This is a genomic window from Ralstonia sp. NFACC01 (assembly GCF_900115545.1).
Classification (GTDB): domain Bacteria; phylum Pseudomonadota; class Gammaproteobacteria; order Burkholderiales; family Burkholderiaceae; genus Ralstonia; species Ralstonia mojiangensis.
Window position 1 is genome coordinate 114,679 of sequence record NZ_FOWV01000002.1, and the last position, 56,648, is coordinate 171,326.

Here is a 56,648-nt window from a genome sequence, read left to right on the forward strand (position 1 = left end):
CGCGGCTTGGCAAGGTACGTGATATCGCCGCGGGTGCGCTGATGGAAAACGGCGACGCGGTGCTGATCGTTGATGTGGACGACCTGCTGCGTTCGGTCGATAAGCTCGTGCGCGGTGGCCAGCTCGACAAGGTGCAGCGCGCGCAGGGCGTGGCCGTGCAGCACCGCAAGCACGTGCTGGTGGTGGACGATTCGCTCACCGTGCGCGAGCTGGAACGCAAGCTGTTGGAAAAACGCGGCTACGCCGTCACCGTAGCGGTGGATGGCATGGATGGTTGGAACGCTTTGCGCGGCGCAGACTTTGACCTCGTCGTTACCGACATCGACATGCCGCGCATGGACGGCATCGAGCTGGTCACGCTCATCAAGCGCGACGCTGCACTGAAGGCGCTGCCGGTGATGGTGGTGTCCTACAAGGATCGCGAGGAAGACCGCCGTCGTGGCTTGGATGCCGGCGCGGATTATTACCTCGCCAAAGGCAGTTTCCACGATGAAGCGCTGCTGGACGCAGTGCGTGACCTGATTGGAGAAGCGCGGACATGAATATCGGCATCGTCAACGATATGCCGCTGGCGGTGGAAGCCATGCGCCGCACAATCGCACGTCGGCCCGAGCACCGTGTGCTGTGGGTGGCGACCGATGGGGCACAGGCAGTTGAATTTTGCGCCGCGCAGCCGCCCGACGTGGTGCTGATGGACCTGATCATGCCGCGCTTTGATGGCGTGGAAGCCACCCGGCGGATCATGGCGTCGCGCAATCCGTGCGCGATCCTGGTGGTGACCAGCAGCGTGGGCGCCAACGCGTGGCGTGTGTACGAGGCGATGGGCGCGGGCGCTCTGGATGCCGTAGATACGCCCACGCTCGGCGGTGGCTCGGATGCCGACGCCAACCATCCGTTGCTCACCAAGATTGACCAGATCGGCCGCCTGCTGGAAAAGCCCGTTGCGCCCAGGCCGCGCGTTTGCACCAACGCGCTGGACGGCGCGGTGTCGCTGGTGGCCATCGGCGCCTCTGCCGGCGGGCCCACGGCATTGGCCGCCGTGCTGGGCAAACTTCCGGCAGAGTTTGCCGCGGGCATTGCCGTGATCCAGCACGTTGACCAGGCCTTTGCAGCCGGGATGGCCGAATGGCTGAATGGCCAGACTGCGCTGACGGTGCGCGTGGCCGCGGAAGGCGACCGCCCGCGTGCAGGCGAGGTGCTGCTTGCCGCCACCAACGACCACATGCATGTGCTGCCCGGCGGCACTTTCGGCTACACGCCAGAGCCGGTCAGCACGCCATATCGCCCGTCGGTAGACGTGTTCTTCCACAGCGTGGTTGAACACTGGCGGGGTAGCGCCATCGGTGTATTGCTTACGGGCATGGGCCGCGACGGTGCCATCGGCCTGAAGGCCATGCGCGCCAAGGGTTATCACACCATCGCGCAGGACGCGGCGACCAGCGCGGTGTACGGCATGCCCAAGGCGGCGGCCGCGCTCGATGCGGCGCGCGCCATCCTGCCGCTTGACCGCATCGCCGACGAACTCATCACGCTCGTGCATGCCTGAAGCACGCACGGCCACGACCATCACACATACATAACCAGAAACGGGGAGCATCACATGACCAACCACCCATCTGAGATGCCGGATGATCCGGACGGTCCGGACGAAACCAAGCCCATCCCTGCAGCGGACGCCGCGCTGGAAGCCGCACGCGCGCTGCTGCGTACGCCGGCGGCCGCCGATGTTCCGGTGATGGTGTTGCTGGTAGATGACCAAGCCATCGTGGCCGAAGCCATTCGTCAGGCCCTGGGCGGTGAAGATCGCATCGATTTCCACTACTGCGCGCGCTCGGACGAAGCGATGATTGCCGCCATCCAGACGCGCCCCACCGTCATCCTGCAAGACCTGGTGATGCCGGGTACCGATGGCCTGACGCTGGTGCGCGACTACCGCGCCAACCCGGTGCTGCGCGACGTGCCCATCATCGTGCTGTCGACCAAGGAAGAGCCGGTCATCAAGAGCGCGGCGTTTGCTGCGGGCGCCAACGATTACCTCGTCAAGCTGCCGGACCGCATCGAGCTGCTTGCGCGCATCCGTTACCACTCGCGCTCATACGTCAACCTGCTGCAGCGTGACGAGGCGTACCGCGCGCTGCGTCAATCGCAGCAGCAGTTGCTCGAAGCCAATCTGGAACTGCGCCGCCTGACCAACTCCGATGGTCTGACTGGCTTGGCCAACCGCCGCTATCTCGACGAATATCTGAGCGCGGAATGGCGGCGCGGCGCGCGCGAGGGCACGGCGCTGTCCTTCCTGATGATCGATGTCGATAACTTCAAGCTCTACAACGACACCTACGGCCACGTGGCTGGGGACGAGGTGCTCAAGCGCATCGGCAGCACGGTGGAAGCATGCCTCGGCCGCCCCGGTGACCTGGCGGCGCGTTTTGGCGGCGAGGAATTTGCTGTCGTCCTGCCCGGCAACAGCGCCGAGGGGTTGACGCTGCTGGCGGAAAAGATCCGCAGCGCGATTGAGGCCCTGCAGGTGCCGCACATGCATTCGTCCACGGGCGGATATGTGACGGTCAGCATTGGCGGCGCGGTGGTGAGTCCGGTGCACGACGTGCCGACCACCACGTTGATCGAAGCCGCCGACATTGCGCTGTACCAGGCCAAGCACGAAGGCAAGAACCGCACAGTGGTGGGCACTGGCACCGGTGCTGGCCGCGGCGGCTAATTGATGGAAGCAAGATAGGCGCCGAATGAACGAAGTGGCGTGCCCTGCGCCGCCTAAGTCTCCGCAAGCTGGTTTTTGGCCACAAAGGCTTCAAACGCTGCCGGCGGCACCGGCGGGCAGAAGAGGTGGCCCTGGCCGTAGTCACACCCGGCCGCGACCAGAATCGCCTTCTGCTCTTCGGTCTCGATGCCCTCGGCAATGACCTTGATACGCAGTGCGTGCGCCATGCCCACGATAGCGCTGCACAGAGCGATGTCCTTCGGGTCATGCGCGAGGCTGCGCACGAACGACTGATCGATCTTGATGTAGTCGATGTCGAACCGCTTCAGGTATGAGAGCGACGAATACCCCGTGCCGAAATCATCGAGTGCGATGTCCACGCCCGCGCGCCGGAATTCGTGCAGGTGTTCGACCACCTCCGCGCTATCGGCCATCAACGAGCCTTCGGTAATTTCGACGACCAGGCTGTGCGGTGGAAGCCCTCGGCGCTCCACCACCTTGGGCCATGATTCGGTGCCCGACTGGTGCGCGCGGAATTCAAGCGGTGACTTGTTGACCGACACCTGCAGCGTGCTGTCGAGCGTGGTGTGCCATTCCGTGAGCTGATCCAGCGCTTTGTTCAGCACCCATTTGCCGATCTCGACGATCAGCCCGCTGTCTTCAGCCACCGGAATGAAGTCTGCCGGATCGATCTCGCCCCGCACGGGATGCCGCCAGCGGATCAGTGCCTCTGCCTTGCGGACCTTGCCCGTCAGCAGATCGACGATGGGCTGGTAATGCACCGTAAGCTGGCCCTGCGCCAGCGCCACGCGCAAGTCGCTGGTCACGCGCAGGCGCTCCTGTTCGGCGCGCTGCAATGCCGGGGTAAAAGCGGCCCATTGATTGCGTCCCGCGCTCTTGGCCGCAAACATGGCCTGGTCTGCGCGCACGAGCAACGATTCCGCGCTGTCGGCGTCGCGTGGGTACAGCGCCACCCCGATGCTCGCCGACACTTCCACGCTTTCCTCGCCAAGCTGCAGGGGTGCGGCAATGCGCGCGAGCAAGCTACGGATGATGGGCGTGGCCGCCGAGGCATCGGGCAGGTCCGGCAGGATGATGGTGAACTCGTCGCCGGCCAGCCGCGCGACCGTATCGGTGCCGCGCACGATGGCCGAGATGCGCCGCGCGATCTCCTTGAGCAGGATGTCGCCCTGGTCGTGGCCGAGCGTGTCGTTCACTTCCTTGAAACGGTCCAGATCGATGAACAGCAACGCCAGTTGTGTAGACGTCTGCCGCGCCCGCGCAATCTCTTGTCGCAGGCGGTTGTAGAACATGTGCCGGTTGGGCAGATCGGTGAGCGCATCGAAGTTGGCCTGCCGCCAGATGACCTCTTCAGCGCGCTTTTTCTCCGTCATGTCGTGGATGAGCGCCACCCGGCGCGGCTCGCCCAGCGTGCTGTCTGCAAACGTGTCGACGGTGAGCAGTGCAGGGAACTCGCTGCCGTCCTTGCGGCGGATCAGGTATTCGCCGCTCCACGAGCCCTTGGTTGAAACGCCGTCGCGCATCGCTTCAATCACGGCGCGCTCGTTGCATTCGGAGCGGATGGCGTCGCTCGACTGGCCCTTGAACTCCTGCGCCGAATAGCCCGTGGTGACCGTAAAAGCCGGGTTCACGTCGATCACGCGGCCGTCGAGCGTCGTCACCATCATCGCTTCGCTGCTCGATGCATAAACCATGGAGGCCAGGCGCATGTCTTCGATGTGCCGCTTGCGCTCGGCGCCCTGGTGGCGCAGCGTGAAATACAGCAGCGCGAGCAGTAAGGTGGAAGCGGTCGCCTCGACCAGCGCGGTGCGCCGATAGCCGTCGTAGGGCTCCAGCACCGATGCCACCGACTCGCCTACCAGGAAGTAGAGCCCGATCTCCGGTACGTGGTGATAGCCGATGAGGCGCTCGATGCCGTCGGTGCCCGACACCACCCGGTAGCTGCCTGTTTCCAGCGCGCCCGGCTTGTTGAACTGGCGGCGGCGCGGCGGTTTTTCGATGCCCGCGCTCGGGTTGGGTACGCGCGCCAGGATCTGGCCGGACTCGCGGATGATGGTGGCAGCCCCGTCCTTGCCAATCGCAAGCGTATTGGCAAAGCTGGCGAACTGTTCCGGGCTGACGGACACCACCACGACACCGGCAAATTGGCCAGCCTTGAGAATGGGGCGCGTGAACTGGATCGACCACTTTTTCGAGACCTTGCCCTGCACCGGGTCGCTGATGAACAGCACGTCGCGTCCGCCCGATTCCTTGTGCACGCGAAAGTGTTCGCGCTGGCTCAGGTCGACGCGTTCCGTGGTGGGGCCAATGCTGGAGTAGAGCAGCATCCCGTTCTCGTCGATCACGGCCACCTGGAAGGTCAGGTCACGCACCGCCTCCTGCCGTTCGTGGATGACCTGCTCAAACACGTCCCGACCGGATAGCCAGCTCGCGCGCAGATCGAGCAGGAATTCCGATACGCGCCGCACGCTGCCGAGTGAGTACTCACCAAATGCCTGGGCTTCAACCTGCGTGCGCGCCTGCGCATCGCGGATCAGCCTGTCGCGCTCCTGGGTGAGTTGATGGAACGTGAACGTCCAGATGAACAACAGGATCAGCACCGCCCCGACATTCAGCGGCGATAGCAGCCTGCGCCGCCACCCTGGCTGCGGCGTGATATCAGTCGTACCACCAGAAGAAGCCTTCGATTGCTCTGCGGGCATCCCCACTCCAGCGTTTGCGTGTCCAGTCGTTTTGGGCACGCGCGCAGCGTGCCTGAATATCGGCCATTTCATGTGCCTCTCACTCTATATCGGAGCGGAGCCCCTGTGTCTGAAGCCGAGCGAACGGGGTAATGACCGGACGCGCAATCGTTTGCTTTTTGGGGGGAAGTCGGATTTACCCTCGGGTGTTGTTTGTGCGGCGCAACGCCTGTACGTTGCGAGGCGCCGCGCAAGGTTTACCCGCGCGGCGCCTGAGCGTCAGCGTTCGTAAAACGCGGTGTGTTTGTCTGCCATGTCACGCAACAGGGTGGGCGGCGCGAACCGGCGGCCGTGCTCCGCAGCCAGCCGGTCGCACAGGTCAATAAAGGCTCCCACCCCCATGCGATGGATGTGCGACACCGGCCCGCCCCGGAATGCCGGGAATCCCCAACCGAGCAGCGCGCCCACGTCGGCGTCGCACGGATCGGTCACCACGCCTTCATCCAGACAGCGCGCCGTTTCCACGGCCTGCACGGTGATGAGGCGATCGACCAGCGTCTGAACGTCAGGCTGCGCGGCGGCTTTTGGGTATTCGGTCGCCAGCCCGGGCCACAGCGTTTTCTTGCCGCTCTCCGGATAGTCGTAAAAGCCCTGGCCGGCTTTGCGGCCGATGCGGCCCAGCGTCACCATGCGCTCGGCCACGGCTTCACCCGGGCGCTCGATGTAGGCGACACCCAGGTCGGCGCGGGTCTGCTGGTTGACCTTGTGGATCAGCTCGCTCGAAACCTCGTCGATGAGCGCGAGCGGCCCGACCGGCATGCCGGCCAGTAGCCCGGCGTTTTCGATCAGCGCAGGCGCTACGCCTTCGGCGAGCATTGCCAGGCCTTCGAGCACGTAGGTCGAAAACACGCGGCTCGTATAAAAGCCGCGGCTGTCATTGACGACGATGGGCGTCATGCCGATGGCCTTCACGTAATCGAGCGCCTGCGCAAGCGTCGCCCGCGTGGTCTGCCGGGCGACGATCACCTCCACCAGCGGCATCTTGTCGACTGGCGAGAAGAAATGCAGCCCGATGAAGTTGCCCGGCCGCTGGCTTGCTTCGGCGAGCCCCGTGATCGGCAGCGTAGATGTGTTGGACGCGAAGAGGGCATCGGGCGATAGCACCGCTTCGGCCTGGCGCGTAACGTCGGCCTTGATATCGCGCTGCTCGAACACGGCTTCAACGACGAGCCCCGCGCCATCCAGGTCGGCGTAGGACGTGGTGGGCTGAATGCGCGCGAGCAGCGCTTCGGCCTGGTCAGCATGCAGGCGGCCGCGCTGTACCTGTTTCTCGACGAGCTTGCGGGAATAGTCTTTACCGCGTTCGGCGGCTTCTTGCGTGGTGTCGAGCAGCACGACCGGCAACCCCGCCTTGGCGGTGACGTAGGCGATGCCGGCGCCCATCATGCCCGCGCCCAGCACGCCGATCTTGGCGTAGCGACGCGTGGGCACATCGGCGGGGCGCGCGGCCAGCTTGTTGGCGGCGTTCAAGCTGAAGAAAAGGGTACGGATCATCGCTCGTGCCTCCGGCGACAGCACCGCCTGCACGAAGTAGCGCGCCTCGGTCTTGAGACCTGTATCGAGATCGGTGATGAGCCCTTCATACACGCACGACAGGATGCTCGCCGCGGCCGGATAGTTGCCGTAGGTTTTCTGCCGCAGCATGGCGTTGGCCGAAGTGAATAGCTGCTGCACGGCGGGGCTGGAGATACCGCCCCCGGGCACCTTGTAGCCCTTGATGTCCCACGGTTGCTGCGCGCGGATCTGGCCTTCGCCCAGCAGCCACGTGCGCGCAGCATCGGCTTCTTCCCCCGCGTTGACGACTGCATCGACAATGCCGAGCTTGAGCGCCTCAGCCTCCTTGATGCGCTTGCCTTCAAGCAGCATCGGCAATGCCTTCTGCACACCAATCAAGCGCGGCAAACGCTGCGTGCCGCCGCCGCCCGGCAAGAGGCCCAGTGTGACTTCCGGCAAGCCGAAGCGTGCGCGGGCGTTGTCGGCCGCCACGCGGTAGTGGCAGGCGAGGGCAATCTCCAGCCCGCCGCCCAGCGTGGAGCCCGGCAGCGCCGCGGCCACGGGTTTGCCGCAGGTTTCCAGCTTGCGCAGCATGCGGTGCAGCTCACACGTGCGTTCAAACAACGTGGCTGCGTCGTCGCTGGTCTGCAGCCATTCGAGGTCGCCGCCGGCAATGAAATCCGCTTTGGCGGAGGTGACCAGAATGCCTTTGACGCTTGCATCTGCGCACACGCGATCGATAGCGGCAAAGAAGGCGGCGCAGGTTTCGCCGTTGAGCACGTTCTGTGCACGGCCCGGCTGGTTCCACGTCAGCGTGGCGATGCCGTCGGTGTCGATGGTGATGTCGATCATGTCAGCACGCTCCTTAAACGCGTTCGATGATGGTGGCGGTGCCCATGCCGGCACCCACGCACAACGTGGCGAGGCCCGTGCTCGCCCCACGGCGCTCCAGCTCATCCAGCAGCGTGCCGAGAATCATGGCGCCCGTTGCACCCAGCGGATGGCCCATCGCAATGGCGCCGCCGTTGACGTTGATGCGGTCATGCGGCACGGCCAACACCTCCATGAAGCGCAGCACGACGGAGGCGAAGGCTTCGTTCAGTTCGTACAGGTCGATGTCGGCCGCCGACATGCCCGCGCGCTTGAGTGCCTTCTCGGCCGCGTACGAAGGGCCGGTCAACATGATCGACGGCTCCGAGCCGATGCTCGCAAAGCTGCGGATGCGCGCACGCGGTTTGAGGCCCGCGCGCTTGCCGGCCTCGCGGCTGCCGATCAGCACGGCTGCGGCGCCATCGACGATGCCCGAGCTGTTGCCCGCGTGATGCACGTGTTCGATGCGTTCGAGTTCGGGATAGCGCTGGCGGATCACGGCGTCAAAGCCGTATTGCTCGCCTAATTCCGCAAACGAGGGTTTGAGCTGCGCGAGTGTGTCCACGGTGGTCTGCGGGCGGATCATCTCGTCGCGGTCGAGGATGGTCAGGCCGTTCTGGTCGCGCACCGGCACGATGGAACCTGTGAACCAGCCAGCCGTGCTGGCCGCATGCGCACGGCGGTGGCTCTCGGCGGCGTAGGCGTCGACGTCATGGCGGCTGTAGCCCCACTTGGTGGCAATGGTGTCGGCCGACACGCCTTGCGGCACGAAGTACAGCGGGATGGCCGCGGCCGGGTCCACAGGCCATGCACCGCCGCTGGCACCCATCGGCACGCGCGACATGCTCTCCACGCCGCCGCCGATGGCGAAGTCGCTCTGCCCGGCCATCACCTGTGCGGCGGCCATGTTGCAGGCCTCCAGGCCCGACGCGCAGAAGCGGTTGATCTGCACGCCGGCCGTCGTCTCGGCATAGCCGGCGGACAGCACTGCCACGCGGCCGATGCACGCGCCTTGTTCGCCCACGGGTTCCACGCAGCCGAGCACCACGTCATCCACGAGCGATGTGTCGAGCTGATTGCGGTCGCGGATGGCGCGCAGTGCGGTTGCGGCCAGGCGCAGCGGCGTGACACCGTGCAGGTTGCCGTCTTTCTTGCCCTTGCCGCGCGGGGTGCGAACGGCGTCGTAGATATAGGCTTCCATAGCGTTGCGTCCTGAAGGTCGTGCTGGTTAAAGGGTGCGGGCGATCAGTTCTTTCATGATCTCGTTGGCGCCGCCGTAGATCTGTTGCACGCGCGAATCGGCCCACGCGCGGGCGATGGGGTATTCCCACATGTAGCCATAGCCGCCGTGCAGCTGCACGCAGCGGTCCATCACCTTGAATTGCAGGTCGGTGGTCCAGTACTTGGCCATCGATGCGGTGGCGGCATCGAGCTTTCCAGCCAGCTTGAGCGCGATGCACTGATCGACGAACACACGGCCGATCTGCACTTCGGTTTTCAGTTCTGCCAGCGCGTGGCGCGCGGTCTGAAAATCGAGGATAGATTTGCCGAAGGCCTGGCGCTCGCGCACGTAGCGCAGCGTCCAATCAAGCGCGCCCTCGGCCGAAGCGATGGCACCGATGGCGATCTGCAGGCGCTCCCACGGCAGTTCCTGCATCAGGTAGGCAAAACCGCGATGTTCCTCGCCGAGCAGGTTCGCGGCAGGCACGCGCACGTTGTCGAAGAACAGCTCCGCGGTGTCCTGCGCCTTCATGCCGACCTTCTTCAGGCGCTTGCCTTTGCTGAAGCCCTCCATGGTGGTGTCGACGACAAAGAGGCTCGTGCCCTTGGCGCCGCCTTCCGGCGTGGTACGCGCCACGACGATCACCACATCTGCGTGCCAGCCGTTGGTGATGAAGATCTTTGAGCCGTTGAGCACGTAGTGGCTGCCGTCGCTGCTCCGCGTGGCGGTGGTGCGCACGCCTTGCAGGTCGGAGCCGGCTCCAGGCTCGGTCATGGCAATCGCGCCGATCATCTCTGCGCTCGCCAGCTTGGGCAGGTAGTGCTGTTTCAGCGCCTCGCTGCCGTAGTGCAGCAGATACGGCGCGACGATTTCCGAGTGCAGGCCGAAGCCCAGGCCTGTGGCGCCCGCGCGGGCAATCTCTTCGATCAGCACCGTGCTGTAGCGGATGTCGGCACCGGCGCCGCCATAGGCCTCGGGCATGCTGGCGCAGTGGTAACCGGCGGCGGCCGCCTTTTCCCAGATGGTGCGGTCGACGTAGCCCTGGTCTTCCCAGCGCTCGTGGTGGGGCAGGACTTCGGCGTCGATAAAGCGGCGGACGGATTCACGGAAGGTGTCGTGTTCAGCGTCGAACAGCGTGCGGGCAATCATGGCGGCTCCAGAATGGGCGGCAGATGGGTTGCCGTATTTCAACAAGGCCGCGACAATTCCGGTTGATCTGGATCGCCACTTTATTGATATGAAGCGCCAGCCGAAAGCTGCCTCCAAACGCGCCGGTTTGCACACGCGGGCGCGCATTGCCATCCTGCTGCCGCCGCGCCTGTTTGCCGGTTACGTGTTTCTGACCCAGGAGATGTTGCTGGTGGCCGGCACCATGCAGGCGCGCAGCGTGGATGTGATGGGCAGCCGGCTCTTCGATATCGATGTGTTGTCAGCCGATGGGGCGGCCGTCCGAAGCTTTGGCGATATGCCTGTGCCCGCCACCGCCGCGCTGACCGATGCGGCCTACGACGTCGTGATCGTGCCCGCACAGTTCGCCCCGGAGGCGACATTGGATGCGGAGGAGGCGCACATCGCCGATTGGCTGCGCAGGCGTTATGAGGCCGGCGCCCTGGTGGTCGGCATGAACGCAGCGCCGCTGTTCGCCAAGGCTGGCTTGCTGGATGGTTGTAGAGCGACCGGGCTGGCGAGCGAGCGCGCCTGGTTTGCACGGCATTTTCCAAACGTGCATTACACGCCCGACCGGCCGCTTGCGGTGGATGGCCGCATCATCACCGTCAGCGGCATCAACCCCGCCGTGGACGCCTGCGCGTACGTCATCGATCACTGCCGCGGGGCAGGTGCGTCGCGGCGGATGCTGCGCACGGCGCTCACGCAATCCCTGCCGTCATACGAACACATGGCCGTGTGGACGGCTCAGTTCAAGCGCCACGGCGATGCGGCCATGCTCGCCATCCAGGACATCGTCGAACGGGAACTGGCAGCGCCTCCAACGCTGGCGGAGCTGGCCGCCCAGGCAACAATGAGTGAGCGGACCTTGACGCGCCGGTTTGCCGCCGCCACCGGCAGTAACCTGCGGCGCTACGTGGCGACGCTGCGGCTGGAACTGGCGGCGTTTCTGCTGCGAACGGGCCGGCAGCCGCTCGATCACATTGCCGATGAATGCGGCTACGGCAGCGTCAGCGCACTCAGCCGCGCGTTCTCTGCCGGCCAGGGTTGCAGCCCCTTGCAGTACCGGGCGCAGCACCGCACCCGCTGAAGTTTCACGGACGCAGCAGATCGAAGCCGGCCAGCAACACCACACCCGACAGCGCGGTCAGCGGTAACGAATGTTGGCCAAAGTACAGCAACGCGGCGGCCAGCCAACTGGCCGCGAAGAAAGCGCTCATGCGGTTCATGATGTCACCTGTTCTTTTGTTGGGTGGGAGAGACGCGGCCGGCACATTTACGCGTGCTGGTAGCGGTATTCCTGCGTCTTGCCCCCGTAGCCGTAAGCTGCGGCGCGAACGTCCTGCACATAGATATAGCTCTCTTCGTGCAGATCGCCGAGTAGCTCAGCAAACGCCGTGAATGCCTCGGCGATGTACTGCGCCTTCTCCGCCTTGGTATTCGTTTCGTCCGTCACCTTGATGTCGAAATAGATGCTGTTCTTGCCTTGTGCGGCCAGCGTCTGCCCGCCGACGACCCAGTCTTCCGGGTCCACATAGTCGATGGCGATGGCCGTTACCTTCGGGTCTTTGCCCAGGATGCGAGAGGTGAGTTCCAGCAGCGTGCTGGAGATCTTCTGGGTCATTTCTGCAGAACGCTGGGCACTGACTTTGACGTTGAGGATGGGCATGATCGTTTCCCTTATTAGTTAGCAATGCAATTATTTAATCAAAAAAAACGGACGCTCATGTCAGGGTGGAGCGCACACCTCGGATCTTCGTCACCGTATCGGTGAATTCGTTACTGCCAAGCACGCGCTTCAACCTTGCGGTGACGGCGCCGCTTGCCTCGTTCAACGCTGCACCGATCTTGACCGCTTCCCGCGTCGGAAAGATGGCGGTCTCGCGGCCGTCGGCTTCCGTTTTGCGGCGTTCGATCAAGCCCTTGGCTTCCAGGCCATCCAGCGCGCGCGTTGCCGTGGGACGCGTGACCGACATCGCTTCCGACAGCTCGCTTTGCAGCATGCCCGGGCGGTCTACGATCGCACGGAGCATGAAGCCTTGCGGCGGCGTGAGATCGAACGGCGCAAAGGCGTCTGCCCAGACGCGGTCGAGCTTGCGGGCCAGGGCGGTGGTGTTGAAGTAGAGGCAGTGGTCGAACATGGTGATGTGGATGGTAGGGGATGATGGTTAGATATGCAACTTGTTTTTTTGTGTTGGTGGTCCACCTTTGTTTCGTACCCTGCCGGGCACGACCTACTTTTCTTTGTCTTGCCAAAGAAAAGTAGGCAAAAGAAAGGCGCGCCCGAGATGGCGAAAGACTCCTTGAATTTGCGTAACCGGGCGGCGGTGGGGAAAACTCGCTTCGCTCAGACAGTTCCCCACCTTTTTTCCGCCCGCTTACGAAAATTCAAGGCGCCATCAAGGGCTCAACGTCAAAAGAAAAAGGCCAACCCGTCGCGAGGCTGGCCTTTTCGTTTGGGCTTGTGCCCCGACGGTTTGGCTGTTGTCGTTTGACTTTCCCTGCCCTAGATGGCGCCTTGAATTTCTGTAAGCGGGCGGAAAAAGGAAGGAGGCTTGTCTGAGCGAAGCGAGTTTGCCTCCTTCCCCGCACGGTTACAGAAATTCATGGAATGGGTCGCCATCTCGGGCGCGCATTTCTTTGCTTACTTTCTTTGGGCAAGACCAAAGAAAGTGAGTCAGCCCCGGCAGGGGATGAAATAAGGGGCGCACCAACAACACGAAACAAAAGCAAAAACAGAAAAATCAAAAATAAACCGTAGCACTAGCCCTAAACGTCCGAGGCGCCCCCTGCACCAGAATGAACCCCCAACTCGGCAACCAGTACTTCTCATTCGTCAGGTTGTCGACATTGAACCGCAGCGTCACCGGCTTGCCGCCCACCTTGGTCGAATACCGCGCCCCCACATCAAACGTGTGATACCCCGGCACGATGTTGCTGTTGTCGGCTTCAAGCGCCGAGTTGCCGACGTACTGGCCACCTGCCGACAGCACGAGCCCCGGCACCGGCGGCACGGCATATTCCACATATGCCGTCGCCTTGAAGCGTGGCGATCCATAGGCGCGTTTTCCCAGCACGGAGGCATCGGATTCCGTATTCTCGGAATTCATGAACAGCACCCCGCCCAGCAGCGTCCAGTCACGCGCGAGCTTGCCGCGTGCGCTCAATTCGAGCCCGCGATAACGCGTCATGCCGTCTTGCGTATAGACGTTGTCCGGCCGCAGATACGCCAGCCCGCGCTGCACCTGGAACAGCGCCGCGCCGAATGTCCAGTCGTGCAGTTCGGCCTTGGCACCTACCTCCACCTGCTTGCTCTTGAGCGGCCCGAATACCGTGCCCGCGTTGAGTGCTGTGATCGGTGCGCTGGCACCGGCCTCCAGCGATTCCACATAGCTCGTGTACAGCGTCACCGGCTGCACGGGTTTGAACATCACCGCCAGCGTGGGCGTGATCGGCTCGCGAGTGTATTTGGCCGAAGTGCTGCCGTCGGCGTTGTAGCCGGTCTGGTTGAAACGCGTATAGCGCAACCCGCCAAGCACCGACCAGTGCTCGTTGAACTTGGCCGTGTCGCTGGCAAAGACGGCGGTCTGGTCGATCCGGGACGTGCGAGCCAGACCGTCGGACGCGGGCACCCGCATCGGTGTCGCCCCCGACGACACGAACGCGGACGTGTCGTAGAGGTTGCCGGTGCCGAGCAGCGTGGAAGCAAAGCCGCCCGTGGCTTGCGTGAGACTCTGCCATGACGTGCCGAAGACGAGGTCATGCTCGATCGAACCCGTGCGCACCTTGCCGTTGGCTATCACCTGCGCCTGGCTGTACTGATAGCGCTGGTACGAGCTGTACTGCAACTCGCTGAAGTTGCCCGCGTTGTCCGTCAGCTGGATCGCGCTGTCGGCATTGCCTCGGTTCTGCTGCGTGTAGCGATAGGCGGCGCGCACGTTCCAATCTGGCGTGGCGGCCCAGTTCAGTTCGGTGCCGACGGATTTGATCTCGGTCTCGTAATACGACCCGCGCGACGACACGCGTTGGCTGCCGTCAATGGCGCGCGGCGTGCGCACGAACTCCGTGACCGGCACACCAAAATCCTGGCCGGGGATGATGCCGTAGTAGGCGCCCTGCACGTTGCGCTGCATGTACAGGCCGTCGAACGACCACTGCAGATCAGGCGTGATGCGCGCATCGAGCGCGAGCGATGCGGAGTCGCGCTTGATATGGCCGCCGTCAACAAAGGTGCCGCCTTCTTCATGCACCATACCCAGGCGCGCGCCCAGGGCCTTGGTCGGGCCGAAGCGCCCGCCCATATCGATCGATTCCTTCAGCGTGCCGCCGCTGGTAAAGCCGAACGTGGCGCTGCCGCCAAAGGTGTTGGTCGGGCGTTTGGTGACGAAATTGGCGATGCCGCCCGGGGTGCCGAAGCCATACATGAAACCCGATAGCCCCTTGAGCAGTTCCACACGTTCGAAGTGTTCGAGCGGAACATCGCTGCCCCAGTTGGGGACGGCTAGGCCGTCGACCTTGTAGCCCTCCAGCAAGTCGAGCTGCAAGCCGCGGATGGTGATGTTCGACGCCTCGCCGATGTAGCCGTCGTTGTTGGCGGTGACCGCCGGATCGCCCTTGAACACCTCCCCGATGGTCTGCGCCTGACGGTTCTGGATCAGCTCCTGCGTGGCAACGTTGATGGTGAACGGCGTATCGAGCACGGCCTTGTCGCCCAGTGCGCCGGTGCTGGCCTGTTTCGCACCGTAGGCGGCGGGTTTGCCTGCGGTGACTTGCGTGGCGGGCAGGTCGACCTGCGTGGTTGTCTGCTGCGCGTAGGCCGATGCGGCTGCGCCCATGGCGACGAATGCCAGCGCGAGCCGGCGTGCCAGCGGCGTTGGGCGAAGGCAGGCGATAGGACAGCGTGAAGCGGGTGGTAAAGCAGCGGCTCGCATGATCAAGCTCCCCTGGATCAATGTTGTGTGCAGGCGTGCGCAGTCGCGTGCGTGCCGGCGAGCGGCATGCGCGAGTCCTGTGCGGGTGGTTGTGGTTTCTTGGTGGCGGCGTGTAGAGCTATGGCTCTCTGGCGACGCTCGGATGCAGGTCGTTGCCCACGCGCGATTCACGCGCCGGCATGGCCCAGACAGAATCGGGCGCACCGTGGCGCGCCCGGCGCAGCGTCGCGCGCGCAAGGCCGACAAAGCCGCACGCGAGCGCTAGTGCGCCCAGGTCGAAACCGGCCACCATCCAGTCGCCACGCGCCATCGTGCGCAGGAGGTGGTCACCGGTGACGATGGCATTGGTGACCGGTGCAAGCATGGCTGCGAAGGCGGCAGCGCTCAGCAGTTCGACGGCGCCGCGTGCTGGCGGCCGCAGCATCGCCCAGGCAATCGCCGCGAAGAACACGGTGTAGTACGTCACGCCCATCGAACGCTCGGGCCACAGCAGCGCCGCCGGGAATGTCGCCATGACGCCGACGCAGCATCCGATGCACACGCCAACCGTGGCGCGCGCCAGCAGCTGATGCACGCGTGGCTGATCGGCCTTGCGTTGCTTGCGGCGCGATTCGATCCACAGCAGGTTGCCCGAGTAGAAGACGAACGCCCCCGCCAGCCCCATCACGAGATACGCGAGACGCAGGACGATGTCGCCGTAAGTGCCGAAGTGCAGGCCGTAGACAAGGCTGTAGATGGCGTGATTGGTGTCGCGCGCATCGGGTGTCTGGTTGCCGACGAGCTTGCCGCTGTCGGGCTGGTTGGCAGCCGCGCGAATCGCCAACGAACCGTAGTCGCCGACCGCTCGTGTGCTGCTGCCGCGCAGTTCCGCCACGGCATTTGCATCGCCAATGTGCTGGTAGTGGATCGACTTGACGGTGAAATTCGGATCGGCCAATTCGCGTGCACGGGCGAGCAGTTGCTCAGCCGGCAACATCGGCGCCGCATGATTGGCCGCAACCACCGTGCCGGCCGCCGTCGTCACACGCGGCACCGCATCGAACAGCTCGCCGTTGAGCGCTACGGTGTTGAACACGGTCATCAGTACGATGCTCAGACACAGCACCGGCGCGGTGATCGCAAAGATCAGGTGGAAGGGCAGGCTGAACAGTCCGAGCACGTTGTGTATGTCCATCCAGAAGCGCTTGAGGTTGCGCCCCGGGCGCACGGCCAGCAGATCCTTCTTCAAACGCGGCAGGTGCAGCAGCACGCCCGAGATGAGCGCCACGCCATAGAGCACCGAAATCGCGCCCATGAAGTACATACCCGGTTCTTCCAGACCCAGCGAGTAGTGCAGCCGATTCAGGAAATTGGCCAGCTCGCCCTTCGACGGCTCGATCGACAGATCTTTCGGCGAGGTCCTGCCCGCAGCGAGCCCACTGCCGGTCGTCATTTGCCAATCGCCCTTGCTGTTCTGCCAATACGCGGAGAAATCCGGCTCGCCCTCGTTGGGGAAGATGACGTACGCGCTCGCGGCAGCGGCCGGGTGCGTGCGCACCAGCGCGTTCACGAAGTGATCGATATCGGCCGGCTTGGTGGCAACGGCGGAACGGTCAGCGCGCAGCGGGTTCTGCCACGCATGCAGTTCTTCATGGAACACAGTGAGCGCGCCCGCAAAGAACGCGATGAACAGCGCCCAGCCCGCTATCAGGCCCACCCAGGTATGCAGCGTCTGATACAGACGTAAGGTCGTCGATTTCATGGCGAGGTCAGGCCACCAACAGGCGCGGCAGCCACAGCGCGCCGTATGACACGGCATTGGCGGCCGCCAGCACGGTCCACGCGCGGGCACTGGTCGGAAACAACACGCTTACGCTGATGATCACGGCCCACAGCGGCAGGCACACGAGCAGGGCGCCGATGACGCCGCTTTCCCAGCCGCCCGGCAGCCACAGGATCGCCAGCGTGCACAGCGCGACCGACAACGGCAGCCCGAGCACGGTACCGGCCAGCCACTTGGTGCCCATGCCGGTCATGACCGTGCCCCAACGCCTGCACGCCGTTGATGTGTCCACGCACCCAACATGGGCCATAGCGACAAGGCCCCCGTCACCACCAGCGCCACCGCGATGGTTGCCCCCGGCCAGCCGAGCGCGTCGTTCCACAGCGCGACGGCAATGACCGACAACGCAACGGCGGCGCTACACAGCGCGCGCCCACGCAGGCGCGAAGCGGGCGCGAGCAGCACTTGATTGGGCGCGGCCGCATACAGGCAGCCCGCCGCCAGCAGCCCGAGCAGGAGGGCAATACCGTGCATGGCAGTGTTCAGTTTTGTTGAGAACACAAATGATAATGATTCGTATTAAATTACACAAGCCAAGAGGATTCGCGGATTGGGATGGGGAATTGACGTGCTACCGCGAGTGCGGACGTTGGCCATGCCGCGCCCGCGCCCTGGGTGGCGGGCGCGGCAGGTGTGACGGGTTACTGCTGCAGAACCTTGTATTCGATCTTCTTGAGCACGCCGTCCGCATCGTCGAAGTAGAACGACGCGATCTTCTTCGAACCAATCGGAATTCCGACAAACACCACGCCGATTGCCGCATTGCGCGCGTAGCGATAGTTCCAGATGTCGAGACCGCCGGCCGTAGCCTTGTCGCTTGGTGCACCCAGTTCGAGCGCTACGTCCTCGCGCTTGGCGACGCCCGGCACGAATTGCTTTTGCAGCGATTCCTGCGTGGCGTCGGCAATCTTGTCAACGCCCGTTCCACTGCCGACGCTGACCGCGCAGCCCGACAGGGCAAGAGAAAGCGCAATACCGGATGCGAAAATGCGAAACATGAAAGTCCTTTTTGTTGATTGGAGTTTGGAAAGCCGCTTCGATGCCACAGCGCACATGCCTGCTGCGCTGCCCCCGCACCGAATGCGCGCCCGCATCGTAGAGAGGACGCGCAGAAAGCGCATCCCCCAGAACGGCTCGTTCTCCAACAATCTGAGGTGAAACTTTCTAATGTCTCGTCTGATTGACGCTTAAGTCAGCGTCCGCGGGCGTCTACGCGAGTGCCGCTTCCACAAAGTGCAGACGATCCTGCCCCCAGAACATCTCGTCGCCGACAAAGAACGTGGGCGCACCGAACACGCCGCGCGCCACAGCTTCCTCGGTCGTTTTGCGCAGCGTCTGCTTGATGCGGTCGTCCTGCACAAGCTCCAGCATCAGCGCGGGTGAGATGCCGGCCGCTTCCAGCACCGCAGCGAGTTCCTGCAGATCACCGAGATTGCGGGGGTGCTCGAACATCGCGCTGAAGATGGCGGTGAGGTAGCGGTGGAATTCCGCATCGCTGCGCAACTGCATGCCCACCGCACCGCGCATCAATTGCAGCGTGTTGATCGGAAAATGCGGGTTCTGCTGGATCGGCACGCCAAAGTGTTTTGCCCAGCGTTCCAGATCCACATTGGAGTAGCGGCCCTTGGCGGGAATCGTCGCCGGGCTGCTGTTGCCTGTGGCTTGGAACACGCCGCCCAGCAGCATCGGCCGCCAGACAATGTCCGCGCCCTTGGCTTGCGCGATCTTCGGCAACTGGTGATACGCGAGGTAGCTGTAAGGGCTGCCCACATCGAAGAAGAATTCGACCTGCTTCATGCGTGTGTCTCCTGGTGTCGTGATGTTGCGATGGGCTCGGAACAGGCTTCTACCAGCGCTCGATCCAGGGCCGCAGGTCGAGTTCATGGGTCCACGCATCGCGGGGCTGCGTGTGCAGATACCAGTAGTTCTCGGCGATGTGCTCGGGGTTGAGGATGCCGTCCTGGTCTTTCAGCGCGTAGCGCTCGGGAAAGTTCTCGCGGATGAACGCCGTGTCGATCGCGCCGTCGACCACCACATGCGCCACGTGTATCCCCTTCGGGCCCAGCTCGCGCGCCATGCTCTGGGCCAGCGCGCGCAGCGCATGCTTGGCGCCCGCGAATGCCGCAAAGTTGGCCGCGCCGCGCATGCCTGCGGTTGCCCCGGTGAAAAGGATCGTGCCGCGCCCGCGCGTGACCATGCGCTTGGCCACTTCGCGCCCTGCCAGGAAGCCCGAAAAACACGCCATCTCCCAGATCTTGAAATACTTGCGCGCGGTCTCTTCCAGGATGCTGCTCGGCACGTTGGCGCCAATGTTGAAGACCATCACCTCGATGGGGCCCACGTCGTGCTCGATGTCGTCGACGAGCTTGATGATGTCGTCTTCCTTGCGCGCGTCGGATGCGAAGCCCTGCGCCCGCCCGCCTTCCGCGCGGATCGCCTCGACCAGCGGTTGCAGCTTGTCGGCCGAGCGGCGCGTCACGCAGGCGATGTAGCCCTCGCGGGCAAAGCGCCTGGCGATGGCACCGCCCGTGGCATCGCCCGCGCCGATGACGAGGGCCGCCTTGTTCTTGCTTGTCTCCATGTCCACCTCGTTTATAGAATAACGATCGTTACCGAAAAACAAAATTATGCTACTGGTTGCATAGTGTCAAGCGGGAAAAAGCAGGGGAAAACATGCGATACCAGCCCGGTCACAAGGAAGAAAAGCGCAAGGAGCTGCTGAAGGCCACGGGCCGCAAGGTCAAGGTGAACGGCTTTGCCGCGACCGGCGTCGACGCGCTCGCGCAGGCGGCCGGCATGACCAGCGGCGCGTTCTACAGCCACTTCGGCTCCAAATCGGATTGGCTCAAGGCGTTGATCGAGGCCGAACTTGCCGCCAGTCGCGAAATGTGGGCCGGCAATCCGCACGATACGGCCGAAGATTGGCTGCGCTTCGAGCTGGATCGCTACCTGTGCCTTGCCCACGTGAAGCATCCCGAGGCGGGTTGCGCCGTGCCCGGCCTTGCAGCCGAGATCGCGCGCGCAGATGCCTCAGTGCGCAAGCTGTATCAGGAAGAGATGTGCAAAGGGCACGCGATCCTGGCGCGGCGCCTGGGCGACGACGATGCCGCGTGGGCGATGATTGCGCAGCTCGTGGGTGCCATCCATATCGCGCGTGCCATGCCGGAGGAGGCCATGCAGCGCACGATTGTCGAGGCGAGCAAGCGGTTTCTGCAGGACGCTGTGACGCGCCTTACCGCCAGGTCCTGACGTACGAGGCGCGCTATTGCAGGTTGCCCCAGCGCGGCACGGCGGGTTCCGCGTTCGCCCATTGCCACGTGGTGCCGTTCTGGCACGCATAGATCGTGTAACCGGCGCCGGGCGCATTTTTGGGAGCCAGGGCTTCCTGAACGGTCAGGACGGCCTCGCGGCACGTGGCCAGCGGTGTCGTGAACGTGCGCACCAGCACGACCTGCCCGTGTGCCTTGGTCAAGCCCATCATGCGTTCGAGCGACCAGTTGAGCGAAGGTGTGCTGTCGCTCAATCGCCCGACTGCCATCGCCAGCGCATCCTGCTCGCTGGCGGCCCATTTGCGCGTTGCGTATTTGATGGAGGCATCGGTCGCAGCGTTGACCGACACGGCCACGCCATAGGCCACCGCCGGGTTGCCCGTGACAGTGCCCGTGGCCACGCCCGCTGCCGCGCCGGTCAACGGCCCCACCGACGAGCAGCCGGCCATCAGGCCCGCACATCCTGCTACAAGCCAGCGCGCGCGGCTCATTGCAGCGAACCCCATCGCGCCGTGGCCGGTTCCGCGGTCGCCCACTTCCATTGCTTGCCGTCGTGGCAGATGGAGGCGACGAAGAAGTCGACCTTTGCGGCGCCATCTTCCATTCCGTCGACGGTAAAGAGGATTTCCTTGCAGTTGACGAGCGGCCCGTTGATCGAACGCGTGACCACCACGCGGCCGTGTTCGTCGGGCTCCAAGGGGATGCGGTGCTTCACCTGCCAGTTGCCGACGGTGTTGTCGGTCAGCGCGCCGGCAATCTGCGCGATGTGGTCTTGGGTTTCTGTGTGGACGATGCGCTGGCTGTGCTGCAACGCGGCCCGTGCGCCGGCTTGCACGCCCAGGCCGATGCCCGTGGCCACCGCCGCGTTGTCGGTCACCTTGGCAGCGAGAGCTGCCCCGCCGATACCCGCTGCGGCGGTCGTGCCTTCCGACATCAGTGAACTGCAACCGCTGAGTGCCAACGTGCTCAGGGCGAGCGCGCTGCCCAGCATCCGGGCAGATGCGAACCGAGGTGTGCGCATGTGTGGACTTCCAAATCTGCAACAGAGCGAATTCTAAAGGACACTGCGGCCCGCAAACGGCGTTGCGGCGCGGTTTCTCACAATTGTTTTTAGTCGCTGTGGCGCGGTATTGCCTCTGTTCAGCTGGGGCAAAGCGTTTTCAACTGCGTGGCCAACGCATCAAAGACCACCCGCACCCGCGTTGGCACCGGCCCTCGCTGGGGGCGATAGACGTGGAGCGTCCAAGGTGGGGGTTCGAACCGCCGCAGCACGCGTACCAGTTCGCCGCGCTCCACGTGCGAGCGAGCCAGGTACTCCGTGGTCTGCGTGAAGCCGAGGCCCGCACAGGCCGCTTGTATCTCAGTTTCCGGGTCATCAGTCACGAAGACGGTGCGGTGAGGCTGGAGCTGGGTGTCGTCGCGAAAAGCCCACGGCCAGGCGCGGCCGTCGCTGCGGTTAATGAGCGTGGTGACGGGCAATTCCAGCAGTGCATCGAGCGTCTTGGGTTCGCCCACGCGGGCAAGCAGCGCGGGCGCGGCCACCACCCACAGCGCTACGCTACCGGCCGAGCGCGCCACGAAGCGGTTGTCCCCGATGAAGCCAATGCGTACCCCCACGTCGATCTGCTCATCCACCACGGCGGAAGGCACGTCCGACAGGCGAAGGTCTGCGACAAGACCCGGGTGTTGCTGCATCAGCGCCGTCAGCACGGGCATGACATAGGTGCGCCCCATGTGCGCAGTCGCTGTGACACGTACGATGCCGCTCGCCTCCGTCGCCTTGGCGGAGGAGCGATCGAACAGGCCATCGACGGTCTGCAATGCGGCCTGGGCTTGCGCGGCAAGGTCTTGCCCGTAGCGGGTGATCTGCACACTGCGGGTGTTCCGATGAAAGAGCGTTTCGCCCAGCGTGTCTTCCAGCTCGCGCACCGCTCGCGTGACGGCCTGCGGAGACACGCCGAGCCGTGCAGCCGCCTCGCGGAATGTCGGTGTGCCGGCGGCCGTGGCAAAGATGCGCAGCAGTTCGAGACGGTCTTGCATGGCGTTGTTGAATTCCAGAAATGGGAATTTTGTTTGCCGAATTATTCCATTTATTTGCCGGGTTGGCCTATCCATACTTGGCTCCAAGTCTGGCAGCACGGAAGAACCGAGCGCCAGCTCACCCACTCACGGCAAGGAGCCGGCAATGAACGCAGCAACGCAAATCAACACGCAATCCACGCAATCCGCACAACTCAAAGACAAGGTTGCGCTCGTCACGGGCGCCAGCTCGGGCATCGGGCACGCATCGGCAATTGAACTGGCCCGGCGCGGCGCCAAGGTGGTCGTGGCGGCACGGCGCAGGCCGGAACTCGACGCGCTCGTCGAGGCTATCCGCACGCAAGGCGGCGAGGCGGCCGCCGTGGAAGCCGACGTCACACGCGAAGACGACATCCGCAAGATGGTCGACTTTACCGTCGCCACATATGGGCGCTTGGACATCGCCTTCAACAACGCGGGTACCGAGGGCGTGTTCGCGCCGCTCACCGAGCAGACCGACGCCACCTACGACAAGGTGTTCGACCCCAACGTGCGCGGTGTCTTCCATTCGATGAAGTACGAGGCCGAGGTGATGCTGCGCCAAGGCTCGGGCAGCATCATCAACAATGCGTCGATGGGCGGTGTGATTGGCTTCGAGAACGCGGGCCTGTACATCGGCACCAAGCACGCGGTGATCGGCATGACGAAGACGGCATCGATCGAATGGTTTCGCCGAGGCGTGCGTGTCAACGCGCTGGCGCCGGGGCTGATCGAGACGCCGTTCCACCATCGCGGCATTTGGCCGTCTGCAGAAGCGATGTATGACTTTGCGGCGGGCACCCCGGCGGGCCGTGTCGGCAGCGCGCAGGAGATGGCGACCATCGTGGCCTTTCTCGCGTCGGACGATGCGAGTTTTGTCTCGGGCCACGCCTTGGTAGCCGACGGCGGCTATTCGGTCGCTTGATGCCAATGGTCTAGGCGGTGGGGCGTTCAGTCTCGCCGCACATCTGCCGGCGATAGCGCTCGGGCGAAAACCCGACCTGCTTGCGGAACATCGCAATAAATGCCGAAGGCGTTCCATACCCGAGCGCGAGCGCAATGTCCTGCACCGGGCGGTCTTCCTTGAGCCACACCAGCGCGCGCAGCAGGCGCACACGGTTGCGCCATTGCAAGAAGCTCATGCCGAGTTCGGTCTGGAAGCGGCGCGCAAGTGTGCGTTCGGTGCTGTGCACGCGTTCGGCCCATTGCTGCAGCGTGGTGGTGTCGGCGGGGTCCAGGCGGATGGCTTGCAGGATGGGCTCAAGCTGGCGATCGGTGCTGTCTGGCAGGTAGCTGTCAGCGTGACCGGCGCGCACCAGCATTTCCACCAGCAATTCGAACTGACGCAAGTCCCACGCATCGGTCATGGCGGTGACGCGGCGCGTGGCGAAGTCTTCGAACAGTGCGCGCACCAGTGGCGTCTGCGGAATCAGGCAGGCCATGGGTGGCAGCCTCTGCGCAAGCGGTTCGGCCATGTACACAGAGAGGAAGTCCGTCGCCTGCCGGATCGATGCCGAATGTGGCTGATTGGCCGGCACCCAGATCACGTATTCGGCGGGCGCGGTCAGCCGGCGGCCATCGACCACCACTTCCATCAACCCCAGGCTGATGCGGTTGATCTGGCCCCACGGGTGCGTGTGCGGCTCGATATCGGTTTCGGGCTCGAAATGGTCGTAGCGAAAGTAGAACGGGGCGCCTTGCGGCACGCGTAGGTCGGCTTCGCGGTAGGCGGTGTACGGGGTGTCGGCCACGGTTGTCGCTTTCGAGGGGTGAAGTTGTCTGGTTTGAAGTATATGTTTTGAACCAGACATTACTAAACTGCGGTCTTCCATTGTTCGAGGAGGCCGTCGTGCCTGTGCTGTATCCCTTGCTGGCGGTGCTGATCTGGGCTGCCAACACCATCGTGTCGAAGGCCGCGGCCGGCGTGGTGGACCCGGCGGCCATTTCGTTCTACCGGTGGTTGCTAGCGGCCATTGTGCTGACGCCTTTTTGCGTGCGGCCGCTGTGGCGCCAACGTCGGGCTGTGCTGGCGCAGTGGCGGCGCTTTGCGGCGCTCGCGCTGCTGGGCATGGTGATGTACCAATGCCTGGCGTATTACGCGGCGCACAGCACGAGCGCGACCAACATGGGCGTGATCGGGGCGCTGGTCCCGATGCTGGGGCTGATCCTGAACGTGGTGGTATTTCGTCAGCCTGTCGGCGCGCAGGCAGTGACGGGCGTGGTGGTGTCGCTCCTGGGCGTGCTGTATCTGCTGGGGCGCGGAGAACCTGCCAACCTGTTCGATGGCGGCATCAACCATGGCGACGTGCTGGTGCTTGCCGGCGCCACTGCATACGCGCTGTATAACATCCTCTATCGTCGTTGGGCGCTGCCGTTCGGGCAGTGGCTCAACCTGTACGTGCAGGTGCTGGTGGCCGTCGTGATGCTCGTGCCCCTGGCCATGACAGCACACAGCCTGGCCGTGCCGGCCAAGGGCATCGGGCTGGTGGTCTATGCGGGCATCGCCTCGTCGATCGCCGCGTCGTATTTGTGGATGCAGGGGCTCAAGCGCATCGGCAGCGAGCGTACGGCGGTGTTGATGAACCTGATGCCGGTCTTCACGGCGGGTATGGCTGCGGTGATGCTGGGCGAGACGGTGCACGGCTATCACTGGATCGGTGGCGGCCTCGTTCTGCTGGGCGTGAGCCTAGCGCAAGGCATCGTTCGGCTGCCGATCGGCCGTTCGGGATTGAGCGCCCGTTAGTTTTTTTCCGCCGCGCGGCGTGGGGGTTGGCGGTAAAATCGAACACATTGGCGGGCGCGTGATAGCGCCCGTTCCGTGTTCCAGAACCACTCTCGCCAGACCATCGTCAGACCATGAAGCGCAACGCAGGAGCTGTCACCGTCGATGATGTTGCCGCGCATGCGGGCGTGTCCATCAAGACCGTCTCGCGCGTGCTGAACCACGAGCCCAACATCAGCGAGAAGACGCGCGCGAAGGTGGTCGAGGCGATGCAGACGCTCGACTATCGGCCCAACCCGGCTGCCCGTCGACTGGCCAGCAAGCGCGCCGACATCATCGCGCTGGTCTACGACAACCCCTCCGACAACTACATCGTCAACATTCAGCACGGCGCGCTCGAAGCCTGCCAGGCGCTCGACTACAGCCTGCTGCTGACCCCTTGCAACTACCGCGATCCGAACCTCGCCGAGCAGATCATCCAGAGCGCGCGCCAGCGTGCACTGGCCGGCATCATCCTGACGCCGCCGGTGTCGGATGTGCCGTCGCTCATCACAGCGCTGGATGAAGCTGGCATCGACTACGTGCGCCTTGCCCCCGCCGATCGCGAGCACAAAGGGCTGTCCGTCAATACCGAAGACCGCGCTGCCGCGCGTGACATGACACTGCACCTGATCGGGCTCGGGCATCGCCGCATCGGCTTCGTGGTGTGCGATCCCGCCCACGGCGCGGCGTATCAGCGCGTATTCGGCTATCGCGACGCGATGGCGCAGGCCGGTATCGAAGTCGACGAACGACTGGTCGAGCAGGGCGAGCATTCATTCGAGTCGGGCGTTGCCTGTGCTGAACGGTTGTTGTCCTGCGAGCCCCGTCCGACCGCCATCTTCGCAGGCAACGACGACATGGCTGCCGGCGTGCTGCGCGTGGCGCAGGCGCGCGGCATCAAGGTGCCGGAAGAGCTCTCCATTTGCGGCTACGACGACACGCCGCTCTCACGCCAGCTCTGGCCGGCGCTCACCACCGTGCGTCAGCCGATCCAGGCGATGGCGCATGCAGCGGTGGAGCAGCTCATTGCGATCCACCGCCCGCATCTACCGGGCCTGAAGCCGCATTCGGTGCACGAAAATTTGCAGTATGAGTTGGTGATTCGGGAATCGACTTGTGCGCCGGCGGCGCGTTGAGCAGTTCGGCCGCCGGTTAGGTGGTGATTAGGCCGGTTGCGTGATCAACGCATACAAATCATCCTGCGGCTCATACCCCAGCAGTTCGCGCCCGGTCTCCAGGCCCCAATCCATTCCGCGATTGTTCGACACGCCATTCACGACGATGGCCGGTGCTGGCCAGCGCGCCGGGTCGGCCGTAATGGAGCACAGGAACAGCCGGCGCAGATCCCCATTCGAGAGCCACATGTTGCGGAACCAGCGCAGCGCGACGCGGCTGGCTTCATCGGGCAGTTCGGTCGGCACGGGTGTGTCAGCGGTGCCGGAATAGTTGATGTCGTTGGGGTCGTTTTCGTCGGGCAATGCCCAGCCGATGCGCAGCGACACGATCGAGAGCTTGCCGCCGTTGGCTTCGGAGACGGCGCCCACTGCTTTGCAGAGCCTTTCGCCCATGGCCTTGGACGTTCCGTAGGCAAGCGAGTAGACGTCTTCTGTGCCGTTATTCCAGCGCGTTCCTGGGGCGGGGGGTAGTTCGGCGGTGAGTTTGCCGGGGCCGATGGTGCCGGCCAGGGGTTGATCCTTGTATGCGCCCATCGCGTGGTTGGACGAGGCAAACACGAAGCGGCGCACACCGTGCGTGGCCGCAGCCTGCAGCACGTTGAGCGTCATGCCGTAGGAGGCCAGCGCTTGCTCCCAGGTTGCGTCTGGCGTGGAGTGGATGGCGGCCAAGTGAATGACCGCATCGACGTCGCTCAGCAGATTCGTCCATGCGCCATCGGCTTGCGTGAGGTCGGCCTTGACCCATTGAAAACGTTGGGCCGCTTGCGGCGAAAACTCGAGGTTCTGTGCAACCCAATCGACGCCGATGATGGAGGTGCACCACGGGGCGGAGGCCAGCGCCTCGACGACCTTGCGGCCCAGGTTGCCAGCTACGCCGGTCACAAGAACGCGAGCAGGGGTTTGGTAGTCAGCCACGATGTGGAAGTCCGTTCGGGATGAAGGAAAGAAAGGCGCGACCGGCGGCTGGCGCTGCAACATCATCGCGCGCCGCCGTGTCGTTCCAGATCAGGAAGGGGGCCGGATGGGCCCAGAAGTTGTGTGGCGTTTGCCGACGGGTCAGCCGCCGAGGTCAGCCGCGATTGGAGCCCGACAGCACGTCGATCAGCACCGCGACCACCAGCACCACGCCCTTGACGATCATCTGCCACGAGGCGTCGACGTTCATTTGCTGCATGCCGTTGTCGAGGCTGGCCATGACAAGTGCGCCGATCAGCGCGCCGTACACCGTGCCCGATCCGCCGCGCATCGACGTGCCGCCGATGAAGCAGGCGGAGATGGCATCCAGTTCGCCGCCCACCCCGGCGGAGGGCGAACCTGCCGCCGAACGTGCGGTGGTGATGATGCCCGCGAAGGCGCACATTAGGCCCATCAGCACGAACACCAGCAGCTTGACGCGACCGACGTTCACGCCGGATAGGCGCGTGGCTTCCATGTTGCCGCCCACTGCGTAGACGTGACGGCCGAATACCGTTTGTGTCGCGACGTACGAGAAGATGGCCAGCAGCACGAGCAGGATCAGCACCGGCAGCGGCACACCGCTGGCGTCGTTGAGCACCGCGACGAAGCCAAACGAGGCGGCAGCGATGGCCAGCAGCTTCAGCCCATCAGCCCAAATCGGCGTGAGCGAGAGCGACAGGCGGGCACGCTCGCGACGTCGGCGCACGGTCAGCACAACCGAGCCGATAACGATGACAGCAGCCAGCGACCACGACAGCCATGCCGGCACGAAGCTCTGCGCGAGGTTGCCGAGGTCATCGGGCACCGGGGCAATCGTCACGCTGTCGGTGCTCCACTGCAGCAGGCCGCGGAAGGCCAGCATGCCGCCCAGGCCAACGATGAACGAAGGCACACGCAGCTTGGTCGTGATGAAGCCGTTGACCACACCGATGGCCGCGCCCGCCACGAGCACCGTGCCCACGGCCAGCCAGGTGTTCCACCCGAGGTTGACGGTGAGGATGGCGACCAGCCCGCCCAGCAAGCCAAGCAGCGAACCGACCGAAAGATCGATCTCCCCCGCGATGATGACGAACACCATGCCGCAGGCCAGCATGCCAGTCACCGACATCTGCAGGAACAGGTTGGAGATGCTGTTGGGCTTGAGGAACGTGCCGTTGGTCTGGAAGTAGAAGAAGATCCAGATGAGTGCGACGGCGAGCAGCAGCGCCAGCACCTTGTAGCGCACGAACAGTTGCTGGATGGCGCGACCATCCAGACGCGGGCCGCCATTGCCGCCGTTTTGGCGGGCGAGTTGGGATTGCAGGATATTGGACATGGCAATTCAGGCCGCTTGGCGGCCGGGTTCAGCGTTGATTGCAGCAGCCAGGATGCGCTCCTGGGTGAGGCCTTGGTTGACGAAGTCGCCGCGCAGCTGACCTTCGCCCATGACCAGGACACGATCGCTCATGCCCAGGATTTCCGGCATCTCGGACGAGACCATGATGATGGCGACGCCGCTGGCGGCCAGGTCGGCAATCATCTTGTAGATGTCGTATTTGGAGCCGACGTCGACACCGCGCGTCGGTTCGTCGAGGATCAGCACCTTCGGCATCGCCAGCACCATCTTCGTGACCACGGCCTTCTGCTGGTTGCCGCCGGAGAGGCTCGCAATCGCCAGCGCCGGGCTGGCGGTCTTGATGCGCAGGCGCTTGATTTCGCGGTCGACGGTGGTGAGTTCGGCGCCCTTGTCGACACGCAAGCCGCGCGCGTATTGCGCCAGCGTGGCGAGCGTGATGTTCTCGCCCACGGCCATCAGCGGGACGATGCCGTGACGCTTGCGGTCTTCCGGTACGAGGCAGATGCCGGCGGCGATTGCATCCGCCGGTGAGCCGACCTTGACGGGCTTGCCTTCCATGAGGATCTCGGCGCTGGAGCGGCCGGGGTACGCGCCGAACAGCGCAGACACCATTTCCGTGCGCCCCGCGCCGACGAGGCCCGCCACGCCGAGGATCTCGCCGCGGCGCACGGCAAAACTCACGCCGTCTGTGCGTTTGCGGTTGGGGTTGGTGACATCCCAGCAAGTGACGTTGCGGGCTTCCATCACCACTTCGCCCACCGTGTGCTCCACCTTCGGGAACAGCGACGTCATTTCGCGGCCGACCATCATCGTGATGATGTTGTCGATGGTCATGTCGGCGGCGGGGCGCGTGCCGATGTGCTTGCCGTCGCGGATGACGGTGACCGTGTCGCACACGCGCTTGACCTCATCGAGCTTGTGCGAGATGTAGACGCACGCCACGCCGCTGCGCTTGAGGTCGTCGATGATGGACAGCAGCACCTCGATTTCCTTGGCGGACAGCGACGAGGTCGGTTCGTCCAGGATCAGCAGGCGCGCGTTCTTGGCGAGCGCCTTGGCAATCTCGAAAAGCTGCTGGTGGCCGCTGCCGTAGTTCATTACGGGGGCGGCCACGTTCACGTCGGTCAGGCGCAGGCGGGCGAGCAGTTCTTCCGCTTTGGCGTGCATGGCGTCGTAGTCCATGCGGCCCCCCGGCTTGGTGATCTCGTTGCCGAGGAAGATGTTCTCCGTCACGGAGAGCTGCTGCACCAGCATCAGCTCCTGATGGATGATGACGATGCCGGCGCGCTCGCTGTCACGCACGGAATGCGCGTGCAGCGGCTCACCTTCCCACAGGATCTCGCCTTCGAAGGTGCCGTAGGGGTAGACCCCCGATAGCACCTTCATGAGGGTCGATTTCCCGGCGCCGTTCTCCCCGCACAAACCGACGCACTCGCCCGGCTTCACTGCCAGGCTGACGCCGTCGAGCGCGCGCACACCGGAGAACGACTTCACGATGTTGCGCATCTCGAACAGGGTGCCGTTACTGCTCATGGCGTTCTCCTACTGACTACGACTGACCACTGCATCGGCGGCTTACTTGCCGAAGATCTGCTGATGCGTATAGAAGCCATCCTTGACGACGGTGCTGTCCAGGTTGTCCTTGGTCAGCAGCGTCGGGGTCAGCAACACGGTGTCGACATCCTTCTTGCCGTTGTTCAGCTTGGTGTTGAACTTCGGCGCCGTGCCCTTCACGAGGTCGACGGCCATCTCGGCGGCGGTGGCGGCGATCTGCTTGATCGGCTTGTACACCGTCATGGCCTGCGTGCCTTCTGCCACGCGCTTCACGGCGGCCAAGTCAGCGTCCTGGCCCGACACCGGCACCTTGCCCGCCAGCTTCTGCCGTGCCAGCGCCTGGATCGCGCCGCCGGCCGTGCCGTCGTTGGAGGCAACGATGCCCTGGATGTTGTTGTTGTTCGCGGTCAGCGCGTTCTCAACAATGTTCTGCGCCTTGGAGGGGTCCCACTCCGGCGTCCACTGCTCGCCGACGATCTTGATGTCGCCCTTGTCGACGTACGGCTTGAGCACCTTCATCTGGCCTTCGCGCAGCAGGCGTGCGTTGTTGTCGGTGGCGGCGCCGCCCAGCAGGAAGTAATTGCCCTTCGGTGCGAGCTTGACCACGCCCTGCGCCTGCAGCTCGCCCACCTTCACGTTGTCGAAGGTCACGTAGCCGTCGATGTCGGCGTTCAGGATCAGGCGGTCATACGACACCACCTTGATGCCTTTCTTCTTGGCGCTGGCAATGGCGTTGCCCAGCACCTTGGAGTTGAACGGCACGATCACGAGCACGTCGACGTTCTGGGCGATCAGGTTTTCGATCTGGGCGATCTGCTTGGCTTCGTTGGCGTTGGCCGACTGCACGTTGACGGTCGCGCCCAGCTTCTTGGCCGATTCGACGAAGTAGTCGCGGTCGTGCGTCCAGCGCTCCACGCGCAGGTCGTCGATCGAGAAGCCGATGACCGGTGCTTCCTTGCTGGCGTGGGCCGAAGTGGCTGCGAAGGTGAGGACCGCGGCGGCGGCAATGGTGTTCAGTACGCGGGAAAGCATGAATGTCTCCTTCTTCATTGATGTTGTCGTTCAGAACGCTATGCCGGCTGTCAGCCCGATTACGAACGCGTTCTTGTTCTGGCTGGTGCCGTCCGGATGCAAGATGTACTGCAGATTAGGACGGAAGTACATCGACGGCTCTGTGGCTAGCCGCAGGACGGCTCGCGCACATGGAGGTTCGTCGCCATCACGCGCAAGGGCGTTTTGGCCGGCACCGGCATCCGGTTCACGGGCCGGTTGGGACTGCAGAATGGTCAAAATTGACAGCGCTGTCAATCTCGGGATTTGCCCTAGGTCCGAGCCATCACACGCGATCGTCTCCGGCGCCTTGCAGTGACGTGCCTTGGCAAAAAACTAGGGCAACTCCCTACATTGACAGCGCTGTCAATTCTCCTCATTCTCCTGTCCGGGCCCGCCAAGAGACTCGGCTCGAACGAACAAAGACAACGCCAAATTGAGGAGACGAAAGCTATGCGTATCAAGAACCCATCCCAGCGAATTGCCATCGCGGCCGCTGCAGCCCTGCTGGCAGCCACTAGCGGCATGGCTGCCGCTCAGAGCAGTGTCACGCTGTATGGCCGCGTCGGCGGCGGCATCGACTACACGAACAAGATTGCGACGGCGAACGGCACCGCCAGCAACCTGCAGTACGGCGGCAACCAGTGGGGGACCAGCATGTGGGGCCTCAAGGGTTCTGAGGATCTGGGTGGCGGGCTGTCTGCTGTGATGAACCTCGAGAACGGCTTCAATTCCGGCTCGGGTTCATCGGATGCGCTGTTCAATCGTTTCGCTGTCGTGGGGCTGTCGAGCACCACATACGGCACGCTGTTGCTCGGCCGGGCCATGGGCATTCCCGATGGCGAGACATGGTCGATTGACCCGATGGGCCTGCAGAATATGGGCGCCGAGACGCTGCAGGCCAACCGTACCTGGGGCTCACGTCAAAAGGCGATCACCTATAACTCGCCGACCTGGGGTGGCTTCTCGTTCCGCGCGCAAGCCGGCCTGAACGGAACGGCGGGGCACTTCAACGCTGGCAGGCAGCTTGCCGGCGCCATGGCCTACCAGAATGGCCCGCTGATGCTTAAGGCCTTCTACGAAGAAATTCGCGACACCAACGGCGAGTTCACCAACCTCTATACCGCTTCCCGCTTGTTCACGGCAGGTGGCACGTATCAGATCGGCGACCTCAAGCTGTTCGGTGGCTACAGCCGTATCCAGTCGGGCGGCGCTACTGTTGCGGACGCGGACAACCCGAGCGGCGCGACCCACCAGCAAACCTACTGGTTGGGGGCCAACTATCAGGTCACCCCGGCTTTGACGCTGATCGGCGGTGCATACAGGGCGAACCGCAACCAGGGCGGCGGAAACGGCACGCTGCTGACGGTGGGCGCCAACTACTACTTCTCGAAGCGCACGTTGCTGTACGGCACCATCGGTACCGTGATGAACGGCAGCAATGCGTCCTTCTCGGTTGAGGCGGGTGGCGGCAAGCCGGCCCCGGGTTCTGGCCAGCAAGGCGTGTACACCGGGATCATGCACTGGTTCTGACGCGCTTCGCGTCGACGTCCGAAGCGCGATGGCGGCATGGCCGTCATTGCGCAACCCTTCAAGGGGCGGCGTTCCCGGGTTGGCATCGACCTTGCTCATGTCGCGTGCTGTTTTCTCACTCAACCCAGGGAGCCGCCATGCAACGCGAAGACGTAACTGATCTGATCGTCCTGCAGAAAATCAAAAAGAAACTGACGTGGACGCAATTGGCCGAGGTCATCGGCCACAGCAAGGAATGGAGCACCGCCGCGTTGCTCGGCCAGATGACGCTGACCGAAGCGCAGGCAAAGGCCATTGGCACAGCGCTGGATCTGCCCGAAGAGGCCATCGCGCTGTTGCAGGTGACGCCGTACAAGGGGTCGCTGCCCACAGCGGTGCCAACGGATCCGTTGATCTATCGCTTCTATGAACTCATCAGCGTGTACGGCACGACCTTCAAGGCGCTGATCCACGAAGAGTTTGGCGACGGCATCATGAGCGCGATCGACTTCAACATGGATCTCACGCGCGAGCCCGATCCCAAGGGCGATCGCGTTCGCATCGTCATGAGCGGGAAGTTTTTGCCCTACAAGACCTACTGAGCCGTCACGCGCTGTGGCCGCTGTCGTCGTGGTCGTCCAGCTGCGGTCGATTGCGGCGCGGCATCTCGGAGTCGAGCACAAGACGGCCGTGCACGCGGCCCTTCATGCGCGTGACGTGATGCGTGCAATCTTCCATGTGCGTGCTCATGAGTTCGCGTACAGTCTCGGCGTCGCGCGCGCGCGCTGCATCCAGAATCTGCCGGTGGAACTTGACGTTGGACGCGCCGAACTTGGCGTGGTCCTTCGGTGAGGTTTCATTGCCGAACACCACAAGCTGCCGAATCATTTCGTTGATCAGCTCGCAGCAGAACCGCAACATCGGGTTGGGATTGGCCGCAGCCAGAATGTCGTGAAAGCTCAGGTCTTCCTGTCGCTGATCGAGCGGTGCGGCGGCCTTGGCAGAAGCCGGGTCGCACAGATCGATGGTGTGCTCGAGCGCGCGGAAGTCGTCTTCGGTCAGATGCGGCACCGCACCGGCGGCAAGCTCCGGCTCCAGCAGCCGACGCACGGTGTACACGTCTGCAATCCCGATGTCTTTGAAGAACAGATAGTTCTGCATGAGCTGGAACGTGCGGTCCAACGGGACCTCGACGATGGTGCCGCCGCCGGCGGGCCCCGTGCTCACACTCACCAGACCCTGCACCTCCAATGATTTCAGCGCCTCGCGGATGGTGCCTTTGCTCACACCGAAGGTCTCCTGGAGCTTGATCTCCTGCGGGAGCTTGTCGCCGGGCTTGAGGTTGCGCTGCGTGATCAGCCGCTTGAGTTCTTCGGCCACGAGGTCGGCGCGCTTCTGCTTGCGGATGCCGATCGACGCCGTCTTGCCTGGTCCGAGTGTGGCCATGGATGTCCGTTCCTTGTTGCGCGCATTCTAACTTCAGGGGTGTGTCACCCGGCTGTCCGGCGTGGTGCATGCATGCCCTTCGATCGTGCGCACGCACCGCATTCCCGCATCGTCACCCGGCATCTTCATCACGCACACCTTGGCGTAAACACCGACCTCTTCGTCGTTGACGCGGCGTGGACGCGGCTTCTATGATGATTTCGCCTATTTATCATAACAAATATAAGAAACTGGTCTGGTTCTTGCTCGACGCTACCGTCGGCGAAAACCTCGCCGGTCAGGCTAGGAGGAAGCCGCCCCAGGTGGCTCCAGGCGCTTGTTGTGTCCCATACACGAACCCCAAGGAGTGCGCTTTGAATCGTCGAGACTTGCTCAAACTGGCGGCGCTGTCCGCCGTGCCCGCGTCGCTGCTGCAGGCCCGCCTTGCGTTGGCGGCGGATGCCATCGAACTGGGCTGCCCGGTGCCGATGTCTGGTCCGTTTGCTGCCAACGGCAAGTTCGCCGACCTGGGCATGAAGCTGGCTGTGGAGCAATACGGCAAGGTGCTCGGCCGCCCGCTGGCGTACAGCGTGCTCGACACCGAGGGCAAGCCGGCCACCGCTGTGCGCAAGGTGCAGGAACTCGCGCAGCAGAAGAACGCGCGCTACTTCGCGGGCGGCATCCTGTCGTCGGAGTCGCTGGCGATGGGCAAGGAGGCGGAGAAGTTCGGCGGCGTGTTCATCACGACCGCGGGCGCCGATGAAATCACCGGCAAGGACTGCAACCGCGCGACCTTCCGCTGGTCGGTGCCCACGTACGGCGCCATCGAGCGCACCGTGCGCCCGCTGATCGAATCGATGCCCAAAGCCAAGCGCTGGTACACCATCACGCCGCAATACGTCTTTGGCGATGGGCTGTTGTCAGCTGCCAAGAACATCTTCAAGGAAAAGGGCATCGAGCATGTGGGCAACAGCTATCACGCGCTCACCGAGAAGGAATTCAGCGGCTACCTGACCAACGCGATGGCCGCCAAGCCGGACGTGCTGCTGATCCTGAACTTCGGCTCGCAATCTTCCGACACGCTGCGCCAGGCGGTGAGCTTCGGCATGAAGAAGAACACGACGATCCTGGTGGCGTGGGCATCGGGCCTGGAGCAGTTCGAATCGCTGGGCGCCGACCTGTGCGACGGCGTGTACTTCGGTGCGCAGTACTGGCACGACGTCGATACGCCTGCGAACCGCGATCTGGTGAAACGCACGCAGGCCGCGTTCAAATCCAACCCGAACTACAGCCTTGCAGGCTCGTACACCTGCACGAAGATCTTGCTCGACGCGATGGCCAAGGCTGGCAGCGCCGATCCGAAGGCTGTGATCGCCGCGCTGCAGGGCATGAAGTATGACGGCCTGACGGGCCCGGAAGAGATTCGCGCGGCCGACCACCAAGTGCTCAAGAACTACTACCTGCTCAAGGGCAAGCCCAAGAGCCGCATGAAGGACAAGGACGACTTCGCTGAAGTGGTTGCCGTCGGCAAGGCGTTCCTGCCGATTGAACAGACGCAGTGCAAGCTGGCCTGAGGGTCTGATCTGCCTCTCGCCCGGCTTCAGTTGCTGAAGCACGGGCGCCTGTCTTCCTGAGTGCCATTTCGGTCAACGCAATGAACGTCTACCTGCTCCAGGTCGTCAACGGCGTGGGGATCGGCATGCTCTACTTCCTGCTGGCGGTGGGGCTGTCGATCATCTTCGGGCTGTTGCGCTTCGTCAATTTCGCCCACGGCGCGTTCTATGCGCTGGGTGCGTATCTCTGCTTTCAGGCCCTGCAGATGGGCATGAATTTCTGGCTGGCGCTTGTGCTCGCGCCCATCGTCATCGGCGCGCTTGCCTGGGTGACGGAGAAGGTGCTGCTGCGCCATGTGTATGCGCAGGCGCACGAGTTCCACATCGTCATCACCGTGGGGCTGGCGCTGGTGGTGCAGGAACTGATCATTGTGGCGTGGGGGCCGCTGGGCGTGGATGTGCCGGCGCCCGATGCGCTGCAGGGCGTTGTGATGTGGGGCGATTTCGTCTATCCGAAGTACCGCCTCTTCGTGATCGGTTTTACCGCCGTGCTGGCGCTCGGGCTGTGGTGGCTGCTGGAAGGCACGCGGCTGGGCAGTGCGGTGCGCGCAGGTAGCGAATCGACCGAGATGGTGTCGCTGCTCGGTATCAACGTGTTCCGCCTGTTCAGTCTGATGTTCGCGCTGGGCGCGGCTACGGCGGCGGTGGCCGGTGTGCTGGCGGCGCCCATTCGTGGCGCGGAGCCCTTCATGGGCGTGGAGGCCCTCGGCGTTGCCTTCGTTGTGGTGGTGGTGGGTGGCATGGGCAGCTTCGCGGGGGCGCTGGTCGGCGGCCTGCTGGTGGGCATCGTGCAGAGCCTGATGAGCACGCTGTGGCCCGAGGGCGCGCGGTTGATGATCTACGTGGCGATGGCAGCCGTGCTGCTGCTGCGCCCGCATGGCCTGCTGGGGAGGGGATGATGCAAGCCGCATTCCATGGACTCGCGCGCTACCGCTTCTGGTGGCTGGCGCTGAGCGTGACGCTGTTGCTGCCGCTGGTGCTGACGTCAGGCACATTGGCCACCGAAGTGCTCGTCTATGCGATGGCCGTCATGGCCTGCAACCTGCTGCTCGGCTACACGGGGCTGCTGTCGTTCGGGCAGGGCATCTTCTTCGGGCTGGGCAGTTATGCGGTGGGCATCGGCCTCACGCAACTTGCACTGCCGATGCCCGTGGCGCTTGTTCTGGCCGTGGTGGTGGGTGCGGTCGTGGCGGCGGTGGTCGGCTGGTTTGCCATCCGCCAGCGCGGCACCTACTTCGTCATGCTCACGCTGGCCTTCTCTCAGATGTTCTATTTCCTGGCCTACACCACGCCGTCACTCACGGGCGGGGATAACGGCCTGCTCGACATTCCGCGCCCGGCGTTTGCGGGCTCACCCTGGGCGTTCTACGCGTTCGTGGCGGTGCTGTTCCTTGTTGTGTTCTTCCTGGTGCAGCGCGTGACGGAATCGGTATTCGGCCGCACGCTGCTGGCGATTCGCGACAACGAAGAACGTGCGCTTGCTGTCGGCTACAACGTGCGCGCGTTCAAGCTGCTGGCGTTCGTCATCTCGGGCGCGGTGACCGGGCTGGCCGGTGCACTGCACGCCATGCTCACGGGCATCGCGCCGCTGGCCAATATCGACTACCACGTCAGCGAGATGATCCTGGTGATGACCGTCATCGGCGGCACGGGCAACGTGTTTGCCTCAGTGCTGGGTGCGGCGTTCTACGTGCTGCTGTCGGACTGGCTCTCCAGCCTGTGGCCGCGCTGGCTGATGTTGCTCGGCTTCCTGCTGATTGCGGTGAGCCTGTTCATGCAGCGCGGGCTGTTCGGGCTCGGGCAGAAGCTGTGGCAACGCGTGCGTGCAACGCGTAATGCACCGGCGGTGCGGGAGGAACGCGCATGACCACCACGCCCATCCTGCAAGCCACCGGCATCGTCAAGCAATACGGCAAGTTCACCGCACTGGGTGGGGTCGATTTGCGTGTGATGCCCGGCACGGTGCACTCCGTCATCGGCCCGAACGGCGCGGGCAAGACCACGCTGTTCCACATGCTCACGGGCACGCGCATGATCACCAGCGGCACCATCGTCTTCGATGGCCACGACGTGACGCGCGAGGCCGACTTCCAGCGCGTGCAGCGCGGCATTGCGCGTTCGTTCCAGGTGACGAGCCTGTTCCCGAGCTTGTCCGTGCGCGAGAACCTGCGCCTCGCCGCACTCGGTACCACGCCGCGTCGTGCCATGCACGGCTGGCGCCTGCCGCAGGGGGATCTGGCGTGCACCGATACGGTCGACCGCGTGCTTGATCGGCTTGAATTGCCGCGCCTGGCCGATACGCCGGCCGCCGCACTCTCGCATGGCCAGCAACGCCGGCTGGAGGTCGGCATGGCACTGGCCGCCAACCCGCGCGCGATCTTCCTCGACGAACCCACCTCCGGCATGGGCGTAGACGATTTGCCCGCTATGAAGGCGCTCATTCGCGGTTTGGCGCAAGACCATACCGTCGTGCTGATCGAGCACAACATGGACATCGTGATGGACATCTCCGACACGATCACCGTCATGCAACAGGGCAAGGTGCTGATGGAAGGCACGCCCGACGCCGTACGAGCGGACCCGCGCGTGCGTGCCGCATATCTCGGCAACATGATCACGGGAGGCAAGAAATGACGACAACGGCGATTCTCGACGTTGCAGACCTCCACGGCTATTACGGCAAGAGCCACGTGCTGCAGGGCGTGGCGCTATCGGTGGGCGAGGGCGAACTGGTGACACTGCTCGGCCGCAATGGCGCGGGCAAGTCGACCACGCTCAAGGCGGTCGCCGGCGTGGTGGCGCCGCGCGGACATGTGCGCTTTGGCGGGAGGGACATTGCCGGCCAGCCGGCGCATCGCATTGCCGCGCAGGGTTTGTGCCTCGTGCCCGAGCATCGCGGCATCTTCAAGCTGCTGACGGTGGAAGAGAACCTGAAGCTCGGCGCGCGGCGCGATTCTCCGTGGCAGCTGGCCGACATCTACCGCATCTTCCCGCGCCTGCACGAGCGGCGGCGCAATGGTGGCGCCAACCTCTCCGGTGGCGAACAGCAGATGCTGGCCATTGGCCGCGCGCTGATGAACCACCCGCGCCTGCTGATGTTGGACGAGCCGGTGGAGGGCCTGGCGCCCGTCATCGTCGAAGAGATCGTCGCGCAGCTGAAGGTCATCAAGCAGGCGGGCGTATCCATCCTGCTCGTCGAACAGAACCTCGAAGTCTGCACGCAGCTCGCCGATCGCCACGTGATCATCGAACAGGGCCGCGTGGTCTACACCGGCACCAACGAAGCCTTCCGCGCCGACGACGCCATCAAGGACCGCTACCTTGGCGTCGGCCTGGCCGCTTAAACGTACACATCATGACGACCACCCAACTCGATACCACTTTGCGCATCAACGGCGCACGCCTGTGGGACACGCTCATGCAGCAGGCGCGTATCGGCGCCACGCCCAAGGGCGGCGTGCGGCGCCTCGCACTGACCGATCTCGACCGGCAAGGCCGCGATTTCTTCGTTGCACAGGCCGAAGCCGCGGGCTGCACCGTGCGTGTGGACGCCATCGGCAACCTCTTCGCGCGCCGGCCGGGACGCAACAACGCGCTGCCGCCCGTCATGACCGGCAGCCACATCGACACGCAGCCGACCGGCGGCAAGTTCGACGGCAACTACGGCGTGTTCGCGGGCATCGAGGTCGTGCGCGCGCTCAACGATGCGGGCATCGAAACGGACGCGCCCATCGAAGTGGCCGTGTGGACCAACGAAGAAGGTTCGCGCTTCGTGCCGGTGATGATGGGCTCCGGCGCGTTCATCGGCGAGTTTGCGCTGGACGCCGTGCTGGCCGCGCAGGACCGCGACGGCGTGGCCGTGGGCGAGGCGCTGCGCAGTATCGGCTACGCGGGGAGTGAGCCTGTTGGCGGCCGAGCCGTGGGCGCCTACTTCGAAGCGCATATCGAACAAGGGCCGGTGCTGGAGGCGCACGCCACGACCATCGGCGTGGTGACGGGCGCACTCGGCCAGCGCTGGTACGACGTGGTCTTGACCGGCATGGAAGCGCACGCCGGGCCCACGCCGATGGAGCTGCGCCGCGATGCGTTGCTGCCCGCGGCGGAGCTGGTCGGCATTGCCAACCGCATCGCGCTGGAGCGCCCACCGCATGCGCGCGCCACGGTGGGCTGTCTGAGCGTGCATCCGGATTCGCGCAACGTGATTCCGGGCCAGGTATCGATGACGATCGACTTCCGCGCGGCCGACGACGCGGTGTTGTCCGACATGGATGCGGCACTGCATGAGGCGGTGGCGGAGTTGCGCACACGCAGCGGCATCGACATCGCATTGCGCCAGGTCGTCTACTTCCCGCCGCAGCCGTTTGACGCCGCGCTGGTGAATGCGGTGCGCAGGGGTGCGCGCCAACTCGGATTGTCGGAGATGGACGTGATCAGCGGCGCAGGCCATGACGCGGTCTACCTTGCGCGTGTGGCCCCCACGGCGATGATCTTCGTGCCGTGCAAGGACGGCATCAGCCACAACGAGATCGAAGACGCCCGCCCCGAACATCTGGAGGCCGGCTGCAACGTGCTGCTGCACGCGATGCTGCAGGCCGCCGGCCGCGTTTGACACCATCCCCCGACCGCCCATGCGCATCCTGATCGCTCGCTTCAATCACGAGACGAATACGTTCTCGCCGGTGCCGACGCCGCTGGCATCGTTCCATCCGCACTACGGTGCTGACGCGTACCGCGCCGCCAAGGGCACGCGCACGGCGGCCGGTGCGTTCATCGAACTGGCAGAGGCGGCGGGCGCGGAAATCGTCGTGCCCGTCGTTGCCGGGGCCAACCCCAGCGGACGCGTCGCTGCCGAGGCGTACACCACGTTGTGCGACGCCATCGTCGCGGCTGCGCCGGGGTGCGATGCGCTCTTGCTTGACCTGCACGGCGCGATGGTCGCGGAGAACAGCGACGACGGCGAAGGCGATCTGCTCGAACGCCTGCGTGCGGTGGTGCCCGACGTGCCGATTGCCGTCGCGCTGGATCTGCACGGCAATCTCACGCAGAAGTTCATCGACCTGGCCGACATCGCAGTCAGCTTCAAGACGTATCCGCACGTCGACATGTACGAAACCGGCGAGCACGCCGGCCGCTTGCTGTTCGACAAGCTGGCCGGCCGTGCGCGCCCCGTGCTCGCGTGGCGCCGCTTGCCGCTGGTCACGCACACGCTGCGCAGCCGCACCGATGAAGGCGCGATGCACCGCGCCCTGGGGTTGGCCAAGCAGGCGGAGAAGGACGGCATGCTGGCCGTGTCGATCCTGGCCGGGTTCGGGCTGGCGGACATTGCTGCGCCGTGCTTTTCCATCGTGGTGGTTGGCAACGGCGACAAGCACGCTGCGGACGCTGCGGCGCAACGCATTGCCGATGCCATCTGGGCCGACCGCGAAGGGTTCGTCTACCGCTCTGAACCGCTGACCGAATCGATCGCGCGCGCGGCCAAGTTGGCAGACGCTCCGGGCAGCGGCCCGGTGCTGCTGCTCGACCACGGCGACAACTGCATGTCCGGCGGCACGTGCGATGACATGCACGTCTTGCACGAAGCGTTGAAGCAAGGCTTGAGCGGCATCGCCGTCGGGCCGGTGTGCGACCCCGAGGCCGTCACCGCAATGATCGAGGCCGGCGTTGGCGCCACCGTCACGCTGCCCGTGGGCGACAAGGTGCCGCTTGCGCAGCTGGGCATCTACCCGGTGCCGCGTGCGCTGACGGGTAAGGTCGTCGCCATCAGCGACGGTGAATACACGATCACGGGGCCGACCTACACCGGGCAGCGCATCCGCATGGGGCGCACGGCGCTGCTGGACATTGGCGCGGCGCAGGTGGTCGTCACCGAGACGCCGCAGGAGCATTGGGACCTCGGCATCTTCACGCACATCGGCGTGGACCCGCATGCCGCGCGCTTCGTGCTGCTGAAGTCGCGCATGTATTGCCGTCCCGTGTTCGTGCCCATCGCAAAAGCCGTGGTGGAGTGCGATGGCGGCGGCGTGACGAGTTCGGACTACGCGCGCTTTCCGTTTGCGAAGGTGCAGCGGCCCGTGTTTCCGCTCGATGCGGAAGCGGCGTCTGCGTGAACGCTACGCGCTGTCGCGCTCAACGAGTGTGAAGCCCACGTCGACCGTGCGGCGTTCTTCATCGCCGTGTTCGATGCGATCGATCAGCAACGTTGCCGCCAGCTTGCCGATGCCCGTGCCGTCGATGCGGATTGTCGTAAGCGCAGGCGTGGTGTCCTTGGCGAACACCTGGTCGCCGTAGCCGACCACGCGGAGTTGCCCGGGCACGGCAACGCCGCGATGTTCCGCTTCCATCAGCACCCCGAGCGCGAGGATGTCGGCGCCGCAGAAGATGGCGTCGGTGTCCGGATGCTGCGCGAGCAATTCGCCCAACGCACGCCGGCCATCGCCCAGGTTGGCGGGGGATTCAGCGGCAATCACGGGAATGTCGATATCCGGGCCGAACGCCTTCACGAAGGCTTGCGCGCGTGCCTGTGCGCGGCGGTCGCTCGGCGTGACGACGGCGGGGTGCTTTGCGCCGCGCTGCTTCAGATAGCGCGCCGCCGCTTGCCCCACCTTCTGGTGTGAGAAGCCCACGAGCATGTCCAGCGGGTTGCGCGTGATGTCCCACGTTTCCACCACCGGCACGCCGGCGGCCAGCAGCTTTTGCCGTACGCTGGCCGAATGCACCACGCCGGTCAGCACGATGCCCGCAGGGCGCCGTCCGACGATGGCATCGAGCAGCGCATCTTCGCGTGATTCGTCATAGCCGCTCTGACCGATCAGCAATTGATAGCCCGCCGCCGCGAGTTCCGTGGTGAGTGCGGCAACCGTTTCCTGGAACACGCTGCCCGCAATCGTGGGGATGAGCGCGACGATCAACCGGCTGCGGTTGGACGCCAGTGATCCGGCCACCAGGTCCGGCGTATAGCCCGTCTGCCGCACCGCTGCGCGCACGCGTTCCAGCGTGTCGCTCGATACCAGCTCCGGCGTGTTCAGCGCGCGTGACACCGTCACCTTGGTCACGCCCACAAGCTTGGCAAGGTCGCTCAATGTGACGCGCCCGGTGTTCTTGCGCGCACGGCGTGCGGCGGCAGGCGCGGTTTCTAAGAGGGACACGGCGGGGGTCTTGGTCACGTGATCGAGAGGCCGATTAGGGAAACACAGGGGAACGAAGGGGCTAGCAATTATCGCAAAACCCGACTACGATTGCGCCAATGTTACCGGTTACATAAACCGGTAACATAAAACTGGCGATAGACGGCGGCTGCACCAGAAGGCAGCCCGGAGGAGCAAAGGATGTTGCAGGCAACCCCAACGTACGCGGGGCCGCTGATTCAGCTGAACGCGGCAGACAACGTGCTGATTGCGCGCGAAGGGCTGTCGCTGGGGGCGAACCTGTCGATCAACGGCATCGCGGTGCGCCTGCGCGCGCAGGTGCCGGCCGGCCACAAGATCGCCGCGCGGCGGATCGCGCAGGGCCAAGCCATCCGCAAGTACGACACGATCATTGGCCGGGCAGCGCGCGATATCGAAGCGGGCGAGCACGTTCATACGCACAACGTGGAGCTGATCGACTATGCGCGCGACCCGGGTTTCGGCCTGGATGTGCGCCCGGTCGATTACATCCCGGAGGCGCAGCGCGCAACGTTCAATGGCATCGTTCGCCCCGACGGCCGTGTGGCCACGCGCAACTTCATCGGCATCCTCGCGTCGGTCAACTGCTCGTCCACCGTCATCAAGAACATTGCGGCGTGGTTCACGCCGGAGCGCCTGGCGCCGTTTCCCAATGTGGATGGCGTGGTGGCATTTGCGCAGACGAGCGGTTGCGGGATGTCGTCGCCATCCGAGCATTTCGATGTGCTGCGCCGCACGTTGGCGGGCTATGCGCGGCATCCGAACCTGGCGGGTGTGCTGATCGTCGGCCTGGGCTGCGAGCGTAACCAGGTGGCGGATTTGATGGCGAGCCAAGGGCTGGAAACCGGCAAGCTGATGCACACGCTCGTGATGCAGGACACCGGCGGCACGCGCGCCACCATCGAGGCTGGCATCGCCGCCATCCAGAAGATGCTGCCCGCGGCCAATGACATCGTTCGCCGTCCGGTATCGGCCAGCCATATCAAGATCGGCCTGGAGTGCGGCGGCTCCGATGGTTTCTCGGGCATTACCGCCAACCCGGCGCTCGGTGCGGCAATGGATTTGCTGGTGCGCCACGGCGGCACGGCCATCCTGTCTGAAACGCCGGAGATCCACGGCGTGGAAACCATGCTCACGCGCCGTGCGGTGTCGCCGGAAGTCGGCCAGAAGCTGCTCGATCGGCTCGCGTGGTGGGAGAACTACACGCGCGGCCACAACGGCCAGTTCAACGGCGTGGTTGGGCCCGGAAACCAGCAGGGCGGTCTGGCCAACATCTTCGAAAAATCACTCGGCTCGGCCATGAAGGGCGGCACCACGCCGCTGCAGGCCGTGTACGAATACGCCGAGCCCATCGACCGCGCCGGCTTCGTCTTCATGGATTCCCCCGGCTACGACCCCGTTGCCGTGACGGGCCAGATTGCCAGCGGCGCCAATCTGATCTGCTTCACCACGGGGCGCGGCTCGATGTTCGGCTCCAAGCCCGCACCGACGATCAAGCTCGCCAGCAACACGCCCATGTTCCGCCGGCTTGAAGAAGACATGGACATCAACTGCGGCCGCATTCTCGACGGCGAACGTTCGGTGGATGAAATGGGCCAGGATATCTTCGAGCACATCCTGCGCACCGCTTCGGGCGAGCGCACCAAGAGTGAGTTGCTTGGTCTTGGCGACCATGAATTCGTGCCCTGGCACATGGGCATCGTGAGTTAGCGCCTCGACTCGAAGGCACGCATCACCTATTACAAAACAGGAGACAAACCATGCAGGACACGTCACAGGGTGGCCCGCGCTCGAAAGTGCGCTGGGTCGTCGCCGGCCTCATGTGGGCGGCGATTGCCATCAACTACATCGACCGTACCGTGCTGTCGGCCGCCGCGCCGCACATCCAGAAAGAATTCCAGCTGAGCGCCGTCGAAATGGGCGTCGTCATGTCGGCGTTCTTCTGGTCGTATGCGCTGCTGCAGTTGCCGGCCGGCATTCTGGCCGATCGTTTCGGGCAGAAGAAGGTGCTCGGGTTTGCGGTGCTGTGGTGGTCCGTTGCGACGGCGTTGACGGGCCTGGCAAACGGCTTCAAGTCGCTGGTGGGCTTGCGTGTGGCGTTGGGCATCGGTGAGGCAGGTGCGTACCCCAGCAGCGCGGGCATTACGGGGCGCTGGTTCCCCAAGCAGGAACGCGCCACGGTGGCCGCCATTTTCGATAGCGGCTCCAAGCTGGGTAGCGCTGTCGCCTTGCCGCTCATCGCGTGGCTGCTCGTGACGTTCGATTGGAAGATCACCTTTGCGGTGACGGGCGCGCTCGGCATCGTGTGGGCAGTGGTGTGGTGGGCGGTGTTCAAGGAAACGCCCGAAGCGCACCGGGGCGTGAACGCCGCCGAGCTTGCCCACATCCAACGCGGCCTGCCGCCAGCCCGCAAGGATGAACCCAAGGTGCCCTGGACGAAGCTGCTCACGCACCGGAACATCTGGGCGATGTGCATCGGCTTCTTCATGATCAACTACAACTCGTACTTCTTCATCACGTGGCTGCCGACGTACCTCGTCAAGGAGCGCGGCATGGGCCTGATGGAGATGGGCTTCATGGCGTCGCTACCGCTGTTCGTGTCGATGTTCGTGGAGGTGTTTGCAGGCTGGGCGTCAGACCGCGTGTATGCATCGGGCAAGCTTTCGCTCACGGCCACGCGCAAGCTCTTCCTGGTGATCGGGCTGGTGATGGCGTCGAGCATCGGGCTCGCGGCGTTTGCACAATCCGCGGTGGTGGCGGTCATCCTGCTGTGCATCGCCAAGTCGGGCACGACCGTGGCGGCGTCGCAGGTGTGGGCGCTGCCGGCGGACGTGGCACCGGGCAACAACGTGTCGATGGTCGCGGGCCTGCAGAACAGCGTGTCGAACATGGGCGGCGTGATTGGCCCGATCATCACCGGCGCCATCGTGGGCGCCACGGGCTCGTTCATTCCGGCGCTGGTGTTTTCCGCCGCGCTCATCGGCCTGGCGATCCTGAATTACCTCTTCTTGCTCGGCAAGGTGGAACCCATCAGCTTCGAGCCCACTTCTGAAACACTCCATTCGCATGACCAACGCAATGCAAACGCCCGCGCTTGAGCGCCCGAACAGTTTCAAGGCAGCACTGGCCGCCAGGCAACGCCAGATCGGCTTCTGGCTGGCGATGAGCGATCCGTACCTGGCGGAGGTGAGCGCCACCGCTGGCTTCGACTGGCTGCTGATCGACAGCGAGCACGCCCCGAACGACGTGCGCACGATCCTCGCGCAACTGCAGGCCGTGGCGCCGTACCGCGCCGAGCCCATCGTGCGCCCGTACAACGGCGATCCGTCGCTCATCAAGCGCCTGCTCGACATTGGCGCGCGCACGCTGCTCGTGCCGATGGTCGACACGGCGGAAGAGGCGCGCGAGCTGGTGCGCGCGGTGCGCTATCCCCCGCACGGCATTCGCGGCGTGGGCAGTGCAGTGGGCCGCGCATCGCGCTGGAGCGCCCGCACCGATTACCTGCAGACTGCCGATGACGAAGCCTGCCTGCTCGTCCAGGCGGAGACCGTTACCGCGCTGCAAAACCTTGAAGCCATCTGCGATGTGGATGGCGTGAACGGCGTGTTTATCGGCCCGGCGGATCTGGCAGCGTCGATGGGCCACCGTGGCAATACAGGCCACCCGGATGTGCAGGCTGCCATCGACAAGGCCGTGCGCACGATTGTTGCGTCGGGCAAGGCCGCCGGCACGTTGACATCCGATGCGGCGCTGGCACGTCACTATCTGGAGCTGGGCTGCACCTTCGTGGCCACCGGCGTTGATATCCTGATGTTCGCCAACGGCGCCCGCAAGCTCGCCCGTGAGTTCATCGCGCCGCAAGGTGCCTGATTCTTCTTCCTCTTTCTACCGGATCTGACATGACCCGCAAGACCTACCGGATCGCCGTGATCCCCGGCGACGGCATCGGCCGCGAAGTGATGCCCGAAGGCCTGCGCGTGCTCGAAGCCGCCGCGCGCCGCTTCGGCATCAGCCTCGAAAAGCAGCACATCGACTGGGCCAGCTGTGACTACTACCAGCAGCACGGCGCGATGATGCCGGATGACTGGAAGCAGCAACTGCAGGGCATGGACGCCATCCTGTTCGGCGCGGTCGGCTGGCCGGCCACGGTGCCCGATCACGTCTCGCTGTGGGGCTCGCTGCTCAAGTTCCGCCGCGAGTTTGATCAATACATCAACCTGCGCCCGGTGCGTTTGTTCGAAGGCGTGCCGTGCCCGCTCGCCAACCGCAAGCCCGGCGACATCGATTACTACGTCGTGCGCGAGAACACCGAGGGCGAATACACGTCGCTCGGCGGCATCATGTACGAAGGCACCGACCGCGAGATCGTCATCCAGGAATCGGTCTACTCGCGCAAGGGCGCTGAGCGGCTGCTCAAGTTCGCCTTCGACCTCGCACAAAGCCGTGAGCGAAAACACGTGACGCTTGCCACCAAGAGCAACGGCATCGCCATCAGCATGCCGTGGTGGGACAAGCGCGCTGAGGAAGTCGCGCAAAACTATCCCGACGTCACGCTCGACAAGCAGCACATCGACATCCTGACCGCGCGCTTCGTGCTGCAGCCGGGCCGTTTCGATGTGGTGGCCGCCACCAACCTGTTCGGCGACATCCTGTCCGATCTTGGCCCCGCGACGACGGGCACGATTGGCCTGGCGCCTTCCGCCAACCTGAACCCGGATCGCACCTTCCCTTCGCTGTTCGAGCCGGTGCACGGCTCGGCGCCGGACATCTACGGCAAGAACATCGCCAACCCAATTGCGATGATCTGGTCGGCGGCGCTGATGCTGGACTTCCTGACCGAAAGCCAGGGCGAAGGCCGTGCGGCGCACGACGCCATTGTCGCGGCCATCGAGACCGTGTTGAAGGAAGGCCCCCGCACGCCAGACCTGGGCGGCACCGCCAACACCACGCAGGTGGGCGAGGCGATTGCCGCGCACCTCGGTTGAACGGCTTGAAGGACTCGACGATGGCTTTCAGCTTCGACCAACTCCGCCAGGCGGGGCTCGTGCGCACCGACAACCTGATCGACGGCCAGTGGGTTGCCGGCACCGACGGCGCGCGCTTTGCCGTGACGGACCCCGCCACCGGCAGCCTCATCGCCAACGTGCCCGACAGCAGCGCCGCTGATGCGCGCGCCGCCACCGACGCGGCCGCGCGCGCCTTTCCCGCGTGGCGCGACACGCTGCCGGCCGAGCGCGCGGCCGTCCTGCGCCGCTGGCACGCGGCCATCGTTGCCAATGCCGATGCGCTGGGGCGGCTGATTTCGCTGGAGCAGGGCAAGCCGTTTGCCGAAGGGCGCGGCGAGGTCATGTACGGCGCCTCGTACGTCGCGTGGTTTGCCGATGAGGCCACGCGCATCTACGGCGATCTGATCCCGCAACAGCAGCGCGGCAAGCGCATGAGCGCCGTCAAGGAGCCCGTGGGTATCGTGGCGGCCATCACACCGTGGAATTTCCCGCTGGCGATGATTGCGCGCAAGATCGCGCCGGCCCTGGCAGCGGGCTGCACCGTGGTCGCTAAGCCGGCGGAAGACACGCCGCTCACGGCGCTGGCACTGGCGCAGCTCGCGCAGGAAGCAGGGCTGCCCCCCGGCGTGCTGAACATGATTTCCGCCTCGCGTGATCGGGGTATCGAGGCCGTAGCCGATTGGCTGCACGACAGCCGCGTGCGCAAGATCACCTTCACGGGCTCGACGCCGGTAGGCAAGTATCTGGCGCGCGAGTCGGCGGGCACGCTGAAGAAGCTGTCGCTGGAGCTGGGCGGCAACGCGCCGTTCATCGTGTTTGACGACGCGGACCTCGATGCGGCCATCACGGGTTTGCTGGCGGCCAAGTTCCGCAACGGCGGCCAGACGTGCGTGTGCCCGAATCGCGTCTATGTGCAGGCCGGCGTGTATGAGCGCTTTGGCGCCATGCTGGCCGAGCGGGTTTCCGCGCTGAAAGTCGCACCCGCCACCGATCCGGATGCGCAGATCGGCCCGATGATCAACGCTCGCGCCGTCGACAAGATCGAACGCCACGTGCAGGACGCCGTCGCCAACGGTGCGCGCGTGCTGGCCGGTGGCAAGCGCTTGCCGGAAGTTGGCGAACACTTCTATGCGCCCACCGTGCTGGCCGACGCCAACAGTGGCATGGCCCTGTGTGGCGAAGAAACGTTCGGCCCCGTTGCGCCGCTGTTCCGTTTTGTCGATGAAGCCGAAGCCGTGCTGGCCGCCAACGACACGCCGTTCGGCCTCGCGTCGTACTTCTACACGCAGGACATCCGCCGCATCGAGCGGGTATCACGCGCGCTGGAAGCGGGCATTGTCGGCATCAACGAAGGCGCGCTTGCCAGCGAGGCGGCGCCCTTTGGCGGCGTGAAGGAGTCGGGCTACGGCCGTGAGGGCTCCAAGTACGGGCTTGACGACTATCTGTCGATCAAGTATCTGTGCCAGGGCGGGTTGAACTAGCGCGCTGAATCCCAGAAGCGTTGTGCACGGAACGGGCGAACATCCACGGTGGGTGTCTCGCCCGCCATCATTTCCGCAATTAATCGCCCAGTAATCGGCCCCAGCGTCAGGCCGTGGTGTGCATGGCCGAACGCGAACCACAGGCTTGGATGGTGGGGCGCCGGCCCGATGATCGGCAGCATGTCGGGCGTGCAGGGGCGAGCGCCCATCCACGGTTCCGCATCCACCCGTTCTGCCAGTGGAAAGAGCTTGCGGGCGACGGGCTCGACGGCGTTGAGTTGCACGGGCGTCTTGGGTGCATCGCGGTGCGCGAGTTCCGCGCCGGTGGTCAGGCGGATGCCCCGCGCCATTGGCGCCAGCACATACCCGCCGTCGGCATCAAGCACGGGATGGTTCAACTGCGCACCTTGCGCAGGCGCGTAGTGCATGTGGTATCCGCGCTTGACGGCCAGCGGCAGGCTGTAGCCCAGGCGTGAGGTGATGACGTCCGCCCAGGGGCCCATGGCGATGACGACGTTGTCGGCGCGCAGCTCGCCTACTTTGGTTTGCAGCAGCCACGGTGCGTTGGGCGTGAGCGTGTTGGCATCAGCCTCAAACAGGCGGCCGCCGAGTTGCTCGAAATACTTTGCGTAGGCCGTGACCAGCGCGTTTGGGTCGCTCACGGAATCCGCTTCCGTGTAGCGCAGGCCGCCCAGCAGCGATGTGTCCAGATGCGGTTCAACGCTGCGCAGGCGCGCCGGGTCGAGCGCTTCAAAGGCGACGCCGTACTCGCGTTGCCAGCGTTCCACGTTGCGCGTTTCCTTGTCCTGCGTGGCGGCGTTGCGGAAGACCTTGATCCAGCCACTGGGGCGGATCAGCCCTGTGGCACCGGCCGCTTCTGCCAGCGCGCGATGCTCGCTCACGCTGTGCGCGATGAGCGGTGCATACGCACGTGCAATCGCCGCGTGCCGCGTCGGCTCCGAGTTGCGCCAGTACTGCCACAGAAACGGCAGCAGCCGGAGCAGATCGCCGGGGTGGTGATGCACGTCGGCCGACGTATTGCTCGCATAACGCAACAGCGTCGACAGGTCGCGCGGGAACGCATACGGATACACACCCTCACGCTGGATCAGCCCGGCATTGCCGAACGACGTCTCAAAGCCCGGCGCACGGCGGTCCACAAGGGCGACGGCGCGCCCGCGTTGCTGCAGATGCACCGCTACCGATACGCCGACAATGCCGGCGCCCAGCACAAGGGTGTCAAAGCGCATGGCGAGCCGCTCCTTAAGGCTTGGCCAATGCCGTGACGGCGATCTCGACGTCAATGCCCGGGCGCATCAGGCCCGACTGCACGCAGGCGCGCGTAGGCGCGTGGCCGGCCGGCACCCAGGCTTCCCAGGCGGCGTTCAGCTCGGCAAAGTATTTGGCGTCGGTCAGCCAGATGTTGGCGGAAATCAGTCGCGTCTTGTCCACGCCCGCTTCGGCCAGCAGGGTATCGATGCGCTCGAGGATGTTGTTGGTCTGCTCCGTCACCGACTTGAAGTCGACGTCGGGCACTTGCCCGGCCAGATGCACGATGCCATTGGCGATCACGATCTGGCTCATGCGGGCGTTGGTGTGGAGGCGTTGGATATCGGTCATGTCGAGGAGGTCGTTGTAGGTTCAGACGGCCGAGGTGCCCATGCCGCTCGTGGCGGCATCGAACACCGGCGGTGCGGTGACGATGGATTGGAGTGCCGGCGTCGGCTGCGTGAGCTTGGCGAGGTCCGGCCGCGGCCGCCGCAGCGTAGCAGACGCGTCGAAAACCTGCTCAAGCGCATGCGCCACGGCAAGCGTCTTGCGGTCGCCGTGGAAGGGCCCGACGATCTGCAGGCCGAACGGCATGCCGGCGTGGTCAACGCCGCACGGCAATGACAGCGCCGGGTGCGTGGTCAGCGTGACGACGTACGTCAGCGCCAGCCAGCGGTAATAGTTCTCTTGCGCACGCCCATCGATGTGCGTGGCATACAGCTCGCTCCACGGAAACGGCGACACCGGCGTCGTCGGCGACAGGATCACGTCGTACTGGCCGAAGGCCGCCTGGAAGCGCTTGAGGATGCGTGTTTGCTCCGCCTGGGCCCACGCACAGTCAGCGAGCGTCATGGCGGCGCCCAGCTCGTAGTTGGCGCGCGAGTTCGGCCCGATCGAGGCCGGGTCGCGCGTATAGGCATCGTGCAGGCCGGCGACGAAGCTCTCTGCGCGGATCACGTCAAAGCAGCGATGCACCTCGCCCAGATCGAACTGCACGGGCTCGCACGATTGGAACATCGGCGCGATGGCGGCAATGCGCTCGCGGAAGACCGCGCGGATGCTGGCGTCGACATCGCAGCAGCCGAAGTCTTCCGTCCAGCCGACGCGCAGCGAGGACAGGTCGATGGGCGCGGGCGTGGCAAAGCTCAGCGGATCGACGTGAAAGCTGAGCGGATCGCTTGCCGACAGGCCCGCCGTGGCGGCCAGTTGCAGGCAGGCTTCGGCCACCGTGCGCCCCATCGGGCCAACCACCGAAATGGGTGTCCAGCCGAGCTTCTTGCGCGAATTCGGCACCAGCCCCGGCGATGGCCGAAAGCCGACCACACCGCATTTGGAGGCCGGAATGCGTAGCGAGCCGCCGGTGTCTGAGCCGGTGCAGACGGGCAGCATGTCGCACGCCAGCGCGGCTGCCGCACCACCCGACGAGCCGCCCGCATTCAGCATCGGGTTGAACGGGTTGCCTGTCGCGCCCCACACCGGGTTGCGCGTGTTGGCGCCGGCACCGAACTCCGGCACGTTGGTCTTTGCCACCAGCACGGCGCCGGCTGCGCGCAGGCGTTCGACCAGCAAGACATCCTGCGTCGGCACGTTGCTGCGCGCGGTGGGTGAGCCATACGTCGTCAACAGGCCCGCTGTGTCTTCCAGATCCTTCACGCCCAGCGGCAGGCCGTGCAGCAGGCCCAGCGGTTCGCCATTGAGCACGGCGCGCTCTGCGGCTTTTGCGGCTTCGCGTGCCTGCGGAAAGCACGTCGCCGTGACGGCATTCACGGCAGGATTGATGGCTTCGATCCGCTCGATGCAGGCGTCGAGCAGCTCGACGGGCGAGATTTCCTTGGCGCCGATCAACCGGCGCAGTTCCACCGCAGACAGGCTGACGAGCGGGTCGTTGTGCGACATGAATATTCCCCTTAAAGCGCTTCACCGGTGCGGTCCCGCAGCCAGATCACCGGCACCAGTGACACCAGGCATGCGGTCGCCACGTACCACGCCGGCGCCAGCGGGTTGCCGGTGCGCTCCACCAGCCAGCTCGCGATGAACGGCGAGAACCCGCCGAAGAACGATGCGCTCACCACATACGTGAGTGCAATGCCGGTGGCGCGCACATGCTTGGGAAACAGCTCCGGGATCATCACCAGCACGGGCACGATCTGCGCGGCCACGAACACCGCCAGCAATGCGGATACCGCATACAGTGTCAGCGGCGTTGGATGCGCGCCCAGGAAGGCAAACGCCGGGTACACCGCCAGCAGCATGATGACGCGCGAGGTGACCAGCAAGCGCTTGCGGGTGTAGCGATCTGCCAGGCGCCCCGCAATCGGAGCGGCCACAAACAGGACGAGCGAACTGACCACGCCGGAAGCCACCGCCGCCGTGGGCGACATATGCAGCGTGCGCACCGCGTGGCTCGGCAGGAAGAACGCAGTGATGTACACCGACACCGAGCCGCCTAGCTCCGCAAAGGTGCCGAGAATGGTCAGCTTCAGATGTGTGGTCAGTGCGGCCTTGAGGGCACCCTGCGGTTTGACATGGCTGGGCGCCGCGTCACGGCGGTCGAGCGTTTCTTCCAGCCGGCGGCGGATCAACATACCGGCCGGGGCCGCAAAAATGCCCAGGAGGAACGGCAGCCGCCAGCCCCAGGCGAGTACCGCCTCTTTGGACAGCGTCACGTTGATGAGCGTGGCGACCGCCGCGCCCAGCGCGAGCCCCAATGCGGTTGCGGCAAAGTTCCAGCTCGCAAAGAACGCCCGCGTGCGGTCGCTGGCGTACTCGACCAGCAGCGTGGTGCCGGGCCCGAATTCGCCACCTGCTGCAAAGCCCTGCATCAGGCGCGCGGCAAGCACGATCATCGGCGCGAAGATGCCGGCCGTGGCGTAGGTGGGCGCCGTGGCGATCAGCGCGCACGACAGCGCCATCATCATGATGGTCAGCACCATCGCCTTCTTGCGGCCGACGCGGTCAGCATAGGCACCGATGATGACGCCGCCGAGCGGCCGCACCACAAAGCCCACGCCAAACACCCCGATCGACAACAGAAACTGGTTCACCGGCGATGCCGATGGAAAGAACAGTTGCCCGATCTGGATGGCGAAGTAGCTGTAGATGGTGAAGTCGTAGAACTCCAGCGCTGTGCCGATGGTAGTGGCGGCAATGACTTGCGTGCGTGACAGCGCGGGGCGGCTGTCGAGGGCGAGTGTCGACACGGGCTGCTCTCCTAGGTTGGAGGCTGGGGAGGGTTTGAGTTATCGTATACGAGAAAAATCAAATTCTCGTATACGAGAAAACCCGGAGACATGCGTGGCATCTAGCGCAAAAGCGGCTATCCAGGCCCATCCAATCGACGAGGCACCGGCGCAGCTCAATCACCAAGAGGTCGGCGCGCGCATTCGCGAGGCACGCAAGGCGCGCGGGCTGACGCTGCAAGAGCTGTCGGAGCGCTCTGGCGTGGCGCTGTCGACCATCTCCAAAGCCGAGCGCGGCGACATTGCGCTGACGTATGAAAAGTTTGCCGGCCTGGCGCAGGCATTGGGGCTGGAGTTCGAGCAACTGCTCGGCCGGCGCCGCACGCCGGATGCCGGACCATTACGTCCGACCTTCACGCCCTCGGGCGGCCAGGTCATCTATGACACGCCGAATTACGAGTACGGCATGCTGGCCGACGCGTTGACCGGCAAACGCATGTTGCCGATGCGTGCGCACATCCGCGCACGCTCGGTCGATGATTTTCCGGACTACATCCGCCACCCCGGCGAAGAATTCGTCTTTGTGCTGGGCGGCGAGATCGAACTGCGCTTCGAAAACGGCGACACCTTCCGCCTGGCACCCGGCGACAGCCTGTACTTCGACAGCGCAGTCGGGCATGTCTATCTGTCCGTCAGCGAAGAGCCTGCCGAGATACTCGCGTGCTGCACCGGCACCGACGTGCGCGAACTTGGCGACGTGATCTGAACGGCTGGCTTGCGTAGGGCCCGGCCCGCCAGAACATCCGGCACAGCCTTGCCGTCGGCCACCGCCACCGTGCCGTTGACCAGCACCCAGCGCACGCCCACGGGCGGCAGCCCCGGCTGTTCATAGCTCGCACGGTCGGCGTAGGTGGCGGGGTCGAAGATGACCAAGTCGGCAAACTTGCCTGCCTCCACAGTGCCGCGGTCTTTGATGCCGAAAATCTCAGCGGTGCGCGCGCTGGCCTGGCGAACGGCAAACGGCAGCGTCATCACGTGTTTGCGCGTCACGTATTCGCCGATGCGGCGCGCGAAGGTGCCGGCCTCGCGCGGGTGCCCGGCAATGCCGTCGGAGCCACCCACCACGAAATCCTCCTTCATGAAGGCTTCCAGATCGGCGTCGCTCATGTTGAACGACACGATGTTCGTGCCGCCGTGCTGGATCACGCTGATGGCCGCATCGACGGGGCTCACGCCCAGCTTCTTGCCCAGCGCTGCGAGCGATTGCCCGTTGTATTCGGGCTTGGTGGAAATCAGCACCTGCGCCGCCGGCCCGTTGCGCTGTTGCATGGCCTTTTCCATGTCGGCGGCAATGCGCGCACGCGTGGCGGGATCTTCCAGCCGCTTGAGCAGCGCATCGTTGCCGCCGTCGCGTGCCCAGCCCGGCACCAGCGCCGGAATGATGTGTGTGCTCGACGCTGTGTACGGATATTGGCTTGCCGATACGTTCATGCCGCCGGCCTGCGCTTCACGCATCAGCCCGATGACCTCCGCACTCTTGCCCCACGAATCCACACCCAGCGCCTTGATGTGCGAGATGTGGATCGGGATGCCCGACTGCCGGCCGATGTCCAGCGCCTCTTTCACCGCGTTGACAAGGCCAGTGCGGAAGTTGCCCTCATCGCGCAGGTGCGTGTCGTAGATGCCGCCACGCGCGGCCACCGTCTTGGCCAGCGCCACCACCTCGTCCGTTTTGGCGAACACGCCGGGCGTGTACACGAGGCCCGTCGACATGCCAAATGCGCCGTCGCGCATGCCGTCTTCCATCAGGCTCTGCATGGCTTTGAGTTCGTCAGCGGTGGGGGCGCGGTCCGCGTCGCCCATCACGCGGTGGCGCACGGCGTTGTGGCCCACCAGCATGGCTACGTTGGTGCCGATGCGATTGGCTTCCAGCGCCTTGAGCGTCGGCCCGATGCGATCGAGGTCCGGCCCGTCGGCTTCGAGCACGATGCCGTCGTTGCCGATCACCACCGTCGTCACGCCCTGCAGCAGATAGGGCAAGTTCTGGTGACGGTCTTTGGAGACGAGGTTGTGATAGGCGTGCGTATGCGGATCAATAAAACCCGGCGCCACCACCAGCCCGCGCGCATCGAGCACCGTCTTCGCCTGCACGCCCGCGGCGGAGGGCTGCACCAGCACGATGCGGTCATTGCGGATGCCAACGTCAGCTACGAACGGCGCGCCACCGCTGCCATCGACCACGGTGCCGTTGCGGATCAGGATGTCGACCGGTTCAGGCCCCGGCGCGGCACTGGCGGCGCCGGCGAGCGCAAGGCTCAGGGTGAGGGCGGACAGCAGGCACTGCGGCAGACGGTGTGGGCGCATATCGGCTTCCTTGTGGTTTGCAGCGAGTGTAAAGAGCCTGGTTGCCCACATGACATGCAAATGGTTCGGCCCGGTATGCGGAGCGGACATGCACGGGTTCACCGTGCTGGAGCGCTTGCGCGCAGGCGCCAATACAACACTCAGCGTTTTCAATATCTGAATTAAGAACAACTAATCACCCGCAAAGCCTTGCCAGCATTGGATGCGGCAAGACATTGGCGACAATGTGCGGCTGTCCCCACTTTGGAGGGGGGCAACTGACTTGCCCCGGTGACACAATCGCGAAAATTCCGAAGTCATGCTGCGCCACATGCGACGCATGGCAGACCCGGTCGGGGAGCTTCATGCAAGAGAGTTGGATGGCAATTTCGGCGGCGCGCGCACGGGCGCATCGCCTGTACGGCGTGCGCGGCTGGCTCGTGACGCTGCTGTGGCTGAACACGCTGCCAGCGCTGGCGATCGTGCTGGCGATGGGCATGATGCTCACGC

54 protein-coding genes (2 of these 54 only partly in view) are annotated in these 56,648 nt (G+C 64.6%); 24 read left to right on the forward strand and 30 right to left on the reverse strand.

The window, feature by feature from the left end:
* The 3 genes in view from BM136_RS05185 to BM136_RS05195 are tightly spaced (at most 54 nt apart) and all read left to right on the forward strand, a layout consistent with a single transcriptional unit that may run on beyond the window.
* On the forward strand, positions 1-542 hold the final stretch of the coding sequence (locus BM136_RS05185; RefSeq protein ID WP_092970858.1) for a hybrid sensor histidine kinase/response regulator. Its footprint begins 1,789 nt before the window's first position; 542 of the gene's 2,331 nt are visible here — the last part of the coding sequence; the start codon falls outside the window, past its left edge; it ends in the stop codon at positions 540-542.
* Positions 539-1,546 (forward strand): chemotaxis response regulator protein-glutamate methylesterase, encoded by a 1,008-nt coding sequence (locus BM136_RS05190; protein ID WP_092970859.1) that lies wholly within the window; start codon positions 539-541, stop codon positions 1,544-1,546. Before BM136_RS05185 ends, BM136_RS05190 begins: the two co-directional genes overlap by 4 nt.
* A 54-nt stretch (positions 1,547-1,600) precedes the next feature.
* A complete protein-coding gene (locus tag BM136_RS05195) occupies positions 1,601-2,716 on the forward strand; it encodes a diguanylate cyclase domain-containing protein (RefSeq protein ID WP_092970860.1) in 1,116 nt (371 codons plus the stop codon).
* Positions 2,717-2,769: 53 nt separating this feature from the next.
* On the opposite strand, the gene BM136_RS05200 is transcribed toward BM136_RS05195, so the two are convergent.
* The 4 genes from BM136_RS05200 to BM136_RS05215 all read right to left on the reverse strand — a co-directional run bounded on the left by BM136_RS05200 (position 2,770) and on the right by BM136_RS05215 (position 10,213).
* Entirely contained in the window at positions 2,770-5,439 is a 2,670-nt protein-coding gene (locus BM136_RS05200) for a bifunctional diguanylate cyclase/phosphodiesterase (protein ID WP_092970861.1), read from the reverse strand.
* A gap of 258 nt (positions 5,440-5,697) precedes the next feature.
* Complete coding sequence (locus BM136_RS05205) at positions 5,698-7,824, reverse strand: 3-hydroxyacyl-CoA dehydrogenase NAD-binding domain-containing protein (protein WP_092970862.1); 2,127 nt, start codon at positions 7,822-7,824, stop codon at positions 5,698-5,700.
* A 13-nt stretch (positions 7,825-7,837) separates the two neighbouring features.
* Positions 7,838-9,043, reverse strand: coding sequence for an acetyl-CoA C-acetyltransferase (locus BM136_RS05210; protein ID WP_092970863.1), 1,206 nt, complete (start codon positions 9,041-9,043; stop codon positions 7,838-7,840).
* A gap of 27 nt (positions 9,044-9,070) precedes the next feature.
* Positions 9,071-10,213, reverse strand: a complete 1,143-nt coding sequence (locus BM136_RS05215; protein ID WP_092970864.1) for an acyl-CoA dehydrogenase family protein — start codon at positions 10,211-10,213, stop codon at positions 9,071-9,073.
* An 88-nt stretch (positions 10,214-10,301) separates the two neighbouring features.
* On the opposite strand from BM136_RS05215, the gene BM136_RS05220 reads away from it, so the two are divergent.
* On the forward strand, positions 10,302-11,321 hold the full coding sequence (locus BM136_RS05220) for a GlxA family transcriptional regulator (protein WP_092971327.1): 1,020 nt from the start codon (positions 10,302-10,304) through the stop codon (positions 11,319-11,321).
* Between the two features lie 4 nt (positions 11,322-11,325).
* Here BM136_RS05220 and BM136_RS25660 read toward each other — a convergent pair whose 3' ends face one another.
* From BM136_RS25660 to BM136_RS05275, 10 genes are all read right to left on the reverse strand, one after another.
* Positions 11,326-11,460, reverse strand: coding sequence for a hypothetical protein (locus BM136_RS25660; protein ID WP_004632518.1), 135 nt, complete (start codon positions 11,458-11,460; stop codon positions 11,326-11,328).
* Between the two features lie 47 nt (positions 11,461-11,507).
* Positions 11,508-11,900 carry a tautomerase family protein gene (locus tag BM136_RS05230; RefSeq protein ID WP_092970865.1) on the reverse strand — a complete coding sequence of 131 codons (393 nt, stop codon included), beginning with the start codon at positions 11,898-11,900 and terminating at the stop codon, positions 11,508-11,510.
* A 55-nt stretch (positions 11,901-11,955) separates the two neighbouring features.
* On the reverse strand, positions 11,956-12,372 hold the full coding sequence (locus tag BM136_RS05235; RefSeq protein WP_045205663.1) for a MarR family winged helix-turn-helix transcriptional regulator: 417 nt from the start codon (positions 12,370-12,372) through the stop codon (positions 11,956-11,958).
* Between the two features lie 603 nt (positions 12,373-12,975).
* Positions 12,976-15,162: a TonB-dependent siderophore receptor gene (locus BM136_RS05245; RefSeq protein ID WP_092970866.1), complete on the reverse strand. Its 2,187-nt coding sequence runs from the start codon at positions 15,160-15,162 to the stop codon at positions 12,976-12,978.
* 118 nt (positions 15,163-15,280) lie between these two features.
* Complete coding sequence (locus BM136_RS05250; protein ID WP_092970867.1) at positions 15,281-16,903, reverse strand: PepSY-associated TM helix domain-containing protein; 1,623 nt, start codon at positions 16,901-16,903, stop codon at positions 15,281-15,283.
* 7 nt (positions 16,904-16,910) lie between these two features.
* Entirely contained in the window at positions 16,911-17,177 is a 267-nt protein-coding gene (locus BM136_RS05255; protein WP_092970868.1) for a hypothetical protein, read from the reverse strand.
* Entirely contained in the window at positions 17,174-17,458 is a 285-nt protein-coding gene (locus BM136_RS05260; protein WP_092970869.1) for a hypothetical protein, read from the reverse strand. The genes BM136_RS05255 and BM136_RS05260 overlap by 4 nt, the downstream gene beginning before the upstream one ends.
* 167 nt (positions 17,459-17,625) lie before the next feature.
* On the reverse strand, positions 17,626-17,982 hold the full coding sequence (locus BM136_RS05265) for a hypothetical protein (RefSeq protein ID WP_092970870.1): 357 nt from the start codon (positions 17,980-17,982) through the stop codon (positions 17,626-17,628).
* Positions 17,983-18,193: 211 nt separating this feature from the next.
* Complete coding sequence (locus BM136_RS05270) at positions 18,194-18,781, reverse strand: 2-hydroxychromene-2-carboxylate isomerase (RefSeq protein WP_092970871.1); 588 nt, start codon at positions 18,779-18,781, stop codon at positions 18,194-18,196.
* A gap of 49 nt (positions 18,782-18,830) precedes the next feature.
* On the reverse strand, positions 18,831-19,565 hold the full coding sequence (locus BM136_RS05275) for an SDR family oxidoreductase (RefSeq protein WP_092970872.1): 735 nt from the start codon (positions 19,563-19,565) through the stop codon (positions 18,831-18,833).
* 92 nt (positions 19,566-19,657) lie between these two features.
* Here BM136_RS05275 and BM136_RS05280 point away from each other — a divergent pair, with 92 nt between their 5' ends.
* Positions 19,658-20,233, forward strand: coding sequence for a TetR/AcrR family transcriptional regulator (locus BM136_RS05280; protein ID WP_092970873.1), 576 nt, complete (start codon positions 19,658-19,660; stop codon positions 20,231-20,233).
* A 13-nt stretch (positions 20,234-20,246) separates the two neighbouring features.
* On the opposite strand, the gene BM136_RS05285 is transcribed toward BM136_RS05280, so the two are convergent.
* The 3 genes from BM136_RS05285 to BM136_RS05295 all read right to left on the reverse strand — a co-directional run bounded on the left by BM136_RS05285 (position 20,247) and on the right by BM136_RS05295 (position 22,293).
* On the reverse strand, positions 20,247-20,702 hold the full coding sequence (locus BM136_RS05285; protein WP_254775615.1) for a hypothetical protein: 456 nt from the start codon (positions 20,700-20,702) through the stop codon (positions 20,247-20,249).
* A 38-nt stretch (positions 20,703-20,740) separates the two neighbouring features.
* A complete protein-coding gene (locus BM136_RS05290) occupies positions 20,741-21,244 on the reverse strand; it encodes a hypothetical protein (protein WP_092970875.1) in 504 nt (167 codons plus the stop codon).
* Positions 21,245-21,393: 149 nt separating this feature from the next.
* Positions 21,394-22,293, reverse strand: a complete 900-nt coding sequence (locus BM136_RS05295) for a LysR family transcriptional regulator (protein WP_092970876.1) — start codon at positions 22,291-22,293, stop codon at positions 21,394-21,396.
* Positions 22,294-22,438: 145 nt separating this feature from the next.
* Here BM136_RS05295 and BM136_RS05300 point away from each other — a divergent pair, with 145 nt between their 5' ends.
* The gene (locus tag BM136_RS05300; protein ID WP_092970877.1) at positions 22,439-23,236 is read left to right on the forward strand and encodes an SDR family NAD(P)-dependent oxidoreductase; all 798 of its coding nucleotides are present in this window, start codon (positions 22,439-22,441) and stop codon (positions 23,234-23,236) included.
* A 10-nt stretch (positions 23,237-23,246) separates the two neighbouring features.
* On the opposite strand, the gene BM136_RS05305 is transcribed toward BM136_RS05300, so the two are convergent.
* Complete coding sequence (locus BM136_RS05305; RefSeq protein WP_092970878.1) at positions 23,247-24,062, reverse strand: AraC family transcriptional regulator; 816 nt, start codon at positions 24,060-24,062, stop codon at positions 23,247-23,249.
* A 98-nt stretch (positions 24,063-24,160) separates the two neighbouring features.
* Here BM136_RS05305 and BM136_RS05310 point away from each other — a divergent pair, with 98 nt between their 5' ends.
* The gene (locus BM136_RS05310) at positions 24,161-25,054 is read left to right on the forward strand and encodes a DMT family transporter (protein ID WP_092971328.1); all 894 of its coding nucleotides are present in this window, start codon (positions 24,161-24,163) and stop codon (positions 25,052-25,054) included.
* A gap of 113 nt (positions 25,055-25,167) precedes the next feature.
* Positions 25,168-26,211, forward strand: a complete 1,044-nt coding sequence (locus BM136_RS05315) for a LacI family DNA-binding transcriptional regulator (protein WP_092970879.1) — start codon at positions 25,168-25,170, stop codon at positions 26,209-26,211.
* Between the two features lie 27 nt (positions 26,212-26,238).
* Here BM136_RS05315 and BM136_RS05320 read toward each other — a convergent pair whose 3' ends face one another.
* The 5 genes from BM136_RS05320 to BM136_RS25665 all read right to left on the reverse strand — a co-directional run bounded on the left by BM136_RS05320 (position 26,239) and on the right by BM136_RS25665 (position 31,405).
* Entirely contained in the window at positions 26,239-27,165 is a 927-nt protein-coding gene (locus BM136_RS05320; RefSeq protein ID WP_092971329.1) for an NAD-dependent epimerase/dehydratase family protein, read from the reverse strand.
* 154 nt (positions 27,166-27,319) lie between these two features.
* A complete protein-coding gene (locus tag BM136_RS05325) occupies positions 27,320-28,522 on the reverse strand; it encodes a sugar ABC transporter permease (protein WP_092970880.1) in 1,203 nt (400 codons plus the stop codon).
* 6 nt (positions 28,523-28,528) lie between these two features.
* The gene (locus tag BM136_RS05330; protein ID WP_092970881.1) at positions 28,529-30,076 is read right to left on the reverse strand and encodes a xylose ABC transporter ATP-binding protein; all 1,548 of its coding nucleotides are present in this window, start codon (positions 30,074-30,076) and stop codon (positions 28,529-28,531) included.
* A 42-nt stretch (positions 30,077-30,118) separates the two neighbouring features.
* Positions 30,119-31,129 carry a D-xylose ABC transporter substrate-binding protein gene (gene xylF / locus BM136_RS05335; RefSeq protein WP_092970882.1) on the reverse strand — a complete coding sequence of 337 codons (1,011 nt, stop codon included), beginning with the start codon at positions 31,127-31,129 and terminating at the stop codon, positions 30,119-30,121.
* A 30-nt stretch (positions 31,130-31,159) separates the two neighbouring features.
* The gene (locus BM136_RS25665; RefSeq protein WP_092970883.1) at positions 31,160-31,405 is read right to left on the reverse strand and encodes a carbohydrate porin; all 246 of its coding nucleotides are present in this window, start codon (positions 31,403-31,405) and stop codon (positions 31,160-31,162) included.
* A 195-nt stretch (positions 31,406-31,600) separates the two neighbouring features.
* Here BM136_RS25665 and BM136_RS05345 point away from each other — a divergent pair, with 195 nt between their 5' ends.
* Together BM136_RS05345 and cynS are read left to right on the forward strand one after the other, a co-directional pair.
* Positions 31,601-32,680 (forward strand): porin, encoded by a 1,080-nt coding sequence (locus BM136_RS05345; RefSeq protein WP_092970884.1) that lies wholly within the window; start codon positions 31,601-31,603, stop codon positions 32,678-32,680.
* A gap of 137 nt (positions 32,681-32,817) precedes the next feature.
* Positions 32,818-33,261: a cyanase gene (cynS, locus tag BM136_RS05350; protein WP_092970885.1), complete on the forward strand. Its 444-nt coding sequence runs from the start codon at positions 32,818-32,820 to the stop codon at positions 33,259-33,261.
* A gap of 4 nt (positions 33,262-33,265) precedes the next feature.
* Here cynS and BM136_RS05355 read toward each other — a convergent pair whose 3' ends face one another.
* Positions 33,266-34,105, reverse strand: coding sequence for a FadR/GntR family transcriptional regulator (locus BM136_RS05355; RefSeq protein WP_092970886.1), 840 nt, complete (start codon positions 34,103-34,105; stop codon positions 33,266-33,268).
* 353 nt (positions 34,106-34,458) lie between these two features.
* On the opposite strand from BM136_RS05355, the gene BM136_RS05360 reads away from it, so the two are divergent.
* From BM136_RS05360 to BM136_RS05390, 7 genes are all read left to right on the forward strand, one after another.
* A complete protein-coding gene (locus BM136_RS05360) occupies positions 34,459-35,658 on the forward strand; it encodes an ABC transporter substrate-binding protein (RefSeq protein ID WP_092970887.1) in 1,200 nt (399 codons plus the stop codon).
* Between the two features lie 80 nt (positions 35,659-35,738).
* On the forward strand, positions 35,739-36,596 hold the full coding sequence (locus BM136_RS05365; protein WP_092970888.1) for a branched-chain amino acid ABC transporter permease: 858 nt from the start codon (positions 35,739-35,741) through the stop codon (positions 36,594-36,596).
* Positions 36,596-37,564, forward strand: a complete 969-nt coding sequence (locus BM136_RS05370) for a branched-chain amino acid ABC transporter permease (protein WP_092970889.1) — start codon at positions 36,596-36,598, stop codon at positions 37,562-37,564. Before BM136_RS05365 ends, BM136_RS05370 begins: the two co-directional genes overlap by 1 nt.
* Positions 37,561-38,331, forward strand: a complete 771-nt coding sequence (locus tag BM136_RS05375) for an ABC transporter ATP-binding protein (protein ID WP_092970890.1) — start codon at positions 37,561-37,563, stop codon at positions 38,329-38,331. Before BM136_RS05370 ends, BM136_RS05375 begins: the two co-directional genes overlap by 4 nt.
* Positions 38,328-39,041 (forward strand): ABC transporter ATP-binding protein, encoded by a 714-nt coding sequence (locus BM136_RS05380; protein WP_092970891.1) that lies wholly within the window; start codon positions 38,328-38,330, stop codon positions 39,039-39,041. The genes BM136_RS05375 and BM136_RS05380 overlap by 4 nt, the downstream gene beginning before the upstream one ends.
* Positions 39,042-39,052: 11 nt before the next feature.
* On the forward strand, positions 39,053-40,306 hold the full coding sequence (locus BM136_RS05385; RefSeq protein WP_092970892.1) for a Zn-dependent hydrolase: 1,254 nt from the start codon (positions 39,053-39,055) through the stop codon (positions 40,304-40,306).
* A 19-nt stretch (positions 40,307-40,325) separates the two neighbouring features.
* Complete coding sequence (locus BM136_RS05390; RefSeq protein WP_092970893.1) at positions 40,326-41,804, forward strand: M81 family metallopeptidase; 1,479 nt, start codon at positions 40,326-40,328, stop codon at positions 41,802-41,804.
* Positions 41,805-41,807: 3 nt separating this feature from the next.
* On the opposite strand, the gene BM136_RS05395 is transcribed toward BM136_RS05390, so the two are convergent.
* Entirely contained in the window at positions 41,808-42,860 is a 1,053-nt protein-coding gene (locus BM136_RS05395) for a LacI family DNA-binding transcriptional regulator (RefSeq protein ID WP_092970894.1), read from the reverse strand.
* A gap of 162 nt (positions 42,861-43,022) precedes the next feature.
* Between BM136_RS05395 and BM136_RS05400 the strand changes: the two genes are divergently transcribed.
* Genes BM136_RS05400 through BM136_RS05420 form a run of 5 tightly spaced genes read left to right on the forward strand, consistent with a single transcriptional unit; the run spans position 43,023 to position 49,347 of the window.
* Complete coding sequence (locus tag BM136_RS05400; protein WP_092970895.1) at positions 43,023-44,570, forward strand: UxaA family hydrolase; 1,548 nt, start codon at positions 43,023-43,025, stop codon at positions 44,568-44,570.
* A gap of 50 nt (positions 44,571-44,620) precedes the next feature.
* Positions 44,621-45,958 carry an MFS transporter gene (locus BM136_RS05405; protein WP_092970896.1) on the forward strand — a complete coding sequence of 446 codons (1,338 nt, stop codon included), beginning with the start codon at positions 44,621-44,623 and terminating at the stop codon, positions 45,956-45,958.
* Positions 45,927-46,730, forward strand: a complete 804-nt coding sequence (hpaI, locus tag BM136_RS05410) for a 4-hydroxy-2-oxoheptanedioate aldolase (RefSeq protein ID WP_092970897.1) — start codon at positions 45,927-45,929, stop codon at positions 46,728-46,730. Before BM136_RS05405 ends, hpaI begins: the two co-directional genes overlap by 32 nt.
* Positions 46,731-46,759: 29 nt before the next feature.
* Positions 46,760-47,845: a tartrate dehydrogenase gene (locus tag BM136_RS05415; RefSeq protein WP_092970898.1), complete on the forward strand. Its 1,086-nt coding sequence runs from the start codon at positions 46,760-46,762 to the stop codon at positions 47,843-47,845.
* 20 nt (positions 47,846-47,865) lie between these two features.
* Positions 47,866-49,347, forward strand: coding sequence for an NAD-dependent succinate-semialdehyde dehydrogenase (locus BM136_RS05420; RefSeq protein WP_092971330.1), 1,482 nt, complete (start codon positions 47,866-47,868; stop codon positions 49,345-49,347).
* On the opposite strand, the gene BM136_RS05425 is transcribed toward BM136_RS05420, so the two are convergent.
* From BM136_RS05425 to BM136_RS05440, 4 genes are read right to left on the reverse strand one after another with little or no spacing between them, the layout of a single operon-like run.
* Positions 49,344-50,597, reverse strand: a complete 1,254-nt coding sequence (locus BM136_RS05425) for an NAD(P)/FAD-dependent oxidoreductase (RefSeq protein ID WP_092970899.1) — start codon at positions 50,595-50,597, stop codon at positions 49,344-49,346. The two genes, BM136_RS05420 and BM136_RS05425, sit on opposite strands and share 4 nt — an antisense overlap.
* Before the next feature lie 13 nt (positions 50,598-50,610).
* A complete protein-coding gene (locus tag BM136_RS05430) occupies positions 50,611-50,967 on the reverse strand; it encodes a RidA family protein (protein WP_092970900.1) in 357 nt (118 codons plus the stop codon).
* Between the two features lie 21 nt (positions 50,968-50,988).
* Positions 50,989-52,512 carry an amidase gene (locus BM136_RS05435; protein WP_092970901.1) on the reverse strand — a complete coding sequence of 508 codons (1,524 nt, stop codon included), beginning with the start codon at positions 52,510-52,512 and terminating at the stop codon, positions 50,989-50,991.
* 11 nt (positions 52,513-52,523) lie between these two features.
* Positions 52,524-53,816: an MFS transporter gene (locus tag BM136_RS05440; protein WP_092970902.1), complete on the reverse strand. Its 1,293-nt coding sequence runs from the start codon at positions 53,814-53,816 to the stop codon at positions 52,524-52,526.
* Positions 53,817-53,910: 94 nt separating this feature from the next.
* Between BM136_RS05440 and BM136_RS05445 the strand changes: the two genes are divergently transcribed.
* Entirely contained in the window at positions 53,911-54,561 is a 651-nt protein-coding gene (locus tag BM136_RS05445) for a helix-turn-helix domain-containing protein (RefSeq protein WP_254775616.1), read from the forward strand.
* Here the strand turns inward: BM136_RS05445 and BM136_RS05450 are convergent.
* Entirely contained in the window at positions 54,477-56,159 is a 1,683-nt protein-coding gene (locus tag BM136_RS05450; protein WP_254775617.1) for an N-acyl-D-amino-acid deacylase family protein, read from the reverse strand. The genes BM136_RS05445 and BM136_RS05450 overlap by 85 nt on opposite strands.
* 359 nt (positions 56,160-56,518) lie before the next feature.
* Between BM136_RS05450 and BM136_RS05455 the strand changes: the two genes are divergently transcribed.
* Positions 56,519-56,648: the 5' end (the start) of a hypothetical protein gene (locus BM136_RS05455; protein WP_254775618.1), read on the forward strand. It continues 785 nt past the right edge of the window; 130 of the gene's 915 nt are visible here — the first part of the coding sequence; its start codon is at positions 56,519-56,521; its stop codon lies beyond the right edge, outside the window.

Bases quoted from the DNA above. Each gene is read 5' to 3' on its own strand.
- BM136_RS05190 (WP_092970859.1), top strand. From the start codon at position 539: ATGAATATCGGCATCGTCAACGATATGCCGCTGGCGGTGGAAGCCATG.
- BM136_RS05195 (WP_092970860.1), top strand. From the start codon at position 1,601: ATGACCAACCACCCATCTGAGATGCCGGATGATCCGGACGGTCCGGAC.
- BM136_RS05200 (WP_092970861.1), bottom strand. From the start codon at position 5,439: ATGCCCGCAGAGCAATCGAAGGCTTCTTCTGGTGGTACGACTGATATC.
- BM136_RS05205 (WP_092970862.1), bottom strand. From the start codon at position 7,824: ATGATCGACATCACCATCGACACCGACGGCATCGCCACGCTGACGTGG.
- BM136_RS05210 (WP_092970863.1), bottom strand. From the start codon at position 9,043: ATGGAAGCCTATATCTACGACGCCGTTCGCACCCCGCGCGGCAAGGGC.
- BM136_RS05215 (WP_092970864.1), bottom strand. From the start codon at position 10,213: ATGATTGCCCGCACGCTGTTCGACGCTGAACACGACACCTTCCGTGAA.
- BM136_RS05220 (WP_092971327.1), top strand. From the start codon at position 10,302: ATGAAGCGCCAGCCGAAAGCTGCCTCCAAACGCGCCGGTTTGCACACG.
- BM136_RS25660 (WP_004632518.1), bottom strand. From the start codon at position 11,460: ATGAACCGCATGAGCGCTTTCTTCGCGGCCAGTTGGCTGGCCGCCGCG.
- BM136_RS05230 (WP_092970865.1), bottom strand. From the start codon at position 11,900: ATGCCCATCCTCAACGTCAAAGTCAGTGCCCAGCGTTCTGCAGAAATG.
- BM136_RS05235 (WP_045205663.1), bottom strand. From the start codon at position 12,372: ATGTTCGACCACTGCCTCTACTTCAACACCACCGCCCTGGCCCGCAAG.
- BM136_RS05245 (WP_092970866.1), bottom strand. From the start codon at position 15,162: ATGCGAGCCGCTGCTTTACCACCCGCTTCACGCTGTCCTATCGCCTGC.
- BM136_RS05250 (WP_092970867.1), bottom strand. From the start codon at position 16,903: ATGAAATCGACGACCTTACGTCTGTATCAGACGCTGCATACCTGGGTG.
- BM136_RS05255 (WP_092970868.1), bottom strand. From the start codon at position 17,177: ATGACCGGCATGGGCACCAAGTGGCTGGCCGGTACCGTGCTCGGGCTG.
- BM136_RS05260 (WP_092970869.1), bottom strand. From the start codon at position 17,458: ATGCACGGTATTGCCCTCCTGCTCGGGCTGCTGGCGGCGGGCTGCCTG.
- BM136_RS05265 (WP_092970870.1), bottom strand. From the start codon at position 17,982: ATGTTTCGCATTTTCGCATCCGGTATTGCGCTTTCTCTTGCCCTGTCG.
- BM136_RS05270 (WP_092970871.1), bottom strand. From the start codon at position 18,781: ATGAAGCAGGTCGAATTCTTCTTCGATGTGGGCAGCCCTTACAGCTAC.
- BM136_RS05275 (WP_092970872.1), bottom strand. From the start codon at position 19,565: ATGGAGACAAGCAAGAACAAGGCGGCCCTCGTCATCGGCGCGGGCGAT.
- BM136_RS05280 (WP_092970873.1), top strand. From the start codon at position 19,658: ATGCGATACCAGCCCGGTCACAAGGAAGAAAAGCGCAAGGAGCTGCTG.
- BM136_RS05285 (WP_254775615.1), bottom strand. From the start codon at position 20,702: ATGGCCGGCTGCTCGTCGGTGGGGCCGTTGACCGGCGCGGCAGCGGGC.
- BM136_RS05290 (WP_092970875.1), bottom strand. From the start codon at position 21,244: ATGCTGGGCAGCGCGCTCGCCCTGAGCACGTTGGCACTCAGCGGTTGC.
- BM136_RS05295 (WP_092970876.1), bottom strand. From the start codon at position 22,293: ATGCAAGACCGTCTCGAACTGCTGCGCATCTTTGCCACGGCCGCCGGC.
- BM136_RS05300 (WP_092970877.1), top strand. From the start codon at position 22,439: ATGAACGCAGCAACGCAAATCAACACGCAATCCACGCAATCCGCACAA.
- BM136_RS05315 (WP_092970879.1), top strand. From the start codon at position 25,168: ATGAAGCGCAACGCAGGAGCTGTCACCGTCGATGATGTTGCCGCGCAT.
- BM136_RS05325 (WP_092970880.1), bottom strand. From the start codon at position 28,522: ATGTCCAATATCCTGCAATCCCAACTCGCCCGCCAAAACGGCGGCAAT.
- BM136_RS05330 (WP_092970881.1), bottom strand. From the start codon at position 30,076: ATGAGCAGTAACGGCACCCTGTTCGAGATGCGCAACATCGTGAAGTCG.
- xylF (WP_092970882.1), bottom strand. From the start codon at position 31,129: ATGCTTTCCCGCGTACTGAACACCATTGCCGCCGCCGCGGTCCTCACC.
- BM136_RS05345 (WP_092970884.1), top strand. From the start codon at position 31,601: ATGCGTATCAAGAACCCATCCCAGCGAATTGCCATCGCGGCCGCTGCA.
- cynS (WP_092970885.1), top strand. From the start codon at position 32,818: ATGCAACGCGAAGACGTAACTGATCTGATCGTCCTGCAGAAAATCAAA.
- BM136_RS05355 (WP_092970886.1), bottom strand. From the start codon at position 34,105: ATGGCCACACTCGGACCAGGCAAGACGGCGTCGATCGGCATCCGCAAG.
- BM136_RS05365 (WP_092970888.1), top strand. From the start codon at position 35,739: ATGAACGTCTACCTGCTCCAGGTCGTCAACGGCGTGGGGATCGGCATG.
- BM136_RS05370 (WP_092970889.1), top strand. From the start codon at position 36,596: ATGCAAGCCGCATTCCATGGACTCGCGCGCTACCGCTTCTGGTGGCTG.
- BM136_RS05375 (WP_092970890.1), top strand. From the start codon at position 37,561: ATGACCACCACGCCCATCCTGCAAGCCACCGGCATCGTCAAGCAATAC.
- BM136_RS05380 (WP_092970891.1), top strand. From the start codon at position 38,328: ATGACGACAACGGCGATTCTCGACGTTGCAGACCTCCACGGCTATTAC.
- BM136_RS05385 (WP_092970892.1), top strand. From the start codon at position 39,053: ATGACGACCACCCAACTCGATACCACTTTGCGCATCAACGGCGCACGC.
- BM136_RS05390 (WP_092970893.1), top strand. From the start codon at position 40,326: ATGCGCATCCTGATCGCTCGCTTCAATCACGAGACGAATACGTTCTCG.
- BM136_RS05400 (WP_092970895.1), top strand. From the start codon at position 43,023: ATGTTGCAGGCAACCCCAACGTACGCGGGGCCGCTGATTCAGCTGAAC.
- BM136_RS05405 (WP_092970896.1), top strand. From the start codon at position 44,621: ATGCAGGACACGTCACAGGGTGGCCCGCGCTCGAAAGTGCGCTGGGTC.
- hpaI (WP_092970897.1), top strand. From the start codon at position 45,927: ATGACCAACGCAATGCAAACGCCCGCGCTTGAGCGCCCGAACAGTTTC.
- BM136_RS05415 (WP_092970898.1), top strand. From the start codon at position 46,760: ATGACCCGCAAGACCTACCGGATCGCCGTGATCCCCGGCGACGGCATC.
- BM136_RS05420 (WP_092971330.1), top strand. From the start codon at position 47,866: ATGGCTTTCAGCTTCGACCAACTCCGCCAGGCGGGGCTCGTGCGCACC.
- BM136_RS05425 (WP_092970899.1), bottom strand. From the start codon at position 50,597: ATGCGCTTTGACACCCTTGTGCTGGGCGCCGGCATTGTCGGCGTATCG.
- BM136_RS05430 (WP_092970900.1), bottom strand. From the start codon at position 50,967: ATGACCGATATCCAACGCCTCCACACCAACGCCCGCATGAGCCAGATC.
- BM136_RS05435 (WP_092970901.1), bottom strand. From the start codon at position 52,512: ATGTCGCACAACGACCCGCTCGTCAGCCTGTCTGCGGTGGAACTGCGC.
- BM136_RS05450 (WP_254775617.1), bottom strand. From the start codon at position 56,159: ATGCGCCCACACCGTCTGCCGCAGTGCCTGCTGTCCGCCCTCACCCTG.